General features: G+C 42.3%; 49 protein-coding genes (1 of these 49 running past the window's edge). 8 read left to right on the forward strand and 41 right to left on the reverse strand.

What is annotated here, in order from left to right:
* Positions 1-132 precede the first annotated feature (132 nt).
* Together V7D18_RS06610 and V7D18_RS06615 are read left to right on the forward strand one after the other, a co-directional pair.
* Entirely contained in the window at positions 133-723 is a 591-nt protein-coding gene (locus tag V7D18_RS06610; protein ID WP_426152654.1) for a hypothetical protein, read from the forward strand.
* A gap of 307 nt (positions 724-1,030) precedes the next feature.
* Positions 1,031-1,561, forward strand: coding sequence for a DUF402 domain-containing protein (locus tag V7D18_RS06615; protein WP_426152656.1), 531 nt, complete (start codon positions 1,031-1,033; stop codon positions 1,559-1,561).
* Positions 1,562-2,561: 1,000 nt separating this feature from the next.
* Here V7D18_RS06615 and V7D18_RS06620 read toward each other — a convergent pair.
* On the reverse strand, positions 2,562-2,747 hold the full coding sequence (locus V7D18_RS06620; RefSeq protein ID WP_426152658.1) for a hypothetical protein: 186 nt from the start codon (positions 2,745-2,747) through the stop codon (positions 2,562-2,564).
* A gap of 28 nt (positions 2,748-2,775) precedes the next feature.
* A complete protein-coding gene (locus tag V7D18_RS06625; RefSeq protein WP_426152659.1) occupies positions 2,776-3,669 on the reverse strand; it encodes a DUF6591 domain-containing protein in 894 nt (297 codons plus the stop codon).
* Positions 3,670-3,913: 244 nt separating this feature from the next.
* Here V7D18_RS06625 and V7D18_RS06630 point away from each other — a divergent pair, with 244 nt between their 5' ends.
* Complete coding sequence (locus V7D18_RS06630; RefSeq protein WP_426152661.1) at positions 3,914-4,153, forward strand: hypothetical protein; 240 nt, start codon at positions 3,914-3,916, stop codon at positions 4,151-4,153.
* 123 nt (positions 4,154-4,276) lie between these two features.
* On the opposite strand, the gene V7D18_RS06635 is transcribed toward V7D18_RS06630, so the two are convergent.
* From V7D18_RS06635 to V7D18_RS06695, 13 genes are all read right to left on the reverse strand, one after another.
* A complete protein-coding gene (locus V7D18_RS06635) occupies positions 4,277-5,287 on the reverse strand; it encodes a GGGtGRT protein (protein ID WP_314459018.1) in 1,011 nt (336 codons plus the stop codon).
* A 74-nt stretch (positions 5,288-5,361) separates the two neighbouring features.
* A complete protein-coding gene (locus V7D18_RS06640) occupies positions 5,362-6,054 on the reverse strand; it encodes an iron-sulfur cluster assembly scaffold protein (protein ID WP_097003839.1) in 693 nt (230 codons plus the stop codon).
* Positions 6,055-6,231: 177 nt separating this feature from the next.
* Positions 6,232-7,479 carry an NlpC/P60 family protein gene (locus V7D18_RS06645; protein ID WP_426152664.1) on the reverse strand — a complete coding sequence of 416 codons (1,248 nt, stop codon included), beginning with the start codon at positions 7,477-7,479 and terminating at the stop codon, positions 6,232-6,234.
* An 87-nt stretch (positions 7,480-7,566) separates the two neighbouring features.
* Positions 7,567-8,931 carry an MATE family efflux transporter gene (locus tag V7D18_RS06650; protein ID WP_426152666.1) on the reverse strand — a complete coding sequence of 455 codons (1,365 nt, stop codon included), beginning with the start codon at positions 8,929-8,931 and terminating at the stop codon, positions 7,567-7,569.
* Positions 8,932-8,991: 60 nt separating this feature from the next.
* A complete protein-coding gene (gene gltA / locus V7D18_RS06655) occupies positions 8,992-10,380 on the reverse strand; it encodes an NADPH-dependent glutamate synthase (RefSeq protein WP_426152668.1) in 1,389 nt (462 codons plus the stop codon).
* Complete coding sequence (locus V7D18_RS06660; RefSeq protein ID WP_426152670.1) at positions 10,380-11,270, reverse strand: sulfide/dihydroorotate dehydrogenase-like FAD/NAD-binding protein; 891 nt, start codon at positions 11,268-11,270, stop codon at positions 10,380-10,382. The genes gltA and V7D18_RS06660 overlap by 1 nt, the downstream gene beginning before the upstream one ends.
* 134 nt (positions 11,271-11,404) lie before the next feature.
* Complete coding sequence (locus V7D18_RS06665; RefSeq protein WP_426152672.1) at positions 11,405-11,911, reverse strand: dihydrofolate reductase; 507 nt, start codon at positions 11,909-11,911, stop codon at positions 11,405-11,407.
* A 14-nt stretch (positions 11,912-11,925) separates the two neighbouring features.
* Positions 11,926-12,549, reverse strand: coding sequence for a hypothetical protein (locus V7D18_RS06670; protein WP_426152674.1), 624 nt, complete (start codon positions 12,547-12,549; stop codon positions 11,926-11,928).
* A gap of 168 nt (positions 12,550-12,717) precedes the next feature.
* On the reverse strand, positions 12,718-13,287 hold the full coding sequence (locus V7D18_RS06675) for a hypothetical protein (RefSeq protein ID WP_426152675.1): 570 nt from the start codon (positions 13,285-13,287) through the stop codon (positions 12,718-12,720).
* Positions 13,288-13,319: 32 nt separating this feature from the next.
* Positions 13,320-15,806, reverse strand: a complete 2,487-nt coding sequence (locus V7D18_RS06680) for a right-handed parallel beta-helix repeat-containing protein (protein WP_426152677.1) — start codon at positions 15,804-15,806, stop codon at positions 13,320-13,322.
* Between the two features lie 56 nt (positions 15,807-15,862).
* Complete coding sequence (locus tag V7D18_RS06685) at positions 15,863-16,684, reverse strand: carbohydrate ABC transporter permease (RefSeq protein ID WP_426152679.1); 822 nt, start codon at positions 16,682-16,684, stop codon at positions 15,863-15,865.
* A complete protein-coding gene (locus V7D18_RS06690) occupies positions 16,681-17,562 on the reverse strand; it encodes a carbohydrate ABC transporter permease (protein ID WP_426152681.1) in 882 nt (293 codons plus the stop codon). Before V7D18_RS06690 ends, V7D18_RS06685 begins: the two co-directional genes overlap by 4 nt.
* A 105-nt stretch (positions 17,563-17,667) precedes the next feature.
* The gene (locus tag V7D18_RS06695) at positions 17,668-19,008 is read right to left on the reverse strand and encodes an ABC transporter substrate-binding protein (protein WP_426152682.1); all 1,341 of its coding nucleotides are present in this window, start codon (positions 19,006-19,008) and stop codon (positions 17,668-17,670) included.
* A gap of 198 nt (positions 19,009-19,206) precedes the next feature.
* Between V7D18_RS06695 and V7D18_RS06700 the strand changes: the two genes are divergently transcribed.
* The 3 genes from V7D18_RS06700 (at position 19,207) to V7D18_RS06710 (ending at position 23,006) form a co-directional block, all read left to right on the forward strand.
* Positions 19,207-21,000: a sensor histidine kinase gene (locus V7D18_RS06700; protein WP_426152683.1), complete on the forward strand. Its 1,794-nt coding sequence runs from the start codon at positions 19,207-19,209 to the stop codon at positions 20,998-21,000.
* Entirely contained in the window at positions 20,993-22,591 is a 1,599-nt protein-coding gene (locus tag V7D18_RS06705; RefSeq protein WP_426152685.1) for a response regulator, read from the forward strand. The genes V7D18_RS06700 and V7D18_RS06705 overlap by 8 nt, the downstream gene beginning before the upstream one ends.
* A 94-nt stretch (positions 22,592-22,685) precedes the next feature.
* The gene (locus V7D18_RS06710) at positions 22,686-23,006 is read left to right on the forward strand and encodes a helix-turn-helix domain-containing protein (RefSeq protein ID WP_426152687.1); all 321 of its coding nucleotides are present in this window, start codon (positions 22,686-22,688) and stop codon (positions 23,004-23,006) included.
* 61 nt (positions 23,007-23,067) lie between these two features.
* Here the strand turns inward: V7D18_RS06710 and V7D18_RS06715 are convergent, their stop codons facing one another.
* From V7D18_RS06715 to V7D18_RS06735, 5 genes are all read right to left on the reverse strand, one after another.
* Positions 23,068-26,232 (reverse strand): AAA family ATPase, encoded by a 3,165-nt coding sequence (locus V7D18_RS06715; protein ID WP_426152689.1) that lies wholly within the window; start codon positions 26,230-26,232, stop codon positions 23,068-23,070.
* Entirely contained in the window at positions 26,229-27,398 is a 1,170-nt protein-coding gene (locus V7D18_RS06720) for an exonuclease SbcCD subunit D (RefSeq protein WP_426152691.1), read from the reverse strand. The genes V7D18_RS06715 and V7D18_RS06720 overlap by 4 nt, the downstream gene beginning before the upstream one ends.
* A gap of 169 nt (positions 27,399-27,567) precedes the next feature.
* Positions 27,568-29,106 (reverse strand): HAMP domain-containing methyl-accepting chemotaxis protein, encoded by a 1,539-nt coding sequence (locus tag V7D18_RS06725; protein WP_426152693.1) that lies wholly within the window; start codon positions 29,104-29,106, stop codon positions 27,568-27,570.
* A 612-nt stretch (positions 29,107-29,718) separates the two neighbouring features.
* Positions 29,719-31,020 carry a 2-hydroxycarboxylate transporter family protein gene (locus V7D18_RS06730; RefSeq protein WP_426152695.1) on the reverse strand — a complete coding sequence of 434 codons (1,302 nt, stop codon included), beginning with the start codon at positions 31,018-31,020 and terminating at the stop codon, positions 29,719-29,721.
* 1 nt (position 31,021) lies between these two features.
* The gene (locus V7D18_RS06735) at positions 31,022-32,191 is read right to left on the reverse strand and encodes an NAD(P)-dependent malic enzyme (protein WP_426152697.1); all 1,170 of its coding nucleotides are present in this window, start codon (positions 32,189-32,191) and stop codon (positions 31,022-31,024) included.
* Between the two features lie 192 nt (positions 32,192-32,383).
* Here V7D18_RS06735 and V7D18_RS06740 point away from each other — a divergent pair, with 192 nt between their 5' ends.
* Together V7D18_RS06740 and V7D18_RS06745 are read left to right on the forward strand one after the other, a co-directional pair.
* A complete protein-coding gene (locus V7D18_RS06740; RefSeq protein ID WP_426152699.1) occupies positions 32,384-34,000 on the forward strand; it encodes an ATP-binding protein in 1,617 nt (538 codons plus the stop codon).
* Positions 33,972-34,652, forward strand: coding sequence for a response regulator (locus V7D18_RS06745; RefSeq protein WP_426152701.1), 681 nt, complete (start codon positions 33,972-33,974; stop codon positions 34,650-34,652). Before V7D18_RS06740 ends, V7D18_RS06745 begins: the two co-directional genes overlap by 29 nt.
* Before the next feature lie 26 nt (positions 34,653-34,678).
* Here V7D18_RS06745 and V7D18_RS06750 read toward each other — a convergent pair whose 3' ends face one another.
* From V7D18_RS06750 to V7D18_RS06850, 21 genes are all read right to left on the reverse strand, one after another.
* Entirely contained in the window at positions 34,679-35,794 is a 1,116-nt protein-coding gene (locus tag V7D18_RS06750; RefSeq protein WP_426152703.1) for a TRAP transporter substrate-binding protein, read from the reverse strand.
* A gap of 136 nt (positions 35,795-35,930) precedes the next feature.
* The gene (gene recQ / locus V7D18_RS06755) at positions 35,931-37,763 is read right to left on the reverse strand and encodes a DNA helicase RecQ (RefSeq protein ID WP_426152705.1); all 1,833 of its coding nucleotides are present in this window, start codon (positions 37,761-37,763) and stop codon (positions 35,931-35,933) included.
* Positions 37,764-38,356: 593 nt separating this feature from the next.
* A complete protein-coding gene (locus V7D18_RS06760) occupies positions 38,357-40,357 on the reverse strand; it encodes a TIM-barrel domain-containing protein (RefSeq protein ID WP_426152707.1) in 2,001 nt (666 codons plus the stop codon).
* A 120-nt stretch (positions 40,358-40,477) separates the two neighbouring features.
* Positions 40,478-41,452 (reverse strand): AraC family transcriptional regulator, encoded by a 975-nt coding sequence (locus tag V7D18_RS06765; RefSeq protein WP_426152709.1) that lies wholly within the window; start codon positions 41,450-41,452, stop codon positions 40,478-40,480.
* Positions 41,453-41,517: 65 nt separating this feature from the next.
* Positions 41,518-44,286, reverse strand: a complete 2,769-nt coding sequence (locus tag V7D18_RS06770; RefSeq protein WP_426152711.1) for a Spy0128 family protein — start codon at positions 44,284-44,286, stop codon at positions 41,518-41,520.
* Between the two features lie 30 nt (positions 44,287-44,316).
* On the reverse strand, positions 44,317-45,555 hold the full coding sequence (locus tag V7D18_RS06775) for an ABC transporter substrate-binding protein (protein ID WP_426152713.1): 1,239 nt from the start codon (positions 45,553-45,555) through the stop codon (positions 44,317-44,319).
* Positions 45,556-45,580: 25 nt separating this feature from the next.
* A complete protein-coding gene (locus V7D18_RS06780; RefSeq protein ID WP_426152715.1) occupies positions 45,581-46,150 on the reverse strand; it encodes a hypothetical protein in 570 nt (189 codons plus the stop codon).
* Between the two features lie 28 nt (positions 46,151-46,178).
* Positions 46,179-46,727, reverse strand: a complete 549-nt coding sequence (locus V7D18_RS06785; protein ID WP_426152716.1) for a TadE/TadG family type IV pilus assembly protein — start codon at positions 46,725-46,727, stop codon at positions 46,179-46,181.
* Positions 46,728-46,749: 22 nt separating this feature from the next.
* Entirely contained in the window at positions 46,750-47,271 is a 522-nt protein-coding gene (locus tag V7D18_RS06790; protein ID WP_426152718.1) for a TadE family protein, read from the reverse strand.
* The gene (locus tag V7D18_RS06795) at positions 47,264-48,823 is read right to left on the reverse strand and encodes a hypothetical protein (RefSeq protein WP_426152720.1); all 1,560 of its coding nucleotides are present in this window, start codon (positions 48,821-48,823) and stop codon (positions 47,264-47,266) included. Before V7D18_RS06795 ends, V7D18_RS06790 begins: the two co-directional genes overlap by 8 nt.
* Positions 48,801-49,175 carry a DUF192 domain-containing protein gene (locus tag V7D18_RS06800; RefSeq protein WP_426152722.1) on the reverse strand — a complete coding sequence of 125 codons (375 nt, stop codon included), beginning with the start codon at positions 49,173-49,175 and terminating at the stop codon, positions 48,801-48,803. Before V7D18_RS06800 ends, V7D18_RS06795 begins: the two co-directional genes overlap by 23 nt.
* Before the next feature lie 2 nt (positions 49,176-49,177).
* Complete coding sequence (locus V7D18_RS06805) at positions 49,178-50,095, reverse strand: type II secretion system F family protein (protein WP_426152724.1); 918 nt, start codon at positions 50,093-50,095, stop codon at positions 49,178-49,180.
* Between the two features lie 35 nt (positions 50,096-50,130).
* Positions 50,131-51,066: a type II secretion system F family protein gene (locus tag V7D18_RS06810; RefSeq protein ID WP_426152726.1), complete on the reverse strand. Its 936-nt coding sequence runs from the start codon at positions 51,064-51,066 to the stop codon at positions 50,131-50,133.
* Positions 51,067-51,070: 4 nt separating this feature from the next.
* Positions 51,071-52,429 (reverse strand): CpaF family protein, encoded by a 1,359-nt coding sequence (locus V7D18_RS06815; RefSeq protein WP_426152728.1) that lies wholly within the window; start codon positions 52,427-52,429, stop codon positions 51,071-51,073.
* Between the two features lie 3 nt (positions 52,430-52,432).
* Complete coding sequence (locus V7D18_RS06820) at positions 52,433-53,629, reverse strand: P-loop NTPase (protein ID WP_426152730.1); 1,197 nt, start codon at positions 53,627-53,629, stop codon at positions 52,433-52,435.
* 27 nt (positions 53,630-53,656) lie between these two features.
* On the reverse strand, positions 53,657-54,475 hold the full coding sequence (gene cpaB, locus V7D18_RS06825; RefSeq protein ID WP_426152732.1) for a Flp pilus assembly protein CpaB: 819 nt from the start codon (positions 54,473-54,475) through the stop codon (positions 53,657-53,659).
* Positions 54,476-54,596: 121 nt separating this feature from the next.
* Positions 54,597-54,761, reverse strand: a complete 165-nt coding sequence (locus V7D18_RS06830) for a Flp family type IVb pilin (protein ID WP_104436451.1) — start codon at positions 54,759-54,761, stop codon at positions 54,597-54,599.
* Between the two features lie 121 nt (positions 54,762-54,882).
* Complete coding sequence (locus V7D18_RS06835) at positions 54,883-55,044, reverse strand: hypothetical protein (protein WP_426152734.1); 162 nt, start codon at positions 55,042-55,044, stop codon at positions 54,883-54,885.
* Between the two features lie 12 nt (positions 55,045-55,056).
* Positions 55,057-55,734, reverse strand: a complete 678-nt coding sequence (locus V7D18_RS06840; RefSeq protein WP_426152736.1) for a prepilin peptidase — start codon at positions 55,732-55,734, stop codon at positions 55,057-55,059.
* Positions 55,735-56,027: 293 nt separating this feature from the next.
* A complete protein-coding gene (locus tag V7D18_RS06845) occupies positions 56,028-56,915 on the reverse strand; it encodes a tyrosine-type recombinase/integrase (RefSeq protein WP_426152738.1) in 888 nt (295 codons plus the stop codon).
* A gap of 180 nt (positions 56,916-57,095) precedes the next feature.
* Positions 57,096-57,671, reverse strand: the 3' portion of a protein-coding gene (locus tag V7D18_RS06850) for a reverse transcriptase domain-containing protein (RefSeq protein WP_426152740.1). It continues 372 nt past the right edge of the window; the window shows 576 of its 948 coding nt (coding positions 373-948); its start codon lies beyond the right edge, outside the window; it ends in the stop codon at positions 57,096-57,098.

Consider the following 57,671-nt stretch of genomic DNA (forward strand, 5'->3'; position numbering starts at 1 on the left):
TTAATTATTTTTTACTTTACATACCTTTCATTATATTTTTTAATTCCAGCAATTTATATCAGACTATGGATGCAATGATGCATTTTATGTGTTATAGTGAAAAGGTATTAACTAAAATAATAAGAGGTGTATATGAGTATGAAAGTAAGAAGTTTAACAACACTATTAACAATTACTGTGCTTTTATTAACTGCATGCCAGTCCAAGAGTTCCAACGAAGCAAATGAAAGTTTAGAAGTTAGAGCGAACCAAGCAGAATCTGAAAGGGACGCTTTAAAGTCTCTAACTGAAGGAACTAATACAACAGTCACAGATCAGCAAACTAATGCCACTAATTTTGGTGAACACGAAACTGTACAGTCAAACGATCTGCCCAACTTTCTTGATGATAAAGGAAATATCAACAAAGATATGGTTACAACTTCTTGCGCGGCTTTAATTGTGGCAGGCGTTGATCCCGATCAGGCAAAATTTGTTGGTTTTGAAAATTACGAAGAAATAAAAAATGATGAAGGAAAGCAAAATGCAGGGTTTCGTGTAGATTTAATCTTTAAAACGAATTTACGAAATTTATCTTGTGTCGTTTATTACTTTTATGGATCTAATGAATGGACATATGTTGGTGTAAAAAATTACGAAAATCTTCATTGGTATACCATTAATGAAGGAATGGGAACTGATATTCCATTGTACGATTATGAAACTGATATGCCCGTAAAATAATGCATAATTTCACTCCACCCGCGGAAAAAGAGGAGGCTCCTCTTTTTGCGGGCAAAGGAGTAACATCTTCTGTACTCCTGATGATGAACCAGATAGAAGAATAGAGTTCGTTAAGTTTCAAGATATGCTGCGGACAACAGAAGTATTTTCGCAAATGACCTTAGCAGGTTGCAACTTTAAAATCCAGAAACGCTATGCCGCAAAATTAGAATTTAACGAAATACTGTATATTGGAAACTTAATATTGAAAGTTGGTAGCAATCGGTGTATTCTTAAAAAAGATTAGAAATTGGCGAGGTACTATATTTTGAAAAAAAGTAGATTGTCATATGATGAATGGAAATGTATAGTTTCAAAAGATATGTATGGAAAAAAAGTAAATACCGAATTTTTTAAGGGATACATCGGACTTATCGATATAAAAGAGGTAAGCGAAAAACAGAGATGGAAATTCAACGGCGAAGAGATTACGGTTTGTGATAAAGGGTTGAAATGGTTGTCTATTCTGCCACAAGATGATTTTTATTGTATCACTGTTATGATGAATGAAAGAAATGATATTTTGGTGTGGTACATAGATATGATAGCAGAACAAGGAATCGACATAGATGGCGTGCCTTATTTTAATGATTTGTATTTAGATTTAGTTGTTTATCCCGATGGGAAAATTATGATAGATGATATGGATGAACTTGAGGAAGCATTATTTCAAAAAGATATTACTCAAGAACAATATAATCTAGCAATCAATACAAGTAATGAACTTAGAACTGGGTTACTGAATGATGTTAATGTTTTTATTGATTATACGCAGAAATGCCATGGAATAATTAAATAAATATATTTTTAAATTCCAAGTTAATACAAAGAAAATAAATGAGCTACTGACTATGAAATTAGTAGTTTTTGGCTTCATCGGAACATGCGATTGTATTTAGTGGAATGTTATTGTTTGTACATGTATTAGAAATTGAACGTCTAACAGCAATTGCACTTAGTGAATCACTTAACAATTCAGTATCTGCTGCTAATATCGATAATTCATTATCATTTAAGCAATCTGCTATTTGACAAGCTAACGTAGTAATGAATAATAAATCGCAACAATAACTCATAATATCACCTCTGTTATGTATATGATAAAAGTCACCATATTATACCTCAAAACGTGATGCTAAGTATAATCAAAAGCGTTTTCATAAAGTATTTCCTTATTTTATCAGGCTTACAAATGCATGCAAGTGCATAGAAGTAAAATGCTCATTACTAAGTTACATTTGGGTATCAACTAGTTTCACTAATAGCAATTTTTAATCCTTGTTTACGACACTCATAGAGCTGTTTGTTTGTATAGCCCATCCATCTGGCATACATAATGTGATTATCGTACTTGCGACAGTTAAAACCACGATCTTTATAAAGTATAAGGAGATTCGGAATACCCTGAATGTCATTTGGATCAAGCTTTATAATTATGCTACCTGGTAACATTGCTTTAATTTCTTTTTTCTAATTTAATTGAAACTCACTCTCTAACATTTTTGACAGACCTCCTTTATTGGTTTGTTAAAAGATAAAAAAGAAAAGGTTAAGTTATTTTTAATTTTTAATTTCGCTCATTTAATCTCCTTCTCTCCATAAAAACCCAGAAAAAATGACCAAAGTCCACTTTTTTCTAATTCCCGTCCACTTTTATTTTAAAACTGGCAAGTGCCTTTTTAAGAATTCTTACTGTATTAATCACATTAATATTCATAATCATCGCCTCTTTCTTATTTTATTTTTTGCAAACAAAAAGCCCATACCATTTTATGTACAGGCCGCATGATTTTTTATACTTATTTATTTCTTCCGCCAGGTTCAAACTCACCTCGACACCACCTAACAAAATTTCCAGAATGTAATAGATATGTCTTTACTGTATTGTCTTTTAAGATGCCATCACTGTTAGCTTGGTTAACTTCGCTTTCGTACTGCTGATATAGGTCTTCAATTTCTTTTATTAATTTGTCATTTACTTTCATCTGTATCCCCTTTCAATAGAAATACTGATTACTGTGTTGCCGCTGCTAACTTCTGAGTAATCCTGGCTGAAACTTCCACATAATATGCCGCTTCTTCTGTTGAGAGCTGATCATTATTTAACTCGTTCATCTTACCCATCAACTCAGTATACTTCTTCATGTAGTTAGTGTAGTCGGTTATCATACTTGCTTGATCAGTTGATTCCTTATACTTCTTCATAAAAGCAATATACTCGTCAAAGAACTCCTCATAGCTATCCATAGCCGCTTTGAATTCAGGACTTATGCCAGTTGGCTGCTCTTTTGTTTTAAGACCGTCAATATAGGCTGTGTCTGCATATGTCACACATAACCACTGCTCGTTATCCCATGACATCGATCCGGCGCCTATATACATATTATCATGTGTCCAAATCACTCCATATTCAGCCTGCTTATTATCAGTTTTCGTCCAATATTTGTCTGGGTTATCCGTGCTCGGTTCACCGTATTCTTCTTTTAACGAGTCTTTAATACTATTGAAGTCTTCCATATAAAGATCTTTTTTGTCGGCATAGTCAATATCAGGAAGCATTACTACTTGATATAGTTTACCATTTTCAAAATCGAACTCAACAACCACATCTTTATTAAGAAATTTAGACATACCTTTAAGCGCTGTATCATCTTCCGATGTCCACGATATGTCTGTCTCATATTTTTTAACAGTGGCTATATCGTCACCCCAGCAAGTATTTTCAAAATTTGTATCTTCACGAGATGTTACTTGTGTTTCCGATTCTTTTATGGTTGTCTCAGCTTCTTTTAATTCAGTACTTTCAGTAGTCTCCTCCACGATACTATTCACAACTTTTGTCTCAACCTTCTTCCCGCACCCAACCAGACATCCGCATAGCAATACCACAAGTACCACCTTTTTCATACTCAAATATCCCCTTTTCATCACACATCATTTACCGGATTATACCATATACCGGATATTAGTTCAACATCTCTCTTTATTAAGAAGCCAAAAGAAGGAATGAAGACTGAGGCGGGTACTAATAGAATTGTTCCGATACATGAAGATTCGTTCTCTAGTAGAAAAGAAATATAAAGAAACTGAATCACTCAGAAGTGAATATCTGATAAATTGTACTGATACCTGTACGCATAGAAGCAGCTTAATGTTTACTTATGATAAATATCAAAAAAGATTTATTAAAATTCGAAACGATTTAAAACTGAATCCACAACATAGAGCTCATGATTGGAGAATGCAGTTCATAACTATGGCTAAAAAATATGGAATTGATGAATACGCAATCAAATATATGGTTGGTCATTCAATAACTGACATTACAAAGAGAGTTTATACTAATCGAGAAATTGACTGGTTAAAGATTGAAATAGAAAAAATAAAATAGCATGTATTTAGTGTAGGAATATGGTTGTAGGAGTGGTGTAGGAATAATATATGATTTACATACATTTTTCTACTTTTTGCCACTCCTAACCACATCTATAAAGTACCGAGGTTACTGGATTTCTTAGAATTTACCTGCGTTAGCAGCCTCTTCAATACCAACAGCTACAGCTACAGTTGCGCCTACCATAGGGTTGTTACCCATACCGATCAGACCCATCATCTCTACGTGAGCCGGAACGGAAGAGGAACCTGCGAACTGAGCATCAGAGTGCATACGTCCCATAGTATCTGTCATACCGTAGGAAGCTGGACCTGCTGCCATGTTATCCGGGTGAAGGGTACGTCCTGTACCGCCGCCGGAAGCTACAGAGAAATACTTTTTGCCTTTTTCTGTACATTCCTTCTTGTAGGTTCCTGCTACCGGATGCTGGAATCTGGTTGGGTTGGTGGAGTTACCTGTGATGGAAACGTCAACGCCTTCCTTCCACATGATAGCAACGCCTTCTGTTACGTCGTTTGCGCCGTAGCAGTTAACCTTTGATCTTAAACCTTCTGAATAGGATTTTCTGAACAGCTCTTTTACTTCGCCTGTGTAGTAATCCATCTCAGTTTCTACATATGTAAATCCGTTGATTCTGGAAATGACCTGAGCTGCATCTTTTCCCAAACCGTTTAAGATTACTCTTAATGGTTTCTGGCGTACTTTGTTTGCCTTCTCAGCAATACCGATTGCGCCTTCTGCTGCTGCAAAGGACTCATGACCAGCCAGGAAGCAGAAACAGTCTGTGCCTTCTTCCAGAAGCATCTTTCCAAGATTTCCGTGACCAATACCTACATTACGCTGATCAGCTACGGAGCCTGGAATACAGAAAGCCTGAAGACCTTCACCAATTGCTGCTGCTGCATCTGCCGCTTTTCTGCAGCCTTTTTTGATTGCGATCGCTGCGCCTACTGTATAAGCCCAACAAGCATTTTCGAAACAGATAGGCTGGATCTTCTTCACCTGTTCGTAAACATCCAGACCTGCATCTTTAGTAATCTTTTCCGCTTCTTCAATAGAAGCGATGCCATAGCTGTTTAAAACAGAATTGATTTTGTCAATTCTTCTCTCATATGATTCAAATAAAGCCATTATCTTGTCCTCCTTATTATTGGCCAAATCTCTTCGCTTTCATAACCGGATACCGGCAGGCTTTTGCCGACCGATTATTCGTGTCTTGGGTCAATGATCTTTGCAGCTTCCGCTACACGGCCGTACTGTCCTTTTGCTTTCTCCCAGGCAGTATTGGGATCATCACCTTTCTTGATGAAATCAGTCATCTTACCAAGGCTTACGAACTGATAACCGATGATCTGATCTTCCTCATCAAGAGCGATGCCTGTTACATAGCCTTCAGCCATTTCCAAATAGCGAGGACCTTTCTTTAATGTTCCATACATGGTACCAACCTGAGAACGAAGACCTTTTCCTAAGTCTTCCAGTCCCGCACCGACCGGAAGTCCGTCTTCTGAGAATGCACTCTGAGTTCTTCCGTATGCGATCTGTAAGAATAACTCTCTCATTGCTGTATTAATGGCATCACAAACAAGGTCTGTATTCAATGCCTCTAAAACGGTTAATCCTGGCAGAATCTCAGCTGCCATAGCAGCGGAGTGTGTCATACCGGAGCATCCGATTGTTTCCACTAATGCTTCCTGAATAATACCCTCTTTAACGTTAAGAGTCAGCTTGCATGCGCCTTGCTGGGGAGCACACCAGCCAACACCATGTGTCAGACCGGAGATATCTTTAACTTCTTTTGATTTTACCCATTTTGCTTCTTCTGGGATTGGAGCAGCGCCGTGATGAACGCCCTGTGCTACTGTGCACATCTCTTCTACTTCATGTGAATAAATCATGTTAAAACTCCTTTCAAATAAGTAATCATCATGAAAAGTACTTTGTTAATTATATCACATCATACTTGATACCATTTTCTCATATTCTGTCGAATTCCGCAAGTGTTTTTTAGACCATACATACCAATAGCCGGAGAGTGGAACTGACCCGTTCCTTCTCTCCGGCTTATGTACTGATTATTGTATTACTCTTCTTACCGACAATATGGTACGATAAGTGGCTGTTCCAACCTTAATACCGGTAGCCGGAGAACTGGCATGAACAATCTGGCCGTTCCCGATATAGATACCGATATGTCCTGCATAGCAGATTAAATCTCCAGGCTGTGCTTCGGAATAAGAAACTTCTGCTCCCACAGAACGCTGTTCGGATGAACTTCGTGGCAGGGAATATCCAAAATGCCTGTATACGGATTGCACGAACCCGGAACAGTCTGTCCCGTTTGTCAGGCTGGTTCCGCCAAACACATAGGGGTTGCCCACAAACTGCAGACCATAATCTGCAACCGATCTTCCCTGAGCCGTTCCACCCGTACTCTTTGATGCGGAAGGTCCGGAATATTTGCTGTTATTATTGGCGCTGCGGCCGCCGGTGTTGGAGGCTGATTTTTTCCTGGCTTCCTCTTCCGCCTTTTTTCTGGCCTGTTCAGCCGCTTTTTTCCTGGCTTCTTCTTCCTTTGTCTTACGGATTTCTTCATTCTTTTTTGCTACCGTCTGTGCATAAAGATCCGCATCCTTCTTGGCCTTTGCCAGCTGGCTGTCAAAATTTGAAACTTCTTTTTTCTTGGTGGCGATGAGAGTTTCCAGCTGTTTCTTCTGGTCCTTATACTCCAGCTCCATCACTTCCATCTCATTCTTGTCCTCTTCCAGATCATCCTTATAATCCGCAACCTGCTGCTTTGTCTCCTGAAATTTAACAAGCATCTTCCGGTCATATGTATAGATACCTTCTACGTATTCCGCTTTATTAAGCAGATCTGACATATCCTTTACCTGAAGAAAAATATCCATGTATTGTGTATCACCCTTCTCATACATATACTGGATTCTTTTTTTCATGGCCACATACTGCTTTTCTTCTTCTTTTTTCGCTTCCTGGTAATCCGATTCTGCCTGTTTGATTTCCTTTTCTTTATTCGCCATATCGTTTTCCAGAACTTTAATATCTGATAAAAGAGCCGTTAAATCAGTGGTAAGCTTAGAGACCTGATTCTGAGCCGTTTTTTTCTTATTCTCAGCTTCCTGCGCCTGTTTATTCGCCTCATTCAGCTTTTTCTGAGCTTCCTGCTTTTCTTTTTCTGCCTTGGAAGTTGCAAAGACCGGAACAGTCTGTGTGCAGACCATGGCACTTATCATGATTCCGCAGAACAGCCTTCGCAGTACTCCTGCATTTTTATGATACATAATCTGTACTTTTCGCTTCATCGTCAGTCCCTTTGCTTTTTTTCTATCTTTATCCCACTTATATGTTAACGTAAACCATAGGTAAAATTCAAGTCTAAAATGAAAAATTTATAAAAAAGATTTCTTCTGTCCTTCCACAAGCTTTCTTGAAACGATAATAAAACACAGGAAAAACAGAATTCCCTTTATAATACTGGATATGGAAAATGCCCACCAGATTCCGTCAAGTCCTAAAGCTGTGCTGCCTAAGAACATGGCAAGAGGAATCCTTGCCGAGGTAAATACGATACTGATAACAGAGCTTAACAGGGTTTTTCCAAGCCCCGATAATGCACCCACCGTGGTAAGTTCCACACACATAAACATCTGACTGACACCTAAAATAACCAGATAACGCACTCCCATTGGAATGACATCTGCCTCATGTATGAAAAGCCCGAATATCTGCTTTGGAAAAACAATCAGCAAAAAAGTGCAGAATAAACCCCAGCAAAACATCACTGCTGCTGCCGTAAAGTATCCCTTTTTTACTCTCCCATACTGCTTCGCCCCATAATTCTGACCCACAAAGGAATTAATCGCTGCTGCAAAACCATCTGCAGTCATCCATGAGATGGATTCAATCTGCCCCCCTACCCGGAGTACAGCGACTGCCGTATCACCAAACCCGGCTACAAAGCGGGTGAGTACCATGGAAATGCTGGTGTAGATTAAATTCTGAACAGAAGCCGGGAATCCGATCCGGATCATGGCCCCCATATAATCCCGGGGAACTCTCTGGAGCAGGCGTACTTTATCAAAAACCATTCTGTCTTTACGGATTGCTTTTAAAAAAACAACCGTTACAACTGCCTGGGCAATTACCGTAGCTGCTGCTGCCCCGCCGACACCAAAACCTTTTACCGGTCCCCCTCCGAAAATTAAAAGCGGATCCAAAACCATGTTTAATACAAGTCCTGCCGTATTGGCCTTTAAGGGAGTTCTGCTGTCTCCCATGGCCGTGAGAATACCGGTCAGGATCACATTCATATAAGAAAATACAATCAGACCGCAGGTGATTTTTAAATAGATCCGGGCATTCTCCACGATCCATATGTCACTCAGTCCGAAAAAACCGATCAGCGGCCTTGCTCCAAATATGCAGAGACCGCCATAAAGAACAGAAAACAGGATTCCCAGCTGAAGGGCCCCTGATGCATATTTCGCTGCTTCCTCTTTTCTGCCTCCTCCAAGGGCATGGGCAACTTTTACCTGCCCTCCCATTTTAGCCAGTGCCACAACTCCCTGGGAAAGCCAGACATACATTCCGCCTGCTCCCACCGCAGCAACAGACGGGGCACCAGCAATGCCGATCCACGCCATATCCGTCAGGCTGTAAGCCATCTGAACCAGTGCGGTAACCATGATGGGCAGTGCCAGTTCTGTCAGTGAAGTAAAAATGTGTCCCTTTAGTAAATCAACTTTTTTATTCATAAATCATTTTCTCCGTTTCAAAAGGGCTGCCAGCTTAGCGGCAGCCCTTTACTGTCCGGATTATTCCCTGGCAGAAAGATATTCGTCAATTCCTCTTGCGCCGGCACGTCCGGCTTCCATAGCCAGAATCACAGTTGCAGCTCCTGTCACTGCATCTCCTCCGGCATATACGCCTTCCTTGCTTGTCTTTCCTGTAGATTCCTCTGCAATAATACATTTGCGCTTATTAATATCCAGTCCCTTAGTCGTATTGGATATTAAAGGATTGGGGGATGTTCCCAGTGACATGATGACAGTATCTACATCAATGACAAATTCAGATCCTTCCACCTCTACGGGTCTTCTTCTGCCGGAAGCATCCGGTTCTCCAAGTTCCATTCTGATACATTTCATTCCGCTTACCCAGCCCTTCTCATCGGTGAGAATCTCAATCGGGTTTGACAGAAGATCAAATATAATTCCTTCTTCTTTTGCATGGTGCACTTCTTCCGCTCTGGCAGGAAGTTCCGCCTCACTTCTTCTGTAGACAATGTGCACTTCAGCTCCAAGGCGAAGAGCAGTTCTCGCTGCATCCATCGCCACGTTACCTCCGCCGACAACCGCTACTTTCCTTCCCGCTACAATGGGAGTATCATAATCATCGCGGAATGCTTTCATTAAATTACTTCTTGTTAAGTACTCATTGGCGGAGAAAACACCGTTGGCATTCTCACCCGGAATTCCCATAAACATCGGAAGTCCGGCTCCTGAACCGATGAATACGGCCTGGAATCCTTCTTCATCAAGAAGTTCATCAATGGTCACAGACTTTCCAACAATCACATTGGTTTCAATCTTAACGCCCAGCTTCCTGACATTGTCGATCTCCGGCTGTACCACTCCATCTTTTGGAAGACGGAACTCCGGGATACCGTAAGTAAGTACACCCCCCGGCTCATGAAGAGCTTCAAATATGGTAACTTCGTATCCCAGCTTTGCAAGATCGCCTGCACAGGTGAGGCCGGAAGGACCGGAACCGATCACTGCCACCTTTTTTCCGTTGGTTTTTTCAGGTGCCTCCGGTACAATTCCATGCTCTCTGGACCAGTCTGCAACAAACCGCTCCAGCTTGCCGATAGAAACCGGTTCTCCCTTGATTCCGCGGATACACTGACCTTCACACTGGCTTTCCTGGGGACATACACGTCCGCATACAGCAGGAAGAGCGGAGGATTTTGCAATCACTTTTGCAGCTTCCTCGATATTGCCCTGTTCCACTTCCTTAATGAATCCTGGAATATTGATGGATACCGGGCAGCCCTTTACGCATTTGGGATTCTTGCACTGGATACATCTGCTGGCTTCTTCTCTTGCTTCTTCTTCATTATATCCAAGACAAACTTCTTCAAAGTTTGTTGCTCTTACTTTTGGATCCTGTTCTCTGACTGGTACTTTCTTTAAAACGTCCATTAGTTGTCACCTCCACACTGTCCGCAGCCGCCATGATGAGTATCGCCTTCCCGGGCTTTTAAAATCGCACGCCCTTCTTCGCTCTTATACATCATCTGACGCTTCATAGCTTCGTCAAAATTCACTTTATGGCCGTCAAATTCCGGTCCATCCACACAGGCAAATTTGACCTCGTCCCCAACAGTGATACGGCAGGCTCCGCACATTCCCGTACCGTCGACCATAACCGGGTTTAAGCTGACAATGGTTGGAATTTCCAGTTCCTTTGTCATAAGGCAGGTAAACTTCATCATAATCATTGGCCCGATCGCAACGCAGACATCATAATGTTTTCCCTGATTCACCACCAGATCCTTAATTACTTCGGTGACCATTCCTTTTCTTTCATAGGAACCGTCATCAGTTGTCACATATAAATTGCCGGCCTGTTCTCTCATGGCATCTTCTAAAATAAGTAAATCCTTTGTCTTTGCGCCCATGATAACATCAACCGATATTCCGTGTTCCCTCATCCATTTCACCTGGGGATAAACAGGAGCAGTTCCCACACCGCCGGCTACGAATAAATACTTTCTTTTCTTAACTTCTTCTAAATCTTCTTCCACAAATTCCGATGCATTACCCAAAGGTCCTACTACATCCTCAAAGCTGTCTCCTGTTTTTAAATCAGCCATCTTTTCCGTGCTGGCACCCACTGTCTGAAATACAATGGTAATTGATCCCTTATCACGATTATAATCACAGATTGTGAGCGGAATCCGCTCTCCTCTGTCATCCATCTTAACGATAACAAATTCTCCAGGCTGGCAGGCTTTGGCAATCCGGGGTGCTTCCACATCCATCAGATAGATCTTGTCAGCTAACATCTCTGCTTTTAAAATCCTGTACATCTTCATCCTCCTAATGTCTTCGTGAATATACCTTCGCACCGTTCCTGAAAGCCTTCCTGACAATCAGGCGAAATGGTACTCGTTTCATATTATCATTTTTAAGTATCAAAAACAATATGAATTAAAAAATATCATTATTTTTTTATCGATTGACCAGTTCTCTGGTACATACGGAACGTATAGCATAAATCAAAGTATGTCTGTTCTTCACTTTCAGCAGTCATCTCCCAGCCGTTGTCCTTATCCAGATCTGGAAAATGGGTATCGGCGCTGTATGCATAGTCAATATATGTCACATGAGCCGTATCACAATACGGCAGAAACTGTTCATAAATGCTCTGTCCGCCAATGACGAAGCATTCTTTTCCCGTATGCTTATCAAGCTCTTCCATCACTTCTTCTATACTGTGGCAGATTACGGCACCTTTCACCTTATAGCCGGGGTTTCTGGTAAGGACAATATTGATCCTTCCATATAATGGCTGTTTTCCCGGAAGACTCTCCAATGTCCTGCGGCCCATGATGATTACTTTTCCAAGAGTTTCCTCCCGGAACATCCGCTTATCCTCAGGTATGGATACCAGAAGCTGGCCCTGATTCCCGATGGACCAGTTTTTATCCACTGCTACAATCAAATTCATAAGCATGTCCACCTTTATTCTTCCTCTGCAAGAATCAGCTCCTTCGCATAGGGGAGCGTTTCAATCCAGCTGCAGAATGTATGCCATTCCTTTAATTTGTGCCCTCTTCTTGCAAAATAAATATTGATTAAAGTTTCATAATTCAATGTACATGTGCGCATCTGGTTATAACTGGTGGGGAGAAGCTGGATCATATCATACCAGTCTTCCTTGTTTTTTGTTTCAATATAGCGCAGCCGGATCTTTTCCAATTCTTCCACAACTGTTCCCATAAAGGCAAGAGTTCCCTCTGTCATATGGTCATGGCTGAAGTCATCCATATCAAATGGTTTAGAATGCATCTTGTGCATGGTGCTTGTGGAGTTCGCTACGGTAGATACTTTATAGGTATCGTATTCCTTCCACCAATACAGGGGAGCGGTCACATCTACAGAAACAAAGATCTGGCGAATGAACTTTCTATGGTCGCTGCCGGCCTTTCTTAAACGTCTAGCAAGACCCAGATCGTTGGGTCCAAGAATGTATTCTCCATCCTCGTTGTATTCACTGTCCATACGGTCCCAGCTGTTCATCGGGTTTCTTGCACCACGAATGGCATTTTCTATGTTCATAACACTGGTTCTTTCACATTTTAACATGGTATCTTCCTTTCTGAATGCGGATTCCCTGTTTCATAGTCCTATCCATTATAAAACAAAACATGTGTTTCGTCCATTCCTTTTATACTTCAGATAAAAATCTCTTAGAATTAGTAAAAGGAGCTGCGCATTGCTGCAACAGCCCCTGATTAAAAAACTTTTATAGTCTTATTTTATCACCGCACCCTGTTTCCTCTTCTCTAACTCCGCCACATATAATTTACCGGCCAGTTCATACCGTATTGTCTGCCGCCCACTTTCTCTCATTATTTTAATGTCATTTTTTTTAGCAAAATCCTGTACTAGTTCCTCAGATATCTGATTGACCAGTATTTGCTTTATCAACCTTTGTTTTGCTTCACTGTAAATATAATCGTAATAGACTCTTGCATCATATTTTTCAGGTCCATATATCTTCTCTCCAGCCATCACGGCCTGTTCCCGTCTGGCGTTTTCTTCTTTTACCTTTTCCTGAAAGGTGGAAAAAGATATATCTTCAATAATTCCATAATCCTTTAACATCTGCTGCTCAATTTTTGCATAAGCCACCCTGTCATCAGCCGTATCGTCTTTTTCTCCTATACTGCCCGTAAAAACATGCGACAGAAAGGAGTATTCTTCTTTATATATCTTATCACTATTTATTAATATTACAGGTTTTCTTTGAAATAAAGTTAATAGGAATGCAGCAATCCCCAGCACACACACCGTTCCACATATAATTAATCTTCTTTTCATGACAGTCTCCATTATTAAAGGCAGGCAATTCTTTAGTTAAATGTTATTGAAGGACTCCAGTTAATTTCATCCGCTGCATTGGATCCATTTTGGTTTACGATAAAATAAATCAGATCTCCAGCTGATACACTAATGGTAAGCTGGTGGGTCAAACCGGTGGTATCCGATCCTCCAATGGTTTTCCAACCGCTATCCGGCCATATATTCTGACTATTTTTCATTATTTTGACTTTCACTCCGTCATAGCCCGAATTTACTTTCTTGGGATTGCCTTTTATTGTAATGTTCCCGGCATGAGGTGCTTTCCATGCCACCACAGTATCCGAGGTGTCGGGATGAAGCTGAGCCGGTGCCCAGATCAGACTGTACTGCTTTTTGCCTTTCCACCTGCTCACACTGCTGTCCCAGGTCATTTCCTCATAGCCTGATTCTGTTGTTTCCAGATAGTACCAGCCATTGCTTCCCTGTATACGGGAAAAATCAGAAGTTAAATTGTATTTTTCTTTTGTATTATATGTAATAAGGGGATTCCAATAAGTTCCATCACTATAGTTATTTCCATTTTTGTTTAAGACAAAATAAATCATTTCATCCTTTTTTACATCTACAGTAAAATTATGTGAAAGACCCGTTGTGTCTGCTCCTCCAATGTTCATCCAGCCGCTTTCCGGCCAGACCTGTGATGCGCCTTTCAGGATCTTTACCCGAACTCCATCATTGCCGGAATTAACCTTTTTCGGATTTCCTATTATCTGAATGGTTCCTGCTTTAGGCGCCTTCCATGCGAGTACCGTATCATTGCTATCGGGATGCATATTTCCGGGAGCCCATATCAGATTATAAGTACCGCTTCCTGTCCACTTATCCTGTCCTTCAGCCCATGTCAGTTCCTGATAGGTACCATTGACATCTTCCAGGTAATACCAATTCCTATTTCCCTGGATGGAGGCAAAATCTCTGGCAAATACATAGGTATCCTCATCCATCAGACCAGTGATTGTTGTCTGATGAGCTCCGATATCACAGGATCCTTTGTCCAGTTCATTTCCCCAAAAATCTTTACCGCCGTTATTTGGAATATAAATTCCTTTGCTTATACATGGAGAAGTATTGCGTATTTTAAAATGATCTGCGTATATCATCCCATCCTGTGCTGCCCCCGGACTAAAAAACTGGGGATCTTCCGTCACAGCATACTGGTCCACTGCATTGGCATCACATGGATAATACAAATTATTCTCGTAAACAGAAGATGCCCAGTCTGGTGTTGATTTAAAGTAGAATATATTGTTCCAAAACTTATGATTCTTTCCTGCATTGCCAAAGCATGCATCCAACTTTCCTTCACTTTTATAGAATGTGTTGTTATACAGTTCTGTCGGCATATCACCGGCTCGTATAATATATTTTTCATCATCTACACTGACATTATAGCGGAGTACCGTCTTAACATGACCGGGGTCTTTATTAATACCTGCACAATCCAACCAGAATCCTCCCTGGTTTCCATGGGTGTAATTATACTGGAATGTTGTTGTTCCTCCTGTTCCCCAGTCAGTATCAAAGGCAGTTCCATCACTTTCAAACAGTACGGTTCTCGCCACTTCATTATACTGGAAAAGCGCATCATCTGTACCGCAGGTCCATAAGCCTGCAATGATTTTCGTATCGGAAGAATTTCCAAGTGCGCCGGCATCGTAACAGAGATTATACTGAATAAGAGGTGAAACACAATTAGCCACAATCATTCCATCCGATCCGGTTCTGCTGATTGTATTGCCTTCAATTACCACATTGGTATGATACTGGTCAACAATGAAGTCTTCTCTCTGATTAATCCGGATACCACTGGTCAATACATCATGAACATAATTACCCTTAATAAGAACCCCGTCATAATGAACTGAGCTGGAAGACCGTCCAGGCATACTCACATAAATTCCAGAATTCCAGTACATGCTTTTGTAAGTATCCATAGCCCTTCTGTTTTCTCCCGTCACATCATGAACTTCACAGTCCTCTATGGTAATTCCGTGAGTGATCCCATCAGTTTTTCCGTTTATAAATATCCCCTGCCGTATGCCTCTTTGAGAAGCCTTATTTGTCACTTCGAAATTACGGATTGTCCAGTATTCCTGGGATTCAAGTTTAATTGCGGCTTCTGCTCCATTTCCCTCTATAAGCGGCTTCTCTCCTTCTCCATACATATCAAGAAAAATTGACGATGAACTGCTTCCTGATCCCAGAGGATGAAGCATTCCTGTCCATGTTCCTCCTGCTTTAAAACAGATTTTATTTCCGGGTGCAAATGTAGTGGAATTTATCTTATTTAAAGATTTCCATGCCGTTTGTTCCGAAGTCCCGTTGGCGTTATCATTTCCATTTATATCATCTACGTAATAGATAACTTCACCTGATCCCTGTCTTTCTAATCGTTTTGGTTCTTTTGCATATACATGGTTCCCTGCCAATGCAACACACATACTAACTGCTGTTAATAACATAAATGCTTTTTTCATATGCCCCTCCAAACTTTATATTTACACCACAAAACAAGATACTCTCTCCCTTCGGCTTATCCCTTAACAGCTCCTGATGTCATTCCCGAAATAATATGTCTTTGCAGTATCAGATAAACAATTGCTACAGGAAGAGTTGATAAAACCACATTTGCAAATACCAGCTGCCAGTCAGAACTATGATTTCCAAAGAAATTATATACCGTTAAAGGAAGGGTATAGTTTCTGGCACTGTTTAAGAAGTAAATGGATATTCCAAAATCATTCCATACTGCCATAAAATTAATAATTACCGCAGTCACTGTTACAGGCTGTAACAGTGGAAATATAATTTCAAAAAACAGCTGCGTATAACCAGCTCCGTCAATCCATGCAGATTCATCGATTTCTATTGGAATACTTTTAACAAAACCAGTATATAAAAAAACTGTAAAAGACATGTTGGCTACAATCAATACCAGAACAGCTGCCACCTCATGGGTCAGATGAAGATAATTACAAACAAAGTAGGTTGGTATGATCTGTAAAGGCAGGACAAGTCCAAATATTACTGTCATATTAATCATTTTTGAAAAAAATGTTTTTCTTCTTTCTAATACAAACGCCATGGTTGAGCATAGAATAATCAGCATTAAAACACAAATCACTGTAATCACCGTACTGTTAACAAATCCCCGGAAGATCCCTCCCTCCTTTATCATTTCCTTATAATTTTCAAAAATATGCCAGTTGGAAGGAAGCTTCATATTCATCATTGCCGCTTCCGTCTGGTCTTTAAAAGAATTGATGACCACCATAAATACAGGTATCAGAATAATCAGGGCACATAAACACAGTATCAGATTTAAGATCATCCCATACAGCTTTCTTTTTCTCACATCTCCACCTCCCTGTTTGCAATATACCGATAAGTGGGCATGGCAATTGCAGCAATCACTAATGCTAAAACAATACTGGCTGCACAGCCTTCTCCAAGTCTGCCTGCTCCAAAGGACTTATAGATCAGGGTCCCGAACACCTCCGTAGCCGAACCTGGTCCTCCCTGGGTGGTTGCCTGTATCAGATCAAATACTTTAAGGCCTCCGATGATACTTAAAATCAGTGCATTATTAAATGCCGGCAAAAGGAGCGGAAAGGTGATATACTTAAATTTCACAAATCCACCAGCTCCGTCAATTTCTGCCGCCTCATAGTATTCTCTTCCAATAGTCTGCATCCCAGACAGCAAAATCACCATGATAAATCCGGACCATTTCCATATTTCAATGGCACACACGGAAAAAATGGCAAGATGAGTATCCACAAGCCATGACTGGGCAAGAACACCCACCCCCATGGCACGGAGAGATGTATTAATAAGTCCGTCCGCCGGATGCATAAGAGAAGAGAAAATAAGTCCTACTGCCACCGTGTTAATAACAGCCGGCAAAAAGAATATGGTTCTCAGTGCATTTGTCAATGACGTTTTCCGGTTCAGTGCCACCGCCAGGGATAATCCGATTCCCATTTTAAAAATGGTGGTGACTACAGCGAAAATAAAAGAATTTCCAATTGCCCTTCTCATATTTGGCTGGGTAAATACATCTGCATAATTTTGCAGTCCTCCAAAACGGGCAGAAGATAAATCAAAACCAAGAATTTTTACAAACGACAGGATAATCCCCCCTGCGGCTGGAATAATAAAAAATATAATATAGAGTGTAAATCCCGGTATCGCCAGGGTATAGGAATATCTTTTTAATGTACCTGCATGCATAGTCTGCTCCTTAATTGAAACGGTTATAACAGAAATACCAGATACGGTAAGAGTATGATTTACTAATACAAATATCTGGTATTTCTTTTTTTTACTTCCAATGTTCTATTTCCAGTTTGTATCGCCCTGTGCCTTTGCATTGCGCTCTGTTTCTGCATCAAGCGCCTGCGCTACTTCACTGGCATCTTTTAACATTCCGGTATAATAATTTAACAAGGGCTCACTTAAATTTCCGTAGGAGTATTTATTGATTTCCTCCCAGTCAGTCATTGCTTTTCCACTGTCCATAATTTTCTTTAAATCAGCCGTTGATTTTGGAATATCACTGGTCACATTTTTATTTAAATAAACTCCTGGCTGTGCATCTGCATAAATTTGCTGTGCTTTCTGGGAAGCAATGAAATTGAGAGCCTTCTTACCAAGCTCCGTATCCTTGCAATTAGTGGTCAGCGCCAACGAGTAAGGTGTAAACATATTGATATAATTATCTCCTTCTGGAGTCGGCAGTGCAAAAGCACCTATGTCATCAATCTTATCCGGAAACTTTTTGTTAATGTTATCCGCACACCACGTTCCGTTAATGTACATGGCACACGTTCCGTCAGCCAGAGCCTGATGGGCATTATCCACTGTATCTGAGAGATACGTCTCGTTCACATACCCCAGATCAATTAAATCCTTCGTTCTTTGAATGGAATCAATAAAATTGGTGCAATCCCCATATTTCAGTTTATTTGTGTTGATCTGCTCCATCAGACCAAATGTATCCGTTCCTTTTTCAGCAGCATCGTTTAACAAACCGCTGATTGTGGGTGGCTGCACACTCCATGCATCCTTTCCGGAATAATATACAGGAGTTACACCTTTCTCCTTTATTTTTTCACAGACTGCTAAAAACTCATCCCATGTTTGTGGTATTTCTGCTCCAGCTTTCTCAAATACCTTTTTGTTATAGAATACGCCGGATAAAACCACGGAATCTATGGGAACCGCATACAGTTTTCCATTATATCGGAACGTTCCGTCCAGTGCTTTTTTGTCGTACTCTGAAACACATTCCAGTCCGGTTAAATCCACCAGTTTATCCAGACCATTGGCATAGGACTCCACCCACTGTGGTTTGTATACCTGAATGATGTCTGGCAGATCGTTTGTAGCAAACTTAGTCTGTAAAACCTGGTCTCCCTGAGAACCGCCCTGTATCTTAGATATCTCAAGCCTGAAGCCCAATTCTGTTGAATTATCATTGATATACTGTTCCAATGCCTGCCAGCCTGCTTTGTACCAATCCGTATACATCAGAACACTTAATGTCTTCACCTGTGTATCTGTCTTTGCAGCTGCACTTCCTTCACCAGACACCGCATTGCTTTTCCCGCAGCCAGATAAGCCAAAAGTCATCGTAACAGCCAAACCCATTGCCAGCCATTTTTTCCTTTTTTTCATCTTACCTATCCTTCCTTATTTGCTTTTCATGAACTAACCGGTTATTTCTTATACCTATCATACCATCCATCCTTAAAAAAAAGCATTGCACTTTCTTTCACTTTATAGGATTTTTTTACACTTTTTATATACAACTTGACATATATTCTTATAAATTTTATGATACTTTTATAATACTTTACCAAATAAGGAGACATAATGAAGAGGCCCTTTACAAGTATCCGCTACAAATTCATATTTTCGATGACTGTTATATTTCTTCTTTTTGCTGCTGCTGTACTTAGTATTTGGTATAACGCTTTAAAAAAAGAAGCGGCTTCTACTGCCATTCGAAATTCTGAGCATTTACTGCAGGTTTCTAATACTATTTTTGAGAAGCAGGTAATGGACATTATTAATGTAGCCGCCTTAACCTCCGTTCGTTCCAGCAATTCCCTGTCAACAAATATTATTACCATACTTTCAAGGAATGACTTGACAGATGCAGAAATTGTAAATTACCGCAGAACCGCTTCCGACTACTTAATCAGTCTTTGCAGCTTTAAAAATAATTTAAATGGTCTTATGCTAAGTGATTTTGATGGAAATACCATTACTTACGGTCTTCCCACCTCTTTTGAGACAATGTCTCGGAACAACTGGATTTCTTTGGTAAAAGACAGCAGTAATACAATGTTTTTTATTCCTCCCCATTATCCCCATGAATGGTATAACACACAAAAAGATATGGTTTTTTCCGTATTAAAACCCGTTTATGGTTTTACCCGCCAAAAGATTGGATTTGTAAATGCAGACATCAGCGCTAACCTTTTTGAAGAGTGCTTTAATACCAGCTCTCCTTCTTCCTCTTCTTTGTATGTAATCAATCAACAGGAGGGACGTGTACTTTTTCACCCGTCAAATAATTTACTGTCTTTGGAATCGGATACGTCAGTACTTTCGGAAATTATAGACCGGATCACTTCAAATTCCGGTCATTTTTTCATACAAGATTCGCAGAATGGTAACACACTGGTCGTCTACCGTACCTCCTCTCTTACAAATTGGACTACATTAAATATGATTCCGGAAAAAGAAATTGTATCGGCCTTTACCGATACCTTACACGATATTATTCTGATCACACTTGTTCTTGTGGCAGCACTGATTGTCTGCGTATTTTTGATTACTTCCCTATTAACACAAAAAATACGCCTTCTTGCAAATGCTGTAAGGCGTATTGACGGAGATAATCTTGATCTTCCCATATATATTAATACAAAAGATGAAATCGGAGCTTTATTCAGCCAGTTTAAATCAATGCTGGATCGAATTAAGGATCTGCTTTGGGAGGTGAAAGATAAAGAAAAAGCAAAACACCGGGCAGAGATCGGAGCGCTTCAGTTTCAGATGAATCCCCACTTTTTATACAATTCCTTAAATACAATCAAATTCCTGTCTTCTCTACAGGGTGCTGACAACATAGGTAAAGTAGCAGAATCTCTTTCCTCTATGATGCATATCAATATGGACGGAAGATCATTTATACGGGTTGAAGAAGACAAAAAATTTTTAGAATCTTATCTGGAAATACAAAATTACCGTTATACCAATACGTTTCAATTTCAAATTCAGGTTCAAAAAGATGCCGCAGCCTGTATGATCCCAAAACTACTGGTTCAACCCCTTGTAGAAAACGCTTTAAAACATGGCTTGAAAGAAAAGAACTCAGATGGCATTCTCCTGGCAGACTATCATATTGATGAAGATTGTCTGAAAATCATTGTAGAAGACAACGGACAGGGAATCAGCGAAGAACGTATTCAGGAAATACTCTGTAACAATCAGAATGAGAATGCCGGACATATCGGCATACATAATATCCGGGAACGGCTGCACATGTATTTTGGCTCTGAATATGATATAGAAATTATTAGCCAGCCGGGCATTTTTACGCGTTTTGAAATCATTCTTCCATTGATCTATGACAACGAGGTGACTAATTATGTATAACATATTAATTGTAGATGATGAAGTATTAGTTCGCACCCATTTAAAATTATTGCTGCAGAATCTGTCCAATGAATTTACAGTCTGCGGAGAAGCAACGAATGGATTGTCCGCACTGGAAAAAATACCGCGGATCCAGCCTGATATCATTTTTTCCGATATGCGAATGCCAGTTATGGATGGTTTAGAGTTATGTCGTCAGGTAAAGAATCAATATCCTGATATTCAGATTATTGCTTTAAGCAACTACGATGATTATACTTATGTCCGTGGAGCTTTAAAAAACGGTGCCCTTGATTATGTCTTAAAGCATAAATTAAATGAAGAGTATCTTCTTTCCCTGTTAACGGAGTTAAAAAAAAATCTGAATGTCCAAAGCGGCTTAAAATCATTTCCGAACCGAACCGTATCTGCATTAAGAGAAAAATTTGTCAACGACCTATTAGGAGAAGTCTTTCTCTCAGAAAAAGATATTGAAACAAATATCCGTTTTCTTGGGATTAACCTGGACCTTACACATCTCATTCCCATTATTCTTTCTGTAGATGACTATGCCAGGATTGAACAGCAAAACAACCTGAATCAGAAAAATATATTAAACTTCTCCATTTGTAATATAGGTAATGAGATTTTAAGCAAATACCCTACTGGAATATTAGCTCATATAGAGAAGGAAATCTATTGTATCCTTCTTTCCTTTGCCAGCGAAGTAAGCCAGGCAAAGATAGAAGGGACTATAAACTCCCTGCTTCAGCAGATATCTTCCAACTATAAAAAATATTTAAATATCTCCGTCAGTTTTTGTGTAGGAGAAACAACCGGTCACATCATTGATATCAGCCATTCCTATACAAGGGCCCTGGAAACCATAAGGCTTACATTTTATTCCGACAGACAGTCCATCCTGCGTACAAAATCAGTTCCAATACCTCCTTCCGATTTAGCAGGGCTTGATTATTCCCTGGAAAAATCTCTCCTCTCCCTGGCACAAAAAGGAGATTATGAAAAAGCGGAAGAAATCATACAAAAATTATTTCAGAACATGGCTGATCAAAAGGAAAACCGCTCCAGTGTCCAAATGAAATGCACCGACTTACTTAGCATCATAACCAGAATCTCTAAAAAGAATAAACTGGATTTAAATAAAATCATTGCAGATAAAATTTCTCCTGATCAGATCTTCATACAGTTTCATACAATGGCACAGTTTTCCGAATGGTTTCTTGATTGTTTTTTGAATATGTGCAGGGAAATTAAACTTCAGCTGCCCGGTGATTCCAGTTATGTTAAATCCGCTATTGCATATGTTAACCGCGACTACTCAAAACCAATTTCCCTGCAGAGCATTGCAGATGAAATAGGAATCAGCATCGGATATTTAAGTACAATTTTTAAAAATGAGACCGGACACGGTTTTACGGATTATTTAAATTCTCTTCGTATCTCAACTGCTGTTCATTTGATGGAACTTGGTGAAAGAGATTTTCATAAAATCGCAGAAGAATGCGGATTTCAGGACTACGCTTATTTTTTTAAAGTATTCAAAAAACGTATGGGCACTACACCCAAAACGTATTTAAGAAGATTTGAATGAGAGAAACAAAAAAATATTGTCTGTTTTCTATTGAATCATCGCAAATAGTCTTCTATAATTGAAATATTAAGTTTTTGGAAGGAGAATGATACCAATGGATGAGAATTACATACCGATAAGACTGGCACAGCTTCGGACAAAAAAAGGCATATCTGCCAGAGAAATGAGCCTTTCGCTGGGACAGACAGAAAATTACATCAGCGATATCGAATCAAAAAGTACGACACCGTCAATGGAACACTTTCTGTTGATTTGTGAATTTTTCGGAATATCGCCAAGGGAATTTTTTGATGAAGAAAATCCAAACCCCATCCTGCTTCATGAACTGATCACAGAACTGGAGCCATTAAAGGATCAGGATTTCGACAATCTGTTAAACCTTCTGTTTGAAGGTCAGAAAAAATTAAGGAAATAGCTGCAGGAAACAAGCGGGAAAACTGACAGTTATGATCCCAGTCTCCCGCTTTAAGCACTTATCAAATGGCAGTTATATGATCCAGATCCCACCGGATTTTACTGCCACTCTCACTTTTTATAACAGTCAGTTTCTTATCAATCTGCTCTTTTAATTCGCTTACATGAGAGATAATTCCAATCAGCCTGTGTTCCCCTGCCAGCTCTAAAAGAATTCTCACTGCCCTTAATCTGGATTCCTCATCCAGTGATCCGAAGCCTTCATCAATAAACATTGCATCCATCCGCACATTTCCAGCCGTCCTTTGAATAATATCCGCCATTCCCAGAGCCATCGCGAGGGCTGCCATAAAGGATTCTCCGCCAGACAATGTTTTCACATCACGTACCTGGCCGGTGGCCAGACTGTACACATCAAGATCCAGTCCAACCTCCCCCTGTTTCCCTAATGAATTTAAATCCCGGCATTGCAGAAGGAACTGACCGTCAGACATGACCTTTAACCGTTTATTTGCGGCATGGACCATCTGATTAAAGTACTGGCGCTGCACATAGGTCTGGAAATCCAGGCTTACGGAAAGCTTTCCATTGGCTGTCTGGTTTAGGCTGTGGTACAGCTGGTATTGCTTTTCCAGCTCTTTCCGTTCCTTCCAAAGCTTCTTTAAATTGCTTTCTGCCCGTTCTGCACGGCTTTTGATCCCTGCGATTTCCGCAGATTTCAGCTGCAGAATCTTTTGCTCTTTTTGCAGGGCATCTGCTTCTTCCTCCCAGAGCGATGTATCGATTCGTTCCCGTCCTTTTGTCTCATCTTTGTACTGATTAAAAATCGTTTCGGCAGTGAGACATGCTTCCTCGTAGCCCCTTACCTCCTGCTGCCAGGTTTTTATCTGTTCTGAAGACATCTTTGCTTTTAAATATTCTTCTTCATCAGAAAAGCCCAGCCTGCAAAGCTGTGAGAAGTAAGCTTCTTTTGTGCTCTCCTGTGCAGTTAAAAGCACCTCTCTGTTCTCTTTTAATGAAGCCAGACGTCCCCTCTTCTCCCGTTCCTCTTCCGATAGCAGAAGAAACTTTTCATTTGCCTCCTTTTCTGCCGAAAGCAGCAGATCTATTCTGTTCTTCAGCTTTTCCTGCTGGATTTTCGCCTGCCTCAAATCCGGATAGGGAAGTCTTTTTTCCAATTGCTCCCGTTGTGCGGACAGGGCGGAATTTTTCACTTTCTTATCCTGCCATACACTCCGGAGTTCTTCTCTTTCCCTTTCCAGTATGGTTATGCGGTTTCGATCCTTCTGTTTATTTTCTATCAGGCTCTTTAGCTTTTCTTCTGCTTTTCTGGCTTGTTTTTCTTCATCCTCTGCTTTTATCAACAGAAGTTTTGTTTCTTTCTCTTTAACAATTAGCTGTTCTTCCAATGAATCCCAGTCACTGGAGGGGTCGAGCAGCAGACCGGCCTCCTTTTTTATCAGTTCTTCCTGATGGCGGCAGCTTTCCTGTTTTTTAACAGCCAGCAGTTCTGCTTCAGACCGGCTCTCATTTGCCTGATCCCGTTTCATTCTGGCCTCATCTACCATTTCTGCAGTGATTCTCTCCCCGGAAAGCTTCGCTTTTTGAGGGTGATGAACAGAACCACAGACAGGGCAGGGATTTCCCTCGATCAGGTCACGGGCCAGCAGGCCTGCCTGCTGGTTAAAAAAACTTTGATAGCGGATGGAATATTGGAACTGAGCTTCTTCATATGCAGTCTGTGCGGCTTCTTCAGACAGCCTGAGCCGGGCCAGTAAAAGCTGGTCAGAACGTATCTGTTTTAATGCCGGAAACAGATTTTTCAGAGCCTCTTCCTTTCCCGTATACTCAGCTTTCAAAAGTCTTAGCTCCGGGAGTTTTGCGGCGGCGGCGGTTAAAAGTTCCTGCTGCTTTTCATATTCTTTTAAGCGCAGGCTGATTCTTCCATATTCATTTTCTGCTTCCTCAAACCGTTTTTGGGACTCCTCTTCTTCTTTTTTTCTGATCCGGCACAGTTCTTCTGTTTTTCTCCAATCCTCATACAGAGGCATGGATGAATTCAACCGGTCTAAAAGAATCGAAAGTTTTGGAACTTCATTTTGTGATACCTCCCGGCTTTCCATAGCTGCTTTCTTTGCCACAGCCAGTATTTCCTCTGTTTTTTTAAGCTCTTCCTCAAGCCACTTTTCCCGCTTCAGAGCTGCTTCACAGTCACTTTTTTTATCCTTATACTGTATCTCCGCCGTATATGCTTTTTCAGCAAGCTCCCCTCTGGCAAGCTGTTCTTTCTTCCTGTTCCAGTCATCACTTTGAAGCTTAAGCGCCTTTACACGGTCAGAAGCTTCCTGTAACCTGTCAAAAAGCCGGTTCTGTTCCAGTGCCAGATTTCGTTTGCTTTGCACACTGGAGAGAAGTTCACTGTTTTTTTCCCTCTCATCAGACAGCAGCTTTTCTTTATCACGGATTTCATTTAAAATGGCGGACAGTCTGTTTATAATCTCTTCCGTTTTGGTCTCCGGATATTCCAGCAGTTTAAGCCACTCATCTTCATGAATGCTGTCCTGTAACAGCTCCACGTTTCCTGTCTCATGGATGGTCAGCTTTCGGTTATCCTCCAGCTTTCCGGCATAAAAGTTATTTTTTTCCTTTAATTTATACTGGATGCGGCTGTAAATTCCTGTATTGAAAATTCTGGAAAAGATCTCTTTTCTCTCCCTGGAGGCAGCGAGAAGAAGTTTTAAATAATCTCCCTGTGCAATCATCGCAATCTGGGAAAACTGGCTTAAATCCACCCCGATGATCTCTTCAATCTTCTGGTTGATATCACGGAGATTACCCGCAAATTCCAGACCAGTTGGAAGAATCAGGGAGGCTTTTGCAGGAACTGATATTTTAGCATACTCTCCGTCCTTATTCTTCCGTTTACTGATTCTTAAATAAGACGGGCTTCTGGTAATCTCATATATTTCCCCCTGCTCTAAAAAGCGTAAGGCAACAAAGGTTTCCCTATCCCCGTCTGCATACTGGCTGCGCATCATGGAGGGTTCTCTTCTTTGTCCGCTGGTTTCACCAAAAAGGGCAAAGGAAACAGCATCAAAGATCGTAGTTTTTCCAGAACCGGTATCTCCGGTGATCAGAAAAATTCCATGTCCGGCTATTTCAAAATCTACCGTTTCCACATCTTTGTAGGAACCGAACGCAGACATCGTCAGTTTCAGCGGTTTCATAATCCTTCCTCCTCCTTTGCTTCCTGCACAATTTTCTCCATGGCAAGATAAGCTTCCTCTGTCATCTCTTCCCCGCTTACCGTCTTATAAAACTGCCGAAAGGCTTCCAGTGGATTTAAAACGGGTACCCGCTCCTCTTCCTCCATCATTTTTTCCCTGGTGCGCACATTGTCCACCTTCAGTTCCAGCAGATAATCGTAAACTTCCTTTAACTGTTCTCTGATCCGGTAAGGCTCCTCTTCATCAGTTAAGGTAACGCTCACAAAATCGTGGCGGTTTTCATCGTCTGCGCGGCTTAAAACCTCTTCTAAAGTACCTCTTTCCCGTCTCACCTCCTGAATTCCCCGAAGAGGAAGAGCTTCAAAGTCAGGTTCTTCGCCCTTTGCTCCCATATGTATGACAGTGATTCCTTTCCTGTGATGCTCCTCACTGACCGAATATTTAAATGGCGTCCCACAGTAGCGGATCCAGTCCTTTGAAACCTTCTGGGGTCCGTGAAGATGCCCCAGCGCTACATAATCAAACGCCGGAAGTACGGAAACGTTCACCCGGTCCAGTCCTCCGGCCATAATGACCGCCTGCTCTGATTCACAGGTTTCCGGGTCTGTGCTTCCCCCGGTATAAAACTGATGGGATAAAAGGACATTTCGCTCCCCAGTGTCTATGATTTCTCTTGCCAGAACCTCCCTGACGGCATTTTCGTATCCTTCGGGCTGGCTGTCCGGGAAAAGATTTCTTACGTATCCGGGCTTTAAAAAAGGCAGCAGATAGAAATTAACCGGTCCGGATTCATCGGAAAGCACCACTTTTTTTAAGTACTCATCCTGACTTTGAGGCGGCATCACTGACAAATGAATGGAGTGCTTTTCCAAAAATGAACCCGCATAGGAAAGCCTTTCGGGAGAATCATGATTTCCGGCTATGATAAGAACTGCCGGCTGCGGTCTGATCATGGAAAGCGCATCTAAAAATCCTCCGAATATGGTATAGGCTTCTGCTGAGGGAACTGTTTTATCATAAATATCGCCGCAGATTAAAATTGCATTGGGTTTTTCCACAGCTGCATAGTCCACAATCTGGTTTAACACAGCTTTCTGGTTTTCCGTTAAGCTGTAACCGTTTAACTGTTTTCCGATATGTAAGTCGGACAAATGAAAGAGTTTCATCGTTATTCCTCCCCTCTCTTTTTATCTATCATATCATAAGGAGCTTACTCTGAACAGAAGGATGAAAAAACAGACATCAGGTTGTCCTCTTAAGAATATCTGATGTCTGCTTCTCATCTGTTACCATAAAAACGATTCTTTGGATGATCTTCCTCCCGCCTACGAAACATTAATACTTTGAAATTGAACCGGCAGCTGCTGCCGATGCATGTTTCATATCGTCAAAAAGTCCCCTGGACTTTGATCTGCCATGATTTGTATATTCCTCATGAAGCTTGAATTTTTTCACTTCCTGCTGCAGCATTTCAGCCTGCGCAGCAAGTTCTTCACTGGCCGCTGAGCTCTCTTCTGCCGTAGCTGCGTTGGTCTGTACAACTGCAGACACCTGTGACAGTCCCTGGTTAATCTGCTCGATGGCTCCTGCCTGTTCGGTGGAGGCAGCTTCGATCTCCTTAATAGCCTGTTCCACCATCTGAGCCTTTTCTTCCACAGTAAATAACAGTTTTAGTGTATCATCGGCAAGGCGTTCACCATGAGATACCATGGCGACGGATTTTTGAATTAAATCTGCCGTCTGTTTTGCGGCATCTGCAGATTTTGCTGCCAAATTGCGCACTTCGTCAGCCACTACAGCAAATCCTTTACCGGCATCGCCTGCACGGGCTGCTTCCACAGCAGCATTGAGCGCAAGAATGTTAGTCTGAAATGCAATATCCTCCACAAGCTTTGTGATTTTGGATATCTCCTGAGATGACTCTCCAATCTCCTTCATTGCAGTATTTAACTCCTGCATATGTTCGTTACTCTCCACAACGCCCTGGCCGGCCTGATTTACATATCCGGCTGCATTGGCAACGCTCTGGGCATTTTTTGATGCCTGTTCCGCCACACTGCCGATGGATGCATTTAACTCCTCCAGTGTTGCTGCCTGTTCGGTCGTTCCGCTGGATAAAGCCTGGGCACCGTCAGATACCTGACCGGATCCGGAATTAACCTGTTCTGCAATGGCTGTGATAGAAGACGCCAGGTTATGAAATTTTTCAACCAATTCTGCCAGCGCTTTACCAAGAATATCCTCTTCTGAACGTATGGTAACAACGGTTGTTAAATCACCGTCCGCAATTGCCCGGGTTGTCTGGGCCTGCTGGATATTATTGATAATCATCTGGTCGAACGCACTTGCCAGACCGCCGACTTCATCCTTCCTGGCAGCCCAGGCTCTTTCTTTTTCACCCGCAATTCTGTCAACTCCAAAATCTCCCACAGCAACCATGCTTGCAAACGACTCAAAAATATACAGGGGATAAGCAATGATATCTGACATATATCTGGAAAGATATATGGAAAGAATAACAGAGACCAGTAGAATCAATGCAATTATAATGATAATAACCAGTGCAGCCCTGGTATTTGCATTTGCGGCCGCCACACTTTCGCCCGAAATCTTATCAGACAGAGCAGATAAATCATTGAATAATTTGTCAGCCTGATCAGACACTGCATCATCAGATGCTGCTAACTGAACAGCTGTATTATTTATATCATTCAGCGCTTTATTATTTTCGTTGAAGATACGGCTATAGCTTCTATTAATATTCAGCACTGAAAAGATACCCACACCGGCAATAATCACGGTAAGTGCAACAACCAGAAGATAGCTGATTAACAGTTTCTTTGCAACTTTTAAATCTTCAAACCACTTTTTCACTTTGCATTCCCTCTTTCATTTATTCCGGATAACTGACACCGGTCTTCTCTTTTGTATCTACCCGCAATTATTTAAGTTATTATCATAGGACACCTCCGTTTTCTCTGTCTTTTTAAGCTTTTTCACGCCTGCGTGCAATTTTCGCAGTATATCTCATACTGTGTACACGGCTATGAAAACATAAGAAATACGGTGGTTTATAGCAGTACTGACGGTTGTTGAGACGGCGATTAAACCTATTATACTGGTATAGAGGGATAACATTAAAGAGGGGATAGATACTTACAGCAGTATTGATCCGACAGAATATCAAGATGACGCAGTCATTGACGGCGTTCTGAAATGAATGAGTTTATGTCATATAAATTTCAAGTAAAATTCCTCTTTTTTTCTTACAATTGTACTAAATATCGTTATATAAACTGTTGTTTGACAAAGAAAACCAATTACTTTATAATGAGAATTGTCGAAATATATATAATTTTGCAACCGCAGTATGAGATATACTGCGCAAAAAGTCACCTTTTTTCCAACCATTATTGAATATAATTCACTAAAAATCCTCCAATAAAGATTTTTATTGGAGGACCTGTTTATACCCTTTTAATATATTTAAAATAAGATCTGAGTCAGCAGACTTGCTACAATCAGAATGAGTGCACCGCAGATTCTGGTAGCAATCTGGGCAAATGGAAGAAGCTCCATTCTTTTGGCTGCAGAAAGTACCGCGATATCTCCTGTACCGCCCATATTGGTGGTGCAAAGCCCGGCAGTAATAGCAGATTCTACCGGATAAAAACCAACCAGATAGCCGCCGATAGCGGCACCTACGGAAACGCTTCCAACTACTACAAATACAAGAAGAAGATACATGGGGCTCACAGCTTTCGCTACTGCGCCTAAATCAATCATGGAAATTCCGATTCCCACTAAAAGAGCACTGGTCCAGTTTTTCATAACAAACTGGGACCACTGGCGGGCTGAATCCTCAAATTTCACAGGAATAAAGCCACAGGCCTTGCTCACAGCCACCAGAATAATCATCCATGCATAAGAGTGAACTGCTGGAACAAATTTATTGATAATAACACCAAGTAAAAAGAAAAACATAGCAGTAATCATACCGATTCCCAATTCTTCCAGACTGACAGAAGAATTCTTCTTTTCATTCATTTCAGAATTGTGATTTCTCATGAGACGGCCGTTTCCAGTTAAACCTGGTTTTACATCTCCCAGCTTTGCAAGGAGTCCGGCGCCAACAATCGCCATTACATTTCCCAGAGTAGAAGCTGGTATCATCCGCGATATGACAGCTGCAGAATCTGTGTGAAGCGCTTCCGCATACATGCCGGACAGCGGAACCACCCCGGCTCCCATTCCGCCTCCCATCATGGGGATTGCCACATACATTACTGCATCTACAAAGCCATAGCCAACCAATGCACCCACTGCGCCCACACTTAAGATTGCAACGGTCATGGCGCAAAGAGCAACCGGGAGAAACCTTACTGCTGCTTTTAACAGAAGTGACCGGTCCATACCAAGGATACTTCCGGTAATTAAGGCCGCTATGTAGAAATTTAAAAATCCGGTTTTATTCATAAACTGGTCTACATTTTCCACTACGTTTTCCGGAATCAGACCGGTATAAACAAGAGTAGCTGAAGCAAAGATACACACAATCGCACCACCGCCCAAAAAGGTTTTGACAATAGGAAGATTATTTCCAATGATATTAAAAAGTCCCCCAAAAATCATCATAACAAGCAGCGCACCGATCATGCCGGACGGAAGCCATTTCATGGCAATGGAAACCGCAGTCACTGCGGTGAAAGCCAGATAAATGGGCAATGGAATTCCGGATATTTTAATGCTCATAATCGAAAACCCCGAAGTGCTTTTTTCTTTTTCCATCTTATTTTACTACCCCCTGCTCCACAGCTTTTTGCTTCACCGCTTCTGCAACCACTTTTGCCACGCGTTCGTCAAATGCACCCGGTATAATATACTCTTCTGTCAGTTCCTCTTCCTTTATGATTCCTGCTATGGCATAAGCAGCCGCAATCTTCATCTCTTCCGTGATATCCGTGGCTTTCGCATCAAGAGCTCCACGGAAAATCCCCGGAAATACCAGTACATTGTTGATCTGGTTCGGGAAATCGGAACGTCCTGTTGCAATGATTCTTGCTCCGCCTTCCTTTGCTTCATCAGGCATGATCTCAGGAGTTGGATTTGCCATTGCAAATACAATTGGATCCTGTGCCATAGAGGCAACCATCTGGGAAGTAACGATTCCAGGAGCAGAAACGCCGATAAAGACATCTCTTCCTTCCATGATATCTTTTAAATCTCCCCTCTTATTTTCCGGATTCGTAACCTGAGCCATCATCTTCTGGGCATCGTTCATCCACTCCTCCCCTTCTGCCAGTGCACCCTTTTTATCTACCAGAATAATATCTTTCATTCCGATGGATAATAAGAGCTTGCAGATTGAGATACCGGCTGATCCGGCTCCGTTGATCACTGTTTTTACCTCTCCGATTTTCTTTCCCACAACCTTTAACGCATTGATGATTCCGGCAGATACCACAATTGCGGTTCCGTGCTGGTCATCATGGAATACGGGAATATCCAGTTCCTCTTTTAAACGGCGTTCTATTTCAAAACATCTGGGGGCTGAGATATCTTCCAGATTGATTCCACCAAAACCAGGCGCCAGATAACGGACCGTTTTAATGATTTCCTCTGTATCTTTTGTATCCAGACAAATCGGGAATGCATCCACTCCGCCAAAGGCTTTAAAAAGAATGGATTTGCCTTCCATTACGGGCATAGCCGCTTCGGGACCGATATCTCCCAAGCCCAGTACTGCTGTTCCGTCTGTCACCACAGCCACCAGATTTCCCTTTGCAGTATAACGGTACACTTCGGATTTATCATCTCTGATCTTTCTGCATGGCTCTGCCACACCCGGAGTATACGCAGTGCTCAAATCCTCTCTGCATTTTACTTCTACCTTTGAGATCACTTCGATTTTTCCTTTGTTTTTTTCATGAAGCTCCAGTGCAAGCTTGTTATAATCCATAACTTTTCACCTTTCCCTTTCGTTGACTTTTTGATATAACCGTATCGTATCACTGCTGCCGGCGTTTTGAAATCTTGTGAACATTATTAAAAACTTATGTAAGTAAAGAAAACGGATTTTAAGATTATCCCGATACCCGTTGATTTTCCTGCCCACATCTAATACAATAGTTTCATCGAGGGGAGGTATTAAATGAAAGAAAAACCACTGGAACACCAGATATATGTTTCCCAGATTTTCAGCATCATCCTTGCCATATTACTGTCTTTGGGTGTATCGCTTCATTATAATCTGGTGACAAAAAGAAATTCTCTGGATATGAATATAAAAAATGCCGGTATTTTTATCTCCGGGATGCCGGAAGTAGCTGACATGTTAAAAAAGGGACAGCCCTCAGAAGCCTTTAACAAACGCATGGATCTGTTAGTGAAAGAACTGGATTATATTGATGTTGTTACCATCTGTAATAATGACAGCATCCGTTTTTATCATAATAATAAGGCACTGATCGGAAAAACCTTTGTAGGCGGTGACGAAACCGCTATCTTAAATGGCGCTTCCCCATATATTACAAACGGAAAAGGAACTCTTGGAAGTCAGCGCCGTGCTTTCTTTTCCATAAAAGACGATCAGGGTAAAATCATCGGCTTTGTGATGGTTTCTGTTCTGACCACCAGCATTTCCCAGCTTACCAGAAATATTCTGCTTGTTTTTTTACTCCTGGCTTTCGTACTCCTGTCCATGGGTTTTCTTGTATCGGGAATCCTGTATAACAGGTTAAAAAAAATACTTTTAGGTTATAAGCCGGAGGAATTCCGTAAGATTCACATCGAAAGAAAAGAAGTGCTTGATGCCCTGGAAGAGGGAATCTTTGCCATTAATACCGAAGGAGAGCTGATCCTTATCAATGAATCGGCTAAAAAAATACTGGATCTGGATACCATGCCTGAGTACGGAACACGACTGACAAAGCTTTACCCGGAAACCAGACTTCCCCATGTCCTTCAGACAGGAATGCCGGAATATAATATCAGCCTTATGATAAAAGGAAAACACATTATATCAAACCGGATTCCCATCATCGAAAATGGGAAAACTGCAGGGGCCGTATCCATCTTCCGAAACAAAACGGAATACACCCGTCTGGCAGAGGAACTGACGGGAGCCCGGTACATGGTGGAAACACTCCGCGCCTTAAATCATGAATTTAAAAATAAGCTCCATGTAATCCTTGGATTTATCGAGATGGGACAGCCGGAAAAGGTAACTGATTTTATCATCAACACCAGCATGGCATCCACACTGGCTGTGAGTGAGGTTACAAAACAGATACAGGTTTCCAGTATCGCAGCGCTTCTGATCGGGAAAATTATCCGTGCAGGTGAACTGGGCATCCGTCTCACCATCAAACCCGATAGCTCCTGCCTGGAATCAGAGCTCCATCTGCCTGTTGATTTATACATTACCATTCTGGGTAATCTGATTGAAAATGCCATTGAAGAATTAAATGAACAGAGCAGCGGAATTAAAGAAATTGAAGTCGGGATCAATATATGGCAATCGGGAAGCATTCTTTCTGTTGACGATACCGGAAGGGGAATCCCTGCCGCCATGAGGGATAAAATCTTTGAAAAAGGATTTTCCACAAAAGGGGACGGGCGCGGATCCGGCATGTGCCTGATTAAGAATCTGGTAGACCAGCATCACGGAATCATTGAGATGGAATCCGAAGAAAATACAGGTACTTCATTTACTATCACCTTTACAGAGGAGGAACATCATGTATCAGGTAATCATTATAGAGGATGACCCTATGGTAGCTTCTATTAACAGACAATATGTGGAGTTAAATAAATATTTAAAGGTAACCGGCCAGTTCTCCAATGGAAAAGACGCACTGAACTATTTGAAGGATCATACTGCGGATCTGGCGATTATGGATGTTTATATGCCCGTCATGGATGGAGTGGAACTCCTTACTGAGATACGCAGGCTCCAGAAACACATAGATGTGATTATGGTAACTGCCGCAACCGATGCCTCTCATGTTAAAAAGCTGTTAGGGCTGGGAGTCATTGATTATCTGGTAAAGCCTTTTGAATACGTGCGTTTTAATCACGCACTGGCACGGTTTATGGAACATCAGGAACTGCTTAGGCAGGAGACCTTCTCCCAGGAACAGCTGGATTCTCTGTTTGAGCTTTCTTCCGGAACCTCTTCCCAGCAGGAGGTTCTTCGAAAAGGTCTTCAGGAAAAAACTCTGGATACCATTTTATCCTACATGAAAGAGCACCCGGCAGATGCCCTCACAAGCGAAACAGTTGCAGAAGAAGTTCATTTGTCCCGTGTAACCGTACGCAGGTACATGAATTATCTTCTGGATAAAAAACAGATTGTCAGTGACATTGATTATACAACCGGAGGGCGGCCCTCAATTATATACCGGTATGTAAAAGAGTAACAGGTGAAAATTTTCACCTGTTACTTTTACTTTTGGAGCTCAATAATTTCATATAACCATTGTTCAAGTCCAGGAGTAAAGCTGACCCGGACAATCTCTTCATCTTTTCTGGCTTCTGCCTCCTCTTCCGGAGTCATAGGAATAACAGTCACTCCCCGGTCAACCAGCTCTTTTTCCAGTCTCTTTTCTTCTGCCACAATTTCTGTTTTATTCCATTCTGAAGCCATTTGCCCGGCTTGTCTTAAGATATCCTGGTCCTCTTTGCTTAATGTGTTCCATTTTCTTTCTGACATCATAACTATCCCAGGACTAAAAACATGATTGCTTAGAAGATAATAAGGGGCAACCTCATAAAACCGGTTGGAAAGATATGCCGGTATGGGATTTTCCCCACCTTCCACATCGCCGCTTTCCAGTGCATGATACAAATCCTCATACCGCATGGGGATTGGCTGCGCTCCCAGTGCTGATATGGTATCCATCATAAGTACAGATTCGGGAACTCTGATCCTTTTGTTTTTAATATCAGCAAGACCACTAATTGGCTCTGTAGTAAATATATTTCTGGCACCTTCATCGGTGTAAAAAAGACCTACCATATTGGCGCCGATCTCCTGCCCCTCACTTAAAAATGCCCTGCCAAGATCTTCACTTTCTAAAACCTTCCACATTCCCTCCCTATCCTTGAAAATATAGGGAAGACCAAATAAATTCAACTTTTTAAACCCGTATCCGGTTAATGCATTCGTATTGGCACGGTATAGATCAAGCAGCCCATTCCCTGTCCTCAATGAATTGAGAGACGTTCTTTCATCTCCCAGAACAGCACCCGGATATATGTTAACTTTTATTCTTCCATTAGACAGTTCATATACGTATTGTGCAAACTTCTCGGCAACTCTGGTATCAATATTGCCCTCAGGGTTCACTTCACCATACTTCAGTACAATTTCCGGCTCTGACGGAGTCGCTCTTTGTGCTTGTGTAGTTGCAAGCGCTGCTTCCGCTGTCGCCTGTGCAGCTTCTGCTTCCTTTGTCTTTTGGGAAGCTTCGCTGCTTTCTTTTACAGCGATACCGGATCCGCAGCCGTTAAGACAGAGGATCATCGCAGTAATAAGCATTAAAGACAGTGGTTTTTTCATAAATTGCTCCTCCTGATTGTATCATAAAAGCATTCAAACATGATCAGTATTTTCTGTTTCATTATACCCAGAAATTTGTGTTTCAATAAAAAAATTCTGCCAGGAATCAGAACTGACATTTCCTGGCAGAATTTATTTATTCGATAATTTCTAAAAATCTTTCTCCATATTTTTCATATTTAAAAGCGCCCACACCGGATACCAGAAGCATCTCTTCCCGGCTTTTTGGTTTTTGTACAGACATATGTATCAGAGTTTTGTCGGAAAATACAATATAGGGCGGCACTTTCTCCTCTTTTGCTATTTTAAGACGAAGTGTTCTCAGCTTTTCAAACAGGGTTTCATCTGCCTTGGAAAGATCCAGTGCCGATGAACTGCTCTTCTTAGTCTTCCGGCTTCCCTTATCTTCCGTAACAGCCGCTTCCTCTTTTGCCATCTTCATCAGTATGGTTTCTTCTTCCTTTAAAACAGCACCTGCCTTTTTCGTCAGCTTTACAATGGCATATTCGTCATTGGTAACAGACAAATACTCATTTAAAAGAAGATGATTCATTACCTGCCTCAGTTTATAAACAGGAACCTTTGACAAAGCGGCGTAATGAGGATTCTCATTCATACGGTAATTCCTGATCTTAGCCGTATTGGCGCCATGCAAAGTATCCATAATCACGGCAGCACCATACCTCTGCCTGCTGGTTTCTGTACACCCGATGATGGCTGCTGCAATTTCTGTCACATCTACCGTTTCAAATCCGGTCAAACAATTGGAACAGTTCCCGCAGTAATTTTCCTTATATTCTCCAAAATAGCGAAGAATATAATCCCGCAGGCAGTCGTTTGTAAAACAGTAATAGGTCATTTTTTTCAGACGTTCTCTGTCCCGTTCTTCCACAAGCTTGCGGGTTATTGGATCCAGCTCCTGGTTATCCTGATTGCTGTCAATAAACATCTGATTGGTTATTACATCCTGGCCGCCATATAGAAGCAGGCATTCTCCCGGCTCCCCGTCTCTGGAACAGCGCCCCACTTCCTGATAATAGGATTCTAAATTTTTCGGCATATTATAATGAATGACATAGCGGACATTGGACTTATCAATGCCCATTCCAAACGCATTGGTAGCCACCATAATCAGATTTTTGTCATAAATGAAATCATCCTGATTCGTTCTGCGCTCTGCATCGCTTAACCCTGCATGATACCGGGTTGCAGAAAATCCCTCTTTATTTAATCTCCCGCAGACTTCCTCTACCATCTTTCTGGTAAGACAATAGATGATCCCGCATTGTCCCGGGTGTCTTTCCACAAAATTTTTCATCGTGGCATACTTGTCCTTTGGAGACTGCACACTTAAATACAGATTTGGCCTGTCATAGCCGGTTGATACAACAGCCGGATCCTGAAGCATTAAAATGTCAATAATATCCTCACGGACCTCCTTTGTCGCAGTTGCCGTAAATGCGCTGATAACCGGACGTCTGGGAAGTCTTTCAATAAAATCTACAATTTTTAAATAACTGGGTCTGAAATCCTGTCCCCACTGGGATACGCAATGAGCTTCGTCCACTGCCACCATGGAAATCCGGACGCTTAGGGAAAATTCCAAAAATTCTTCGGTCAAAAGCCGTTCCGGTGCAACATAAATAATGGGATATCGCCCTTCCCGTGCATAAGCGAGGGCTTTCAGATACTGACTTGCGGACAAAGAACTGTTAAGATATGCGGCGTGAATGCCTGCCTGATTGAGTGAAGCGACCTGATCTTTCATCAGGGAAATCAAAGGGGAAATAACTAAAGTAATTCCTTCCGTCATAAGAGCCGGAACCTGAAAGCAAAGAGACTTACCTGAACCAGTCGGCATAATCCCCAGGGCATCTCTCCCTGCCAGAATGCTGTCGATCAGTATTTCCTGCCCTTCCCGGAAACTGCCGTAACCGAAATAGTGCCTGAGTACTTGATATTTATCCATGTAACGTATGATTGTGCTCCTTTATCTTTATTTTTTTCATTATAACATCTTAAGCTAAGTTTTTCCAGATACCAGGTAATTAAATTTTGATTTGATTCATTTCTAACAAAAGAAAGAAGCAGAGAAATCACCTCCTCTGCCTCTTTCTTTTGTTGTTTTTCCGATCATTTTATAATGATTGAAATCACAGCTTTTCATACATCATTGTTTGAGATCTTTATAGTTCAACACGGAACTGTAAAAACTGTATCTTACACGATCAATGTCAGAACTATGTAACCAAAACCGAAAATCAGAAAAAAGCCCCCTAAAACTTTAATCATCTTTTTTGATTTGGCTGCCGGAAAAATTTCGAGAAATTTCTCATATGGCATTAACATCAAAAACAATCCGATTACTATAAATGCTATAGCAGTAAAAATCTTATCTCCTCCCCTCCTGTTTTTATTTGAATTGATTATACTACAAAAGATTGCGTTTTTTTCGTTCATGTAATATTTAGCACTCTACATGTAATTTTTGGTAAATTCAGAAGCCGTTTTCAGCCAGTTTTCATATTTTTATTGTTTATTAGGGGAATTTAGGGGTGGGTATTATATTTTTCCAATCAACTCTTTCTGCTTTCCGTCACGAAGGAAAACAGGAATCTGATCGATTTTAGCTGTCTGATGAACGATCTGCCCTCCTTCGTATACTGTTCCATCATAGATCAGGGTCCAGCCTGCTCCTTGTGGCAGATAGACCTCCCTTTCATATGTATTCTCATATAGGATGGGGGCCACCAGTATATCGGAACCAAGCATATACTGGCCGGTTAAATCCCAGCATCTCTCATCCCGGGGGAATTCATAGAACATGGTGCGCATGACAGGTTTGCCGGATTCATGGGCTTCGTTCATTAATGTTCGTAAATAGGGCCGCATCGCCTCTCTGAATTGAATGAATTTTTCTAAGATGGGCGTATTTTCATCTCCAAAACTCCATATCTCATTGTCCGCACCGGTTGGCATTGACGGTGTGCCATCTGCATGATTAACCGGCTTTGACGGTGACCGGTCTCCATGAAGGCGCATAACCGGGCAGAACGTCCCCCACTGGAACCAGCGTACGAACAGCTGCCGGAATAAAGGATCTGTGGGATCTCCTCCCATGAACCCTCCGATGTCAGTTGTCCACCAGGGGATCCCTGCAATTCCCATATTTAATCCTGCACAGACCTGCTCTCTTAAGGTCTTCCAGTCGCTGTGAATATCGCCGGACCATACCAGCGCGCCATATCGCTGACTGCCTGCCCAGGCACAGCGCAGCAGGTTAACCGCTGTATCCATGCCGGCAGCGATCTGTCCGTCATAGAAGGTTTTTGCATAAAGCTGTGGATAGATGTTACCGATCTGGTTAACCGGTCCCATATAGTAACGGTAATTATCATACTCATAGGTGGAAAATTCCGGTTCCGCCTCGTCAAGCCAGAAGGTTTTAATCCCATAGTCATAATAATTCTTTCTGCATAAATTCCAGACATAATCTCTTGCTTTTGGATTCGTAGCATCAAAGAAGGCGTTCTCTCCCTGAAACCGCATTGCTATGGGAACTCCCCGTTCTGATTTTACCAGAAGCCCTTTCTGTTTCATTTCCTCATAATTTTCACTGGTTAAATTCACCTGGGGCCAGACGGAAACCATCAGTTCCATTCCATATTTATTCAGTTCCTCAACCATTGCTTTGGGATCTGGAAAATCATTTTCATCAAAGCGGTAGTCACCGCATTTGGGCCAGTGGTAGAAATCAATTACGATCACGTCCACCGGAATTCCTCTTTTATGATATTCTCTGGCAACGTTTAAAAGCTCTTCCTGATTCCAGTATCTTAACTTGCACTGCCAGAATCCCAGACCATGCTCCGGCATTGGAGGAGGTGTTCCGGTGGCTTTTGCATAGGCCCCCACGATCTCTTCCGGAGTATCTCCTGCAGTGATCCAGTAATCCATCTGTTTCGTGCTCTGTGCATACCACTGGGTAATATTTTTCCCAAAGGAAGCCGTTCCGACTGCAGGATTGTGCCAGAAAAAGCCATACCCTTTATCCGACAGTACAAACGGAACGGAGGCCTGGGAGTTTCTGTGGGCAAGTTCTAAAATGCAGTTTTTAATATTTAAAACTTCCTGCTGATACTGTCCCATGCCGTACAGCCGTTCCGACTGGTCTGAGGCAAATGTGACCATCAGCTCATAATCCCCTCCCAGCCTGGATTTGAAATCTCTGGTCTTTTTATTGAGGGCTCCCCCGGCTCTTTCTTCTTCCAGCAGAAGCTCCCCTTTCTGGTTAAAAAAGCTTACCCTGCATCGTTTGTGCCAGTCATCCACAGATAAAACTGCTGTGATTGTTCCGTTGGTGATCTCTCCGTTAAACCCATCTTTTATTATGATCTCAGCTGGCTTAAACGGTGCGGGAAGAAGGGCGTAATCCGTATCTTTGATTTCCCCCATCATCACAGCCCTGACCCGCAGGGAATTTTCACCCCACGGTTCAATACGGAGGGTTTCCCCGTCATTTTCAAAAATAATAGCTCCCTGGTCCTCTCTGATATAATTCATGCTTTGTTTTACCCCTTTCCTTTGAACTCATGCTATTATTTTAGTTGTATGTACATAAAGTTACCCTGTTTTTATTGACCTCTTTTATTAAAAAAATAACTTTATGGGGGCGCGGCCTGATTAAATATTGATTTCACTCCGGTATTTTGTAGGAATCATATGATAATGCTTTTTAAAACTGACTGTAAAGTAATTGGAATTGGAAAAACCGGTACGGAAAGCGATCTCTTCCATACCCAGATGAGTGGTACGCACCAGATATTCAGCTTCCCGCAGCCTTATGTTGGTCAGGTACTCATGAAAAGTCATGTGAAATGCAAGTTTAAAGTAGCGGCAAAAATATCCCCTGCTCATGGAAACGTGCTTTGCCGCATCACAAAGTTCGATTCTGTTGGTATAATTTTCTGTTATGTAATGATTAATATCTTTCATGAACAATCCGATTCTCGCATCGGTCTGCTCCGGGGTCTGTGACACTTTTCCGCTTTTTACCACTTCATAGAAGAACTCCAGTATCCTGGCTTTCAGAAGCAGTTCAAATCCCTTTCCGCCATTTTCATAAACGCCGTATGCATCATTTAACAGATGAAACAGTCTTTCACACTCCTGCTGCTCAGATGACAGAAAGATATAAGGTCCGGTTGTTACGGAAAACAGTGGATCAATGTAGTTCTGCCTGATGACATCATTTTCCATACTCCCCACAAACTCGTAGCTGAATAATACGGTCCGGTAAATAAGGTCTTCTTTTAAACAGTCATTGGAGCCGTGAATTCTGTCCGGCCGGATTAACAGAACATCTCCCTTACTGACCTGAATCTCTTCATTTTCTATGCTGATTCTGGCCGTTCCTTTGCATACCCAGAACAGTTCCAGTTCCCTGTGACAGTGAAAATATAAGGGGGGTTCCTGTCCCAGCCCCACCAGACCTCCGAAATTTGCTCCATTCATAAAAAAGGTGTGAAAAGTCTTTCCTTCTTTCAGTCTGATGTCTGTTTCATGGGTGCTGAAAGGGAAAAATGCGTTTCCGTGCTGGATTGGTTCTTTATATTTTGATCTTCTTGCTGATTCCATGGGATCCATCTGGCTTGTCACACCCTTTCCTGTTTTATAAATGCTTCAATAGATTTTAAATAATTATAACATATCTTTTTGGTGTATTACCAGATCCCTCCGCGGATCTTATAGGTATTATAAAAGGTCTTATCATCTGGATACTCCACTGTTGTGACTAAATTTCCCGTACCATCATCTTCTACCAGTACTGTAACATTTATCGTTTTGCTGTCATAGTTCATATACGGGATGGGATCAGAAGGTTTTATTTCCCTGATCTGATACGTATGCTCACCCGGTTGATCATAGGATTCCATAAAGCTGACAGTGCCATCCGCCTTATTTTCAGTTTTTTGTACGTCACCGGTCTCCATATCCTTCAGTTCAAATTCAAACAGTCCGGCCGTGAGCTGCATTCCGGTCACAACCTTTTTTACTTCAATGGTTGCCGATTCCGTCTGGTAAGTAAAACTATTCTTAAATACCTGATCGGGCCAATAGGAAACCTCTGCCTTCAGTTTTCCGCTGTTGTCCGTCACCACGACCTTAGCCGTGACGGTTTTTAAATCATAGGTAATATTGGGATCTGCAGGAATGGGAACAGACTCCCGGATCAGATACGTGTAGGTTCCTTCTTTTGTAAATGTCAACGGAGAAAAACTGATTTTTCCGGAACCATCATTTGGCACTGTCTCCACTCCCTCATTGTTTCCGTTAAGAAGACGGAACTGGAACATTCCTTTCTTCAGGGTTCGTCCCAAAAGCTTTTTTTGAGCATTCAGGCTGACAGATACCGGCTGGGGCTCATAATGGTTGACAAAGGATACATCAGCCGGATAACGGACCTGGACTTTTAGTTCATCCCCGGATCTTTCGGCCTCTGCCTCTACCTGAATCGTCTTTGTATCGTATACCATGCCCGGTATTTTCTCCTTTGGAATGATCTCTTTTACATGGAAGAGAAAAATCCCCGGTTTACTCATCTTTACTTCCGGAAACGTAATATTGCCTTCTGCATCATTAAAAACCGTTGCGACAGGAATTTCGTTTCCGTCCTGTACCCTGCTGATCTCAAACTGGAAACTTCCGGCTTCCAGTGTCTTTCCTGTCAGAACCTTTTTTAAACGGATTTCAGCCTGGACCGCATCTGGTTCAACAACCTGGACCACCGGCTTATTGTAACTATACTCAGCCTTACCGCTTTTGCCGTATGAATACGTAAGACCAGCCTCTGAATTGGAGTAAAATCCGGGCATTCCCGAACTGGTACTGTTGCCTGGATAATCCGTGCCGGAATCTCCTGTATGGAGATAGCTTTGGTTTGTATCATAATAATCCAGAGCTTTGTCGGAGGCGCGGACATTAAAAGACACGACATAACGGCTGGCCGGCAATGTAGCGCTTAACAGCTTTATATTAATCCCTGCATTTTCAAAACCTGCCGTATAATCGCTGCCGACTGACAGATATTCCGGCTGTGTGCTGCCAGTCTGACGCATCACCTTTAGGTCTCCCATATAATCAACGTACTCAGAAAGCCGGTCACTGATTGTCACATTGTAAAACGAATTGCTGATCTGAGACAAGAACCGGTTAAATGCGTTGTTTATTTGTTCCGCACTGGCCGCCTGAACCATGTATTTTTCAATATTGGTGTTTACCATCTGGGTAATGGTCTGCAGCGTCGATGCACCTCCGGTACTGCTTCCCATAAAAATAGAATAAAACCGGTCAACTCCCTGCATCTGTCTGGCTGCATCAGCAGCATAAACAGTTCCCACCTCTGTATAAACAGAGTAGCCGAGTGCCTGTGCAGCAGGCGTTGCCGCCGTAGGCTGCCCGTCGGTAATGAAAAACACGACCTGCTCGGCTCCCGGTGAAGACAACCCACCGATCAGTTCAGACGCCTGATTCATGGACTGGTAATAATTTGTACCGCCTTGTGCCCCTCCCGGAAGAGCCAGGGAATTTACAGTCTGAAGCAAGCTGTCCCTGTCTGTGCTTCCTGAAACGACAAGGTCGGAATTTGTTCCGAAGGTGATGATGGAAAAGCGGTTATCCGGATTTTCTGCAAGAACCGATACCGCATTGTATACCGTCTGTTTCATGACCTGGAACCTGGATGCACCTCCCATTGATTCTTCCATGGAATTGCTGACATCCAATACAAAAATAATATCCGATTTCCTGGCCTCCTCTTCCCTGCTGGTAGTTAAGTCCAGATAAATCCGGTAATCATTCACTCCATGAGCGTCCGTATCCGGATTTCCGGCACCGTCGCCCAGATAATCAATCACTTTCTTATGTTCCGGCTCCGGCACCTCTTCTGGCGGAACCTCATCGATATCCGGATTATACCTGAAATGCAGGGTAACTTTGACTTCGGCAGCATTCCCGCTGATTGAAATCCAGTTATAGGCCTGGGTTACAAATGGATTGGAAGCATTTCCGGTTCCATTATAGGTATAGGCGCTTACGTTATTGCCGTATTCTACGGAAACAAGACTCAGATGAGAATCGGTATATCCGTTTGCTCCGAACCAGACCGTATTGCCGTTTGTGTTTGATGATTTTGCGGGGAATTTTACGGTTGATGTGAACCCGTTTTTTATAGTTACTACTCCTGTTTCATATCCGGATGGATAATAAGCCGGATAGTTACTGGTTTTTGACATCTGATATATCCGTTTTGCATCATATTTCGAATTTATCTGTCCGGCCTGCTGCGGATAATCAGACGAATTATCAATAACAGTAGTTACATTAATCGTCAAGGGCTGGACGGAAGCTGCCAGGACATTTGCAGGATAAAGAAACAGCCCAAAAAGTGCCAGCAACATGACCGGCAACCCTTTTTTTATTATTTTAAACATTGCTTTTACCTCCACACACGACTTCTCCGGCTAATCCTTCAGCTTTTTGATCCAATCTGTCAAAAAGCCTTCCGGATCCGTTACTTCGCCTGAAAATATAAGATCTAATTTCTCCGCACATAACGTTCTCTCTTCCTGAGACATGGTCTGATAAAATGGGAAATGCACTTCCTTTTTCCCGCTTATCAGTTCGTAGGCCTGCCTGATTTCTTTATCATCCGGCTTTAAGCCCCTTACAGCCGGAATCATCCCAAACTCCGCTGAAAATGCCAGCTGGTTTTCCCGGGTAAGGAAATAGGAAAGAAAATTTTTGGCTTCCTTCACTGATTTCCCCTTTTTTGCAGCCCCGAACATATGATTTGCCTTCCAGACTCCTGCTTTCGTGTAATCCTCTCCCGGCAGCATGAACCACCCAAAAGAAGATGACATGCTGTTTAACGCATCAATATCCTCTGTGGTGCCGCAGATCATGGCGTATTTGTTCTGTGCAAAATTTTCCAACAGAGCCTGATGCCCTTTCACACAGATTTCCTTATCCAGGGACAATTCCATAGCGAGTCCAAGCAGGTCATAATAGCCGGTATTTTTATCCAGCAGCTTTTTAAAATCCTGTTTCTCTGCCTTTTTGCCATCAAGGCTCTTTCCGTTAGCCAGGATCCCGGCCGCAAAATCAAATGAATCAAACATCCCCTCCTCTGTCAGCGACATGGCAAACGGCTGGCAGGAAGACTGTTTTAAAATAGCACAGTTTGTCACAAAATCAGAAAGTGTTTCAGGAATAACAAGCTGATTCTGTTCATAAATATCTTTATTGTAAAAAATCACAGGAAGACTGCCGGCTGCAGGCAGGGCATAAGCGGTCTCTTTTCCTGCACTGTTTATAAGAAATTCCTCTTCACTGCCTGCAGGGATGAGATCTGCATAGGTCAGCGCCTCAAGCTTTTTACTGTTTATAAACTCAGCCAGACTTTCAGGAGGAATGGCAAAAACATCTGCAGTTTCATTCTCTGAAGCAGCTTTAAACCACTCCTCAGTATAAGTTTCATAGGGAACCAGCCTGATATTTATTTTTACTCCTTCATGCTCCTTCGCATAATCCGATGCGATTTTCTCATAAAAATCTTCATGTCCAGTGTCCCAATGCCAAAATGTAAGTGTACACTCCCTGACTGGATCCTTTTTAAAAATAAAGCCGTTCTTTTTGCAGGCAGTGAGAGTACAAGCCGCTGCCAGCAGAAAAACGGCCGCTGAAAAGACCTTCTTTTGCATTTTAAGTTACCTCATATTTTATCCGTTACCAGTCAGCCGGTATATCCCCGCTGTCATAATCGCAGCTTCCGTCAGGCTGGCTGGTATAAGAACCATTGTAGCTGGAAACCGGTAAAGCAGGGTGCCATATGACATCTGAAATCCCTTCTCCGTATGTTTCCCCTCCGTCAAAATAAACGGTAATGGTCGTCGTATCAGCTCCGAAAATCTTCAAAAATGTATAAGAATATTCTTCGCTGAGCTGTGTCCGTATTTTGTAATACCGGTAATTGGTTTCCGGCGCTTCTTCTTTAAAATAAACCTTCACCGTTCCATCAAAATCATTCCTTCTTATAGCATCTTCTATCATGGTAAAGCTGTCCTTCCCCGGATTATCGGAATACCTTATTGAATCCTGGAACGTAAACCTGTCTTCTTTCACAAGCTGGCATAAATTCATCAGTGCATTGCGCTTTAAATAAATGAGTCCCAGATCCATCGATATCCCGATAAAAAAAATCAGGACAGTCAGGCTGCCGGCGAAAAGCAGCAGAATATTTCCATCTTCCCGGCCAAAACAGGCAAACTTCTTTTTCCACCTGGTTTTACATTTCATGCTTTCCTCCCTTTTTTGTTACCCAAATCTACTCAGATCTGTGCTGGGTGGATACGACCCGGCTGCAGCTTAATTTTTTTTCCTTTGTCACCCTGGATCCGAAAACCTGCCGCCCCAGAAAGGTAAGGGGGTATATATCGTAGGACAGGGTTGCTTTTAAATCCATATAGCGGGTCCGGCTGATTGCCGTTACGGTATCGCCCGGTGTCCGCCCCGGCACCGAAAAGGATTTTTCTTCATTTTTCATTACCGCCTGTGCATCACTGACTGTTAGATTCTCCGATAAAAAGCCCCAAAAACTGGCCTCTTTTATTCTTTCCACCAAGGGGTCTGACACCGTATTTCCGCTGTAGACAACACTGGACGGGCAGGTATCTAACGGATCCGAATCCCCGAAATCCGATGCCTGGACGGACCAGCTGGAATACTGGTAACTCTGATCGAAAACAGTCTGCTGGTATGTCATCCAGCCAATTTCGATTATGAATAGAATGATTATAATAAAAATCGGAAACACCAGTGCAAATTCTACCATTCCCTGTCCTTTATCCTGTTTCAGAGCAAAAAAACATTTCATAAATCATCCTCCTCCCGTCATGCTACGGAGTATAGCCGTTTATATAAATATTACGGGAATAGACAGGTGTTTTCACTTTATATGTATTCCCCAGAAAGAACGTTCCCCAAAAGGTTACTGCAGAACGTTCATAAGAAAGCTGCAGCTGTACTTCGGAATACTCATAACTGCCGGGGCGCACTTCAAACTGGCTGCCAAAGTCAGACGGATTGGCCCGGTCACTGGAATAAACGTAATAACTGTAATCGTTCTTTTGACTGCTCCCCGCATTCAGTTCCTCTATATTAACCTTTGAAGGATCCAGCCGTTCCGTAAAATTCTCGGTGATGATCTGTGTCACCTTGCCGCTCACCGTTCCTGAAGAAATATCAGAATAGTCCAAACGGCTGATACATTCGCTGGCAGCACTGCTTAATGTCATCTTCGTATTCATGCAGATAAAGAAATCCACAGGAGCAGTAAAGAGCAGCACTATAATAGGCAGAATCAGGGCAAATTCCAGGATTGACTGCCCGTTTTCATCCTTACCTTTAAAGTCAGCCAATGTTCTTTACCTCCCTGGTCTTCTCGGCATATTCTCCTTCCATCACAGAGAACAATCCCCTGGCTTTCTGCATGGCTTTGTCACAGGTAAACAGCTCCGGATCAGAAGACTCCTTTTCTGCGCTGACAGATGGCTGCTTTTCCGGCAGCACAGCCCTTTTCTCCCGTTCCACAGGTAAGGAAACCTTTTTCTGCAGCTCCATTCCTTTCTCCAGCTGCAAATTTCTGGATTTCAGCTCCTCAATCTGGGCCAGCAGGCCTCTCTGGATATCCAGCAGTTCCACATTCTGAAGCTTAAGAGCTGCCTGTTCCCCAATTGCTTTTTTAAGGGTATCCCGCTCCTGCGTCGTACGCTCCATGTATAGGTTCATGCTTTCAGACTGAGTTTCCATCTGTTCCATAATCATCTGAATTGTTTCTTTTAAGGAATCTATGGTATCTTTTAACTTTTGATTTTCCTGACGGGTCAGTATGGCCCCCTGCTCCTGCACCTGGTAATGTTTTAAAAGCATGTCCTTTTCTTCAATCTGCTGCTCCTGCCTTTTTATCCGGGATGAGTTTTCCTCGTAATTCTTATATAAAACGTCAACCTTTTCTTCCAGTTCTCTTTTATAGTTCTCCTGTTCTTCATACTGATTTTTTAATTCATTAAGCTTCTTTTCCCATTTTTCCTTTTCAGCCGTCAAAGCCTGCTGCTCCAGTTTTTCACGTTCAGCAATCAAAGCCTGGTGTTCTGATCTCTCCTTTTCAGCTGACAAAATCTGCTGTTCCAGCTTTTCCCGTTCAACAATCAGAGCCTGCTGCTCCCATTTTCCCCTTTCAGTCATCAGGTTTTGCTGCTCCTGCTCTTCCTTTCGGGCCTGGCGTTCCTGCTCCAGAGCTATGGTGTTTTCTTCCAGTTTCACAAGAAGCATTTCATATTTTTGCTCCGCTTCTTCCTTCTGCTTAAGCAATTCTTCCATTTCCGGCTGAGGCAGCCCCAGGGAAACCTTCAACAGGTTTTCCTCCATATCCTTCATCTTTGTCTGCAGAGCCTCATAATCCCGCTGATAGTCTGATAATTGTCTGTTCAGCCGGATAATATCCTGTTCTTTTTGGGAGATCTCTTCTTCATACATTTCTTTCTGCAGCTGCATTTCTTCATAACCGGAACTCTGGTTCTCCCATTCTTCCAATTTTGCTGCTGACAGCCTGGCTTCCTGCATAGCCCTTTCCTTTAGTGCGATTGCGTCGGAAAGCTTTTCTTCTGCTGTGTTTAATTGCTCCCGCAGCACCTGGCATTCCTGGGTTACACTGACTTTTTCAGCAGTCAGCTCACGGATCTGCTGCTCCAGCTGCATCTTTATCAGCATCAGATTATTTCTCATTTCCAAAGCATATTCTTCCACACTCTTTTTGGTATACCCTCCGACTACCGTTGTCTGGAGCTTGGCAGCAAGCTCGGTCTGCATGTTCTTGCCTGTAAAACCTTCCATGCCGTCAGGAAGCATGCCCCCCATCTGTCCGCCGTTTCCTGCTTCCTGTCCGAAATCATTTACCTGATTGTAATTCATCTTGTGACCTCCTTTCTTCAATAAAACTGATAAACAGCTGTTTTTCGGTCTTTAATTTTCTTGCAGCGCCTTTATTTAATTCTAATATCTTTCTGGTTCCTTTTACAAAACTTCCCATCCGCCAGGGATAAACTGTTTCCCTTTTTAAAACCTTATTAACATGGTCCAGATATACCACATCGATGGGAAAACGCATGAAGCATGTATGGATACGGGAGCAGGGATCTAAAAGCAGGGCACTGCCCTCATGCAATTCCCTGCAAAACATCAGCCCCAGCAGTCTTTTTATGAAGGTATCGGCAATTTCCGCCTGAACCTCAAAACCATTTTCCCCTTCTATATGAACTATCATAATTACATACCTCCAAACATTTCCATAATTGACATGACTGCCGGTCCCAAAAGTACAATAAAAATGACAGGAAATATAAACAGAACCATGGGCAGCAAAATCTTAACAGATAATTTCTGCGCCTTTTCCTCTACATTCTGTCTATGGGTCTGCCGGATGGCAGACGCCTGTATGGACAGGATATTCTGCATGGAGGAGCCCATTTCATCGGCCTGGATCACAGCAGTGACAAAGGTCCGGATTTCCATATTATCACACCGTTCTGCAAAGCTGCTCAGAGCCTCCTTGCGCCTGCGGCCCAGGGAAATTTCCCTCTGAGTCACATCCAGTTCGTCGATGAGGGCTCCCCTGGATTTCTCTACCACATATCCCAGGGCCTGGTCAAAACCCAGTCCCGCCGAAACACTGACACTTAATAAATCCATCATTTCCGGAAGCTGGTGATATAGTTCTGCTTTTCGTTGTTTTATTTTGCTTTTTAAATGAAAGCGGCTTAAAACTATTCCGGCATAAAGCCCCAGTGCACCATAAAGGACAGACTGCAGAAAACCTCCTGTCCTACCGTACAGAACGCCGAGTACAATGCATACTGCCGTAAAAAAGGCTACCGATGCGCTATAGTTTTGAGATTTCATATGAATGCCGGCCTGTTTAAGCTGCTGCTCCATTCTCTCCAGAGCCGCAGGATTTTTAGGCGCAAATACGGAAAAAATGGTAAGGATGCGGTTAAAAACCGGTCTCATGATCCGGTCTATGATCGATACATCCAGTTCCCCTGTTTCCCGTTGCCGTTTTCCCATATCTTCCACGGATTTTAAGCGTTCATTCAAAGCAAGGGTTTTAGAAAAAGCAGCGGAAAAACAAAGATCCACAAAAAAATAAGCAAACACTGCGCCGGCTATGGCTGTCAGAAATATCATCTTCTCTTCTCCTGTCTGAATGTCCTATGGTTTCATTAAAACTTAATATTTACGATTTTATTGATAATTAAGAAGCCAAAAATCTCCATACTTCCGCCAAGCACCAGCAGGAGGCGTCCCGGAAGAGACGAAAACAGCGGCGAAATATACCCTGGATTGGCAAATGAAAGAGCAAGAAGCAGCAGGACCGGAAGCGCTCCAATCACCTGTCCGGTGATCCTTCCCTGAGCGGTCAGTGTCTTTATGGAACGCTTGATTGTCAGTCTGTCCCGTATGGTCTGGGAAATGATATCCAGTATTTCTGCCAGATTTCCGCCCACCCTCTGCTGTATCACAACAGCTGTAGTAAGCAGCTTTAAATCATCGCTTTCCATTCGATCAGCTACTATCAGAAAAGACTGTTCCAGTTCCCCTCCCAGCTTAAGCTCCCTGACGATTGTGTTCAGTTCACCGCCAATGGGATTGGCTAAATCTCCGGAAACATTCTCCAGTGCCTGCTCAAAAGAAAAACCGGCTCTCAGACCATTAGAAAGCACCATCAGCGCATCCCCTAACTGAGCCTCAAACAGGGAGCGCTGTTTCGCAGCAGCCATTTTCAGAAAAAACGGAGGAACAACCAGTCCTATGAGGAAAAGCCCCATACACTGAACCAAATCCGGGGCAAATGCAAATAAAAGCATGGCCGGTGCAAAAATAAGAAGAAACCAGATCATGATAAACTCCTCCGGACGCAGCTTGACTCCGGATAAGCTGACTTCTTCCTTCAGCTTTTTTGAAATATGTATAAAACGCAAAAGCTGTCTGTCCTTTTTTTCTTCTCCATTCGCCAACAACGCTGTTTCTTTTTTCACCTGGCTTATATCTCTTAACCGCTCATTGATCTGCAGCTGCTTTTTTAACAGAAATTCCAGAATTATTTCTATGGCACAATAGCTAAATAACGCCGCAGAAGCCAGACACACCATTTTCATGTTGTCACCTTCTTTCCGCAAGGAACCAGTCATCCCTGCAATATCCTCCATTATCCCTGATCTTATCCAGAATCTTTGGATGGATTCCTGTAGGTTCAAACTTCCCTGCAATTTTTCCGTTTCCATCCGTACCGTTCTGGCGGAAACTGAAAATATCCTGCATGGTAACGGTATCACCTTCCATTCCCACCACCTCAGATATGTTGACAATCTTTCTGCTTCCATCCCGTAAACGGGACTGATGTACGATTAAGTCAATGGCAGAGGTGATCTGCTCTCTGATGGCTTTTGCAGGCAATTCCATTCCTGACATCAAAACCATTGTTTCCAGACGGGATATTACATCTCTGGAAGAATTTGCATGTACCGTAGTCAGAGAACCGTCATGACCTGTATTCATGGCCTGCAGCATATCCAGAGTCTCTCCGGACCGGACCTCTCCTACAATAATCCGGTCCGGACGCATTCTAAGTGCATTCTTCACCAGATCACGGATTGAAACAATCCCTTTTCCTTCGATATTGCTTGGACGGCCTTCCAGAGTGACCACATGATCCTGTTTCAGCTGGAGCTCGGCCGCGTCCTCTATGGTCACGATTCTTTCACTGTCCGGAATATACCCTGATAATACATTTAACAGCGTGGTTTTACCTGAACCGGTTCCCCCGGAAACAATGATATTGCAGCGTCCTTTTACTGCTGCCTCCAGAAATCCTGCCATCTGGGAAGATAATGAGCCGTATCCAATTAAGTCTCCGATCTTAAGCGGTGTGGAAGAAAATTTTCTGATTGTGATGGAGGGACCTTTTAAAGCAATGGGCGGAATAATGGCATTTACACGGGAACCATCTGCCAGACGGGCATCCACCATGGGGGTGGCTTCATCACAGCGCCTGCCCACGGATGAAACGATCCGGTTGATTACCTTTAATACATGGGCATCATCCCGGAAGCTGGCGGCTGTCTGTTCCAGTCTGCCTCCCCGCTCTATGTAAATCTGTCTTGCACTGTTCACCATGATTTCAGAAATAGAATCATCCCGCAGCAGTGGCTCTAAGGGGCCCAGTCCCATGACATCGTCGTAAATTTCCTGAGCGAGCTTTGATTCTTCCAGACGGGTCAGGCTCTCCTCCTGTCTGGCAATGGCCTGATGGATGATTTCCATAACATCAATGAATTTCCCATTGATGCCGTCCGAGAAGCGGTCATTGTATTCCCGTATTACCTCCTGGTGAACCGTCTGCTTTAATTTGTCATAATTTTTATCCGCTCTGTTTCCCGGCTCGGCGTTTGAAACGCTGAACACCTTTGAAACAGAATGGTCTGCTTCCTTTGGCTGACCCAGACGAGATACCCACTCCATGGCTTATCCAGTCTCCTTTCCTTTTTGAAGAAATGATATCCGTTTCTTTTTCCTGCTTTTCACATTTCTGTAACCTTCGTTCATTCCTTCCAGCCGTTCTGCTATATTGGAAATTTCCTTACAGATTTTACTTTTCGGATACGACAGTACAAGCGGCTGACCCTGATTTGCCGCTGCCACCGCTGATTTTTCATCATAGGGTATGGAACCCCACACCGGCATGCCAAGTACACGGGAAACATCGTTGTCTGAAATTCCGTATCCATAGCATTTTCCTACAATCAGTTTAATCTTTTGTTTATCCGTCAGTTCGGCAAGCACCTGCAGACTTTTCTTCGCATTATGAAGCGCAGGCACATCTTTTCCTGTTACAAATAAAACAGCTGAGGCACAGTCAATGCAGCAGGCCGAAGTATCATCAAACCCCGAGACTGCGTCCACAATAACATAGTCATAGTAAACCCGCAAAGCCGCAATGATACTTTCGACCTGCCTGGCAGTGATGGAGGCTCCATATTCCGGGCTGTGGGGATTGGGAAGGAAGTTCACTCCGGAAAGATGGAGAGACAAAAACTGCCGTATCGTATCCACGTTGGGATTACTCTGTTCCTGGATCAGTTCCAGAATGGTATTTCTCGGATTCATACCCAGCAGAATACCAACGTCTCCGGACTGAAAATCATAATCCAGAATAACCACCTTATTATTTTTCTGAGCCAGCTTTATTGACATATTTACTGCCAGAGTTGTCTTTCCCACTCCGGCCTTTGGACCGAATACCATAATTACTTTTGATTTGGAAGATTTGGCTCCCGTATTTTCCAGTGCCAGAATTCGGTTTGATTCATTGCTGTAAATTCCCTTTAATTCTGCTATCAGATTAATGGGTTCTATATTTTCAGGCAGAATGTAGTGGACTCCGGACTGCAGGATCTTATACATCAGATCGCTGTCTTCCAGATCTGAAAGCACAATCGGAACAGAGCGGGGGCGCAGCAGATAAATCTGCTGGCAGGACCGCAGGGCCATGGGTGAAGTATCCGTAATCAGAATCAGATCCGGCATGGTCCTGTTTATCTCATTTAGTACCTGGTTCTCATCCACCACATATCCGACTATGGTAATTTCATCGTCTTTTATGTGCGTTTTGATCTGTGAACATTTCTCCGGTATTCCCAGGAGCAGAATTTTAATTTTCACAAGCTGATTCCCCTTTCCCAAAGAAAACTAATTTCCTTCATAATTCTTAAGTACAGATCCACGGGGTTCGTTTACAACACTGCTATCCTCCTGAGGTCTGAGTGCCAGCTGTATTTTTCCTTCCCCGCTTTTCATAAGGGCAATCTGGGCTGCCTGGGAAGGTGTCACTTCTAATGTGACGCTTACGTATTCCTCATCTTTATAGTCTTTCGTGCTGTCAAAGGAAAACGAGTTTCCAAGTGCTGCAACCTTAATATTCTGCAGGGCAATAACAGAAAATTCATTTCCTACAGAATCATTTACAATCTGGGCATTCGCCGGATTCTGGGGTCCCATGATCCGTTCCATGGCCAGTCCTGCCGGGATTGCTTCTTCGCTTCCCTGCACAGACGATTTCAGGGTTCCTGTAAAAATAACGTCCACATAGTTTCCCACTCTGAGATTATTGGAAACTCCCTGTTCTAAATCCGTATTTATGGATATCGCCCGTTTTCCTTCCTCCAGCCTTGAGGAAAGCCCAAGAACTTCTGCATTGTCTTCTGCAAGCCTCCGGTCTGTCAGCACTTCATCCTGAAAGACATTTGATACACATACCTTTCCCACTACTTCCTCCGGCTTTCTGTAATAGCCTTTCGTTTCTTCATCAACCAGTACCTTTTTAAGCTTTATCATATCCTTCGTCAGTGTTGTGTAGGGACTCAAATCCTGCGCTGCAACAACTACTTCGATTTTCTGTCCATCAGCCTTGGTTTGGAACTGATGGTTTTCTCGCAATGCAAGCATCCGGTATCCGGCTATGAACACAAGGAATGCAACTGCCAATGCAATCAAACGAATTTTTTTCACCTTAATTCCTCCCTGGTATTACACCTCATTACAATTCAAGACGAGGCTTACAGATGTTCACTGAATATTCGCCTCGTCTTTCTATAAGCAACAGCCGGTTTGATTTTTTATGACTTTTTATTTATGGCATTGAAGTATTTATCTTATCAAATGTACCCTGAACCTTACCGCCAAGTGCCTGTAATCCAACAATAACAGCAACAGCGATCAGTGCGAGAATTAAACCATATTCAACCATTCCCTGTCCGCTTTCCTCAGAAACAAATTTATCCCAAAGTTTTTTCATATTTTTCACCTCCCCATCTTCTGTATATTTAGAACCGGTATAAAACTGCATTATGCCAGATTCCATATTTCATCTTAAATTTTAAATATGTAAGAACCAAACCGGCTGGTTACTCCAAACATTATGGAAATACAGGAAGCAGACTGGTCTGTATCAGATTGTAAATCTTAACCGCAGCCCCTGACATATTTCCGAAGGTAATCGCGGCCACGATTACAACTGCTGCAAACAGAGTTGCATATTCAACCATAGCCTGTCCATTTTCAGATTTTAAGCTTCTCATATTCTCCTCATTTCACAAAATAGTGATTGAAATGTACGGCCAAAGCAATGCGATCAGAAAGCCTGCCATTATGTGCCCGCACATCGGGAACGTACTGTCCCGGACCAGAAAACCACATTTCATGCCTGCCAGGCAATAAAACCCGATGACACAGGCCATCCCGGTCAGGAAGTAAAAAACTCCGGGAAAGCCGACCGTAATCGCAATAATCATGGCGAGCTTTATGTCTCCCATTCCAACTCCGGGAGTCCCTTTCCTGACATAGGTAAACAACATTGTCAGACCGAAAATGACAACAACCAGAAACATCGCTCCAGCCGAACCCAAGAGCCCTGGTAAGCCGTCTGAATGTATACGGTATGTAAGACCTGCTGCCAGAATCACCCACAGCATTTCATTGGCGATGATTCTTATTAACCTGTCCACACAAATGCCAAAAACGGCAACAAAGCAGGTGAACACCGTAAATATGGCCTGATCAAACGGTAATAGAAAGCAGGACAATCCTGTAACACCGGCAGTAAAAAGCAGGCTTAAACCTTTCCACCAGGGATCCGGACTTCTTAGCGGCGCCGGATATCCCTTCCGCCTGCATTTATAACAGGCAAAGGAATACGATAATTCCGGTATAAAATAACCAACCAGACAGCTCATGCCGGTTAAAACGGCAGTTCCTAAAATTCCAATCATCTTTTCCCCCATGTTCCTGATCTTATAAGGTTTATTTACTGTTTCAATGACTGACTTATAAGCGGTTACAACAGAATACCTCTTTTGTTGTAAATATAAGAAAATTTAACCAGAGGTGAGCCTTTTAGGATAAAAAAGAAGGACACCGCAAACAGGCTGGGGATTTTTTCACAACTCCAGCCTGTTTGCGTTATCCAAATTCAACAAATTTATACATTTAAAACAGTTTCTTAAAATAATTGTAGACTTTTATGCATTTATGTAGTATATTAAGAATTAGATTCGACGTATTTTTACAACAAAAGAGGTATTCCGTTGTATTGTGCGACTAATAGATCTAATTGCTCCAGTATTTTTAAATGTGCATGACCGCTTTCTTTTGTATAAATACGGGTAGTATTCACATCACTGTGTCCCAATATATCTGCAAGCCTCGATAAATCCTTCTCCATCATATAAAAGGTCCTGGCAAATAAATGACGAAGGTTATGAGGATAAATCTTTTCTTCAGCAACTCCGGCCAGGCTTCCCAATGCTTTCATTTCCCTCCAGATATTGCTTCTGTCAAGCGCTTTTCCGTTACGGGTAATAAATATCATACCGGATATAATATGCCGCTTCTTTGCGTACTCTGTTAATAACTCGCATAATTGGCGGGTCAGAATGACGGTACGGATCCTTCCTTTGCATTCAACCTCTGCCACACCGCTCCTCACCGCTTCAACGGTAATAAAGGGAAGTTCGGAAACACGGATTCCACTGGAGCAGATCGTCTGCAGGATCATGGACAGACGTTCATTTTTGTTTTCCTGAGCTGCTTTGACCAGCCTTTTGTATTCTACTTTATTCAGCTCTTTAAGCTCTGTACAGAACACACTGCTGCTGACCTTGAAGAATTTTACCCTGCAGTCCGGCCAGCCGCTGTATTTAAAAAATCCATTGACTGCAGCAAGTGCTCCGTTGGCAGTAACAGGAGAAAACCTTTTTCGCAGCTGTGCTTTCCATACGATTACCAGCTCTTTGTTTATACTCCTTCCTTCCAGAAAGTACGAAAATTGCTCCAGATAATACCGGTATTTCTGAATGGTCACCTGGCTCTTTTCCTGGCAGTACAGCCATTTGCAGTATTCTTCTATTACGCCTGCTGTTATAGTTCTTACTTCTCTCTGATTCTTTTTCATAATTCCCTCCATAGTCTGCTATTGACATAATTCAGAATTGAAAATGTTTTATTTGCTTCAGTATCTGAAGATTATATCACTTATATTCAATATCGAATAATTTTTATGATTCAGATAGCAGATATTGGGATTTTGTAAAAAATATGTTTCAAAATTGCGATGAAATTTATGATATTTTTATTAGATTATGGGATAATCCCCCGTTGTGACCATTAAATATGATAGTGGATCAGGTTCCCCCGATGATAACATTGTTGATTCTACCGTTCCTTTAAATCGGAGAATTAAGTATATCAGAACTTTGTTAACCATGGGATTAATAATTCCTGCATATTTCTCGAAGCTTTCTCTATCCAGCTCATTTAACATCACATTTCCACAAAGCGGACTAAGCGGTCCACCCTGGGGGATTCCTTCTTCTGTTTTCTCGAAAAGTCCATTCGATGCAACTCCTGCATTCAAATATTTGTGAATTAGCGATATTACTCTCCCGTCTCTAATTGTGCGGGACAATACCTCTATCAGCTTGCTGTGGTTTACGGTATCGAAGAATCTCTCCAAATCCATACTCACCACATATACATAGCCTTCCTCCACGTTCTTTTTACAGGTTTTCAATGCATCATGCTGTCCTCTTCCTTGTCTGAATCCATAGCTGTTTTCCGAGAACTGTGGTTCGAACAACGGTGTCAATTCCTGCGTAATTGCTTGCTGAATGACACGGTCTACGACTGTTGGTATTCCTAACTTTCTAAC

Origin of the sequence: Lacrimispora sp. 38-1 (assembly GCF_049890855.1) — a bacterium.
Classification (GTDB): Bacteria; Bacillota; Clostridia; order Lachnospirales; family Lachnospiraceae; genus Lacrimispora.

What these genes read in the sequence shown, in the direction of transcription:
- V7D18_RS06830 (WP_104436451.1), bottom strand. Translation starts at nt 54,761, where the DNA reads ATGAAAAAACTTTGGGATAAATTTGTTTCTGAGGAAAGCGGACAGGGA.
- V7D18_RS06645 (WP_426152664.1), bottom strand. Translation starts at nt 7,479, where the DNA reads ATGAAGCGAAAAGTACAGATTATGTATCATAAAAATGCAGGAGTACTG.
- V7D18_RS06805 (WP_426152724.1), bottom strand. Translation starts at nt 50,095, where the DNA reads ATGATATTTCTGACAGCCATAGCCGGCGCAGTGTTTGCTTATTTTTTT.
- V7D18_RS06700 (WP_426152683.1), top strand. Translation starts at nt 19,207, where the DNA reads ATGAAGAGGCCCTTTACAAGTATCCGCTACAAATTCATATTTTCGATG.
- V7D18_RS06740 (WP_426152699.1), top strand. Translation starts at nt 32,384, where the DNA reads ATGAAAGAAAAACCACTGGAACACCAGATATATGTTTCCCAGATTTTC.
- V7D18_RS06695 (WP_426152682.1), bottom strand. Translation starts at nt 19,008, where the DNA reads ATGAAAAAAAGGAAAAAATGGCTGGCAATGGGTTTGGCTGTTACGATG.
- V7D18_RS06750 (WP_426152703.1), bottom strand. Translation starts at nt 35,794, where the DNA reads ATGAAAAAACCACTGTCTTTAATGCTTATTACTGCGATGATCCTCTGT.
- V7D18_RS06640 (WP_097003839.1), bottom strand. Translation starts at nt 6,054, where the DNA reads ATGATTTATTCACATGAAGTAGAAGAGATGTGCACAGTAGCACAGGGC.
- V7D18_RS06710 (WP_426152687.1), top strand. Translation starts at nt 22,686, where the DNA reads ATGGATGAGAATTACATACCGATAAGACTGGCACAGCTTCGGACAAAA.
- V7D18_RS06715 (WP_426152689.1), bottom strand. Translation starts at nt 26,232, where the DNA reads ATGAAACCGCTGAAACTGACGATGTCTGCGTTCGGTTCCTACAAAGAT.
- V7D18_RS06620 (WP_426152658.1), bottom strand. Translation starts at nt 2,747, where the DNA reads ATGAAAGTAAATGACAAATTAATAAAAGAAATTGAAGACCTATATCAG.
- V7D18_RS06635 (WP_314459018.1), bottom strand. Translation starts at nt 5,287, where the DNA reads ATGGCTTTATTTGAATCATATGAGAGAAGAATTGACAAAATCAATTCT.
- V7D18_RS06610 (WP_426152654.1), top strand. Translation starts at nt 133, where the DNA reads ATGAGTATGAAAGTAAGAAGTTTAACAACACTATTAACAATTACTGTG.
- recQ (WP_426152705.1), bottom strand. Translation starts at nt 37,763, where the DNA reads ATGGATAAATATCAAGTACTCAGGCACTATTTCGGTTACGGCAGTTTC.
- V7D18_RS06630 (WP_426152661.1), top strand. Translation starts at nt 3,914, where the DNA reads ATGTTTACTTATGATAAATATCAAAAAAGATTTATTAAAATTCGAAAC.
- V7D18_RS06760 (WP_426152707.1), bottom strand. Translation starts at nt 40,357, where the DNA reads ATGAATTATATCAGAGAGGACCAGGGAGCTATTATTTTTGAAAATGAC.
- V7D18_RS06705 (WP_426152685.1), top strand. Translation starts at nt 20,993, where the DNA reads ATGTATAACATATTAATTGTAGATGATGAAGTATTAGTTCGCACCCAT.
- V7D18_RS06835 (WP_426152734.1), bottom strand. Translation starts at nt 55,044, where the DNA reads ATGAGAAGCTTAAAATCTGAAAATGGACAGGCTATGGTTGAATATGCA.
- V7D18_RS06810 (WP_426152726.1), bottom strand. Translation starts at nt 51,066, where the DNA reads ATGAAAATGGTGTGTCTGGCTTCTGCGGCGTTATTTAGCTATTGTGCC.
- V7D18_RS06780 (WP_426152715.1), bottom strand. Translation starts at nt 46,150, where the DNA reads ATGAAATGTAAAACCAGGTGGAAAAAGAAGTTTGCCTGTTTTGGCCGG.
- V7D18_RS06785 (WP_426152716.1), bottom strand. Translation starts at nt 46,727, where the DNA reads ATGAAATGTTTTTTTGCTCTGAAACAGGATAAAGGACAGGGAATGGTA.
- V7D18_RS06800 (WP_426152722.1), bottom strand. Translation starts at nt 49,175, where the DNA reads ATGATAGTTCATATAGAAGGGGAAAATGGTTTTGAGGTTCAGGCGGAA.
- V7D18_RS06845 (WP_426152738.1), bottom strand. Translation starts at nt 56,915, where the DNA reads ATGAAAAAGAATCAGAGAGAAGTAAGAACTATAACAGCAGGCGTAATA.
- V7D18_RS06675 (WP_426152675.1), bottom strand. Translation starts at nt 13,287, where the DNA reads ATGAAAAGAAGATTAATTATATGTGGAACGGTGTGTGTGCTGGGGATT.
- V7D18_RS06625 (WP_426152659.1), bottom strand. Translation starts at nt 3,669, where the DNA reads ATGAAAAAGGTGGTACTTGTGGTATTGCTATGCGGATGTCTGGTTGGG.
- V7D18_RS06665 (WP_426152672.1), bottom strand. Translation starts at nt 11,911, where the DNA reads ATGAATTTGATTGTAGCAGTGGATAAAAACTGGTCCATCGGGAATCAG.
- V7D18_RS06720 (WP_426152691.1), bottom strand. Translation starts at nt 27,398, where the DNA reads ATGAAACTCTTTCATTTGTCCGACTTACATATCGGAAAACAGTTAAAC.
- V7D18_RS06770 (WP_426152711.1), bottom strand. Translation starts at nt 44,286, where the DNA reads ATGTTTAAAATAATAAAAAAAGGGTTGCCGGTCATGTTGCTGGCACTT.
- V7D18_RS06795 (WP_426152720.1), bottom strand. Translation starts at nt 48,823, where the DNA reads ATGAATTACAATCAGGTAAATGATTTCGGACAGGAAGCAGGAAACGGC.
- V7D18_RS06660 (WP_426152670.1), bottom strand. Translation starts at nt 11,270, where the DNA reads ATGTACAGGATTTTAAAAGCAGAGATGTTAGCTGACAAGATCTATCTG.
- V7D18_RS06730 (WP_426152695.1), bottom strand. Translation starts at nt 31,020, where the DNA reads ATGGAAAAAGAAAAAAGCACTTCGGGGTTTTCGATTATGAGCATTAAA.
- V7D18_RS06815 (WP_426152728.1), bottom strand. Translation starts at nt 52,429, where the DNA reads ATGGAGTGGGTATCTCGTCTGGGTCAGCCAAAGGAAGCAGACCATTCT.
- V7D18_RS06650 (WP_426152666.1), bottom strand. Translation starts at nt 8,931, where the DNA reads ATGAATAAAAAAGTTGATTTACTAAAGGGACACATTTTTACTTCACTG.
- V7D18_RS06775 (WP_426152713.1), bottom strand. Translation starts at nt 45,555, where the DNA reads ATGCAAAAGAAGGTCTTTTCAGCGGCCGTTTTTCTGCTGGCAGCGGCT.
- V7D18_RS06670 (WP_426152674.1), bottom strand. Translation starts at nt 12,549, where the DNA reads ATGTTAAAATGTGAAAGAACCAGTGTTATGAACATAGAAAATGCCATT.
- V7D18_RS06735 (WP_426152697.1), bottom strand. Translation starts at nt 32,191, where the DNA reads ATGGATTATAACAAGCTTGCACTGGAGCTTCATGAAAAAAACAAAGGA.
- V7D18_RS06690 (WP_426152681.1), bottom strand. Translation starts at nt 17,562, where the DNA reads ATGCATGCAGGTACATTAAAAAGATATTCCTATACCCTGGCGATACCG.
- V7D18_RS06680 (WP_426152677.1), bottom strand. Translation starts at nt 15,806, where the DNA reads ATGAAAAAAGCATTTATGTTATTAACAGCAGTTAGTATGTGTGTTGCA.
- V7D18_RS06840 (WP_426152736.1), bottom strand. Translation starts at nt 55,734, where the DNA reads ATGATTGGAATTTTAGGAACTGCCGTTTTAACCGGCATGAGCTGTCTG.
- V7D18_RS06745 (WP_426152701.1), top strand. Translation starts at nt 33,972, where the DNA reads ATGTATCAGGTAATCATTATAGAGGATGACCCTATGGTAGCTTCTATT.
- gltA (WP_426152668.1), bottom strand. Translation starts at nt 10,380, where the DNA reads ATGGACGTTTTAAAGAAAGTACCAGTCAGAGAACAGGATCCAAAAGTA.